Origin of the sequence: Nakamurella flava (genome assembly GCF_005298075.1) — a bacterium.
Taxonomy (GTDB): domain Bacteria; phylum Actinomycetota; class Actinomycetes; order Mycobacteriales; family Nakamurellaceae; genus Nakamurella; species Nakamurella flava.
Genome location: NZ_SZZH01000001.1, coordinates 573,072 through 630,742 on the forward strand (window position 1 = coordinate 573,072; position 57,671 = coordinate 630,742).

General features: G+C 70.8%; 47 protein-coding genes, 1 tRNA gene and 2 pseudogenes (1 of these 50 only partly in view). 36 read left to right on the forward strand and 14 right to left on the reverse strand.

Translation table 11 applies throughout. The features are described 5' to 3' along the window. Nucleotides 1-4 precede the first annotated feature (4 nt). Nucleotides 5-430, forward strand: coding sequence for a VOC family protein (locus FDO65_RS02625; protein WP_137447913.1), 426 nt, complete (start codon nt 5-7; stop codon nt 428-430). A gap of 15 nt (nt 431-445) precedes the next feature. Here the strand turns inward: FDO65_RS02625 and FDO65_RS02630 are convergent. After that, nucleotides 446-519, reverse strand: a tRNA-Leu gene (locus tag FDO65_RS02630). Between the two features lie 197 nt (nt 520-716). Between FDO65_RS02630 and FDO65_RS02635 the strand changes: the two genes are divergently transcribed. From FDO65_RS02635 to FDO65_RS02665, 7 genes are all read left to right on the forward strand, one after another. Further along, nucleotides 717-1,301 (forward strand): ANTAR domain-containing response regulator, encoded by a 585-nt coding sequence (locus FDO65_RS02635; RefSeq protein WP_137447914.1) that lies wholly within the window; start codon nt 717-719, stop codon nt 1,299-1,301. A gap of 545 nt (nt 1,302-1,846) precedes the next feature. Then, nucleotides 1,847-3,109: a branched-chain amino acid ABC transporter substrate-binding protein gene (locus FDO65_RS02640; RefSeq protein ID WP_240757384.1), complete on the forward strand. Its 1,263-nt coding sequence runs from the start codon at nt 1,847-1,849 to the stop codon at nt 3,107-3,109. A 131-nt stretch (nt 3,110-3,240) separates the two neighbouring features. Further along, nucleotides 3,241-4,278, forward strand: coding sequence for a branched-chain amino acid ABC transporter permease (locus tag FDO65_RS02645; protein WP_137447916.1), 1,038 nt, complete (start codon nt 3,241-3,243; stop codon nt 4,276-4,278). Further along, a complete protein-coding gene (locus FDO65_RS02650; protein WP_137447917.1) occupies nt 4,275-5,519 on the forward strand; it encodes a branched-chain amino acid ABC transporter permease in 1,245 nt (414 codons plus the stop codon). Before FDO65_RS02645 ends, FDO65_RS02650 begins: the two co-directional genes overlap by 4 nt. Then, complete coding sequence (locus FDO65_RS02655) at nt 5,516-6,520, forward strand: ABC transporter ATP-binding protein (protein ID WP_137447918.1); 1,005 nt, start codon at nt 5,516-5,518, stop codon at nt 6,518-6,520. Before FDO65_RS02650 ends, FDO65_RS02655 begins: the two co-directional genes overlap by 4 nt. Beyond that, nucleotides 6,507-7,226 carry an ABC transporter ATP-binding protein gene (locus FDO65_RS02660; protein WP_137447919.1) on the forward strand — a complete coding sequence of 240 codons (720 nt, stop codon included), beginning with the start codon at nt 6,507-6,509 and terminating at the stop codon, nt 7,224-7,226. The genes FDO65_RS02655 and FDO65_RS02660 overlap by 14 nt, the downstream gene beginning before the upstream one ends. 141 nt (nt 7,227-7,367) lie before the next feature. Then, a complete protein-coding gene (locus tag FDO65_RS02665; RefSeq protein WP_137447920.1) occupies nt 7,368-8,012 on the forward strand; it encodes a TMEM175 family protein in 645 nt (214 codons plus the stop codon). A 6-nt stretch (nt 8,013-8,018) separates the two neighbouring features. Here FDO65_RS02665 and FDO65_RS02670 read toward each other — a convergent pair whose 3' ends face one another. Further along, nucleotides 8,019-8,519 carry a phosphoribosyltransferase gene (locus tag FDO65_RS02670; protein WP_137447921.1) on the reverse strand — a complete coding sequence of 167 codons (501 nt, stop codon included), beginning with the start codon at nt 8,517-8,519 and terminating at the stop codon, nt 8,019-8,021. Nucleotides 8,520-8,774: 255 nt separating this feature from the next. Here FDO65_RS02670 and uraH point away from each other — a divergent pair, with 255 nt between their 5' ends. From uraH to FDO65_RS02740, 14 genes are all read left to right on the forward strand, one after another. After that, the gene (gene uraH / locus FDO65_RS02675) at nt 8,775-9,146 is read left to right on the forward strand and encodes a hydroxyisourate hydrolase (RefSeq protein WP_137447922.1); all 372 of its coding nucleotides are present in this window, start codon (nt 8,775-8,777) and stop codon (nt 9,144-9,146) included. Between the two features lie 6 nt (nt 9,147-9,152). Then, nucleotides 9,153-10,061, forward strand: a complete 909-nt coding sequence (gene pucL, locus FDO65_RS02680) for a factor-independent urate hydroxylase (RefSeq protein ID WP_137447923.1) — start codon at nt 9,153-9,155, stop codon at nt 10,059-10,061. 5 nt (nt 10,062-10,066) lie between these two features. After that, the gene (locus FDO65_RS02685; protein WP_137447924.1) at nt 10,067-11,500 is read left to right on the forward strand and encodes a nucleobase:cation symporter-2 family protein; all 1,434 of its coding nucleotides are present in this window, start codon (nt 10,067-10,069) and stop codon (nt 11,498-11,500) included. Nucleotides 11,501-11,575: 75 nt separating this feature from the next. Then, nucleotides 11,576-12,973 carry an NAD-dependent malic enzyme gene (locus tag FDO65_RS02690; protein ID WP_137447925.1) on the forward strand — a complete coding sequence of 466 codons (1,398 nt, stop codon included), beginning with the start codon at nt 11,576-11,578 and terminating at the stop codon, nt 12,971-12,973. Between the two features lie 35 nt (nt 12,974-13,008). Then, entirely contained in the window at nt 13,009-14,640 is a 1,632-nt protein-coding gene (gene aceB / locus FDO65_RS02695) for a malate synthase A (protein ID WP_137447926.1), read from the forward strand. A gap of 139 nt (nt 14,641-14,779) precedes the next feature. Then, entirely contained in the window at nt 14,780-16,153 is a 1,374-nt protein-coding gene (locus tag FDO65_RS02700) for a DUF6986 family protein (protein WP_137447927.1), read from the forward strand. Beyond that, the gene (locus FDO65_RS02705; protein ID WP_137447928.1) at nt 16,150-16,968 is read left to right on the forward strand and encodes a hydroxypyruvate isomerase family protein; all 819 of its coding nucleotides are present in this window, start codon (nt 16,150-16,152) and stop codon (nt 16,966-16,968) included. Before FDO65_RS02700 ends, FDO65_RS02705 begins: the two co-directional genes overlap by 4 nt. Further along, nucleotides 16,916-17,908, forward strand: a complete 993-nt coding sequence (locus FDO65_RS02710; protein WP_276606800.1) for a 2-hydroxy-3-oxopropionate reductase — start codon at nt 16,916-16,918, stop codon at nt 17,906-17,908. The genes FDO65_RS02705 and FDO65_RS02710 overlap by 53 nt, the downstream gene beginning before the upstream one ends. Nucleotide 17,909: 1 nt before the next feature. Further along, a complete protein-coding gene (gene gcl / locus FDO65_RS02715) occupies nt 17,910-19,706 on the forward strand; it encodes a glyoxylate carboligase (RefSeq protein ID WP_137447930.1) in 1,797 nt (598 codons plus the stop codon). A gap of 5 nt (nt 19,707-19,711) precedes the next feature. Further along, nucleotides 19,712-20,869, forward strand: a complete 1,158-nt coding sequence (locus FDO65_RS02720; protein ID WP_137447931.1) for a glycerate kinase — start codon at nt 19,712-19,714, stop codon at nt 20,867-20,869. Between the two features lie 26 nt (nt 20,870-20,895). Continuing rightward, nucleotides 20,896-22,314 carry an allantoinase AllB gene (gene allB / locus FDO65_RS02725; protein WP_137447932.1) on the forward strand — a complete coding sequence of 473 codons (1,419 nt, stop codon included), beginning with the start codon at nt 20,896-20,898 and terminating at the stop codon, nt 22,312-22,314. Beyond that, nucleotides 22,311-23,165 (forward strand): sulfite exporter TauE/SafE family protein, encoded by an 855-nt coding sequence (locus tag FDO65_RS02730; protein ID WP_137447933.1) that lies wholly within the window; start codon nt 22,311-22,313, stop codon nt 23,163-23,165. Before allB ends, FDO65_RS02730 begins: the two co-directional genes overlap by 4 nt. Before the next feature lie 104 nt (nt 23,166-23,269). Further along, nucleotides 23,270-24,115 (forward strand): bifunctional allantoicase/(S)-ureidoglycine aminohydrolase, encoded by an 846-nt coding sequence (locus tag FDO65_RS02735; protein ID WP_137447934.1) that lies wholly within the window; start codon nt 23,270-23,272, stop codon nt 24,113-24,115. A 52-nt stretch (nt 24,116-24,167) separates the two neighbouring features. Further along, complete coding sequence (locus FDO65_RS02740) at nt 24,168-24,980, forward strand: IclR family transcriptional regulator (RefSeq protein ID WP_137447935.1); 813 nt, start codon at nt 24,168-24,170, stop codon at nt 24,978-24,980. An 81-nt stretch (nt 24,981-25,061) separates the two neighbouring features. Here the strand turns inward: FDO65_RS02740 and FDO65_RS02745 are convergent, their stop codons facing one another. Next, the gene (locus FDO65_RS02745; protein WP_137447936.1) at nt 25,062-25,457 is read right to left on the reverse strand and encodes a VOC family protein; all 396 of its coding nucleotides are present in this window, start codon (nt 25,455-25,457) and stop codon (nt 25,062-25,064) included. A gap of 66 nt (nt 25,458-25,523) precedes the next feature. Between FDO65_RS02745 and FDO65_RS02750 the strand changes: the two genes are divergently transcribed. After that, nucleotides 25,524-26,237, forward strand: a complete 714-nt coding sequence (locus FDO65_RS02750; protein ID WP_137447937.1) for a TetR/AcrR family transcriptional regulator — start codon at nt 25,524-25,526, stop codon at nt 26,235-26,237. Nucleotides 26,238-26,241: 4 nt separating this feature from the next. Here FDO65_RS02750 and FDO65_RS02755 read toward each other — a convergent pair whose 3' ends face one another. Continuing rightward, the gene (locus FDO65_RS02755) at nt 26,242-27,252 is read right to left on the reverse strand and encodes a LacI family DNA-binding transcriptional regulator (protein ID WP_137447938.1); all 1,011 of its coding nucleotides are present in this window, start codon (nt 27,250-27,252) and stop codon (nt 26,242-26,244) included. A gap of 16 nt (nt 27,253-27,268) precedes the next feature. Further along, nucleotides 27,269-29,296: a PfkB family carbohydrate kinase gene (locus FDO65_RS02760; protein ID WP_166442010.1), complete on the reverse strand. Its 2,028-nt coding sequence runs from the start codon at nt 29,294-29,296 to the stop codon at nt 27,269-27,271. A gap of 175 nt (nt 29,297-29,471) precedes the next feature. Here FDO65_RS02760 and FDO65_RS02765 point away from each other — a divergent pair, with 175 nt between their 5' ends. Both FDO65_RS02765 and FDO65_RS02770 read left to right on the forward strand, forming a co-directional pair. Further along, nucleotides 29,472-30,314 carry a class I fructose-bisphosphate aldolase gene (locus FDO65_RS02765; RefSeq protein WP_137447940.1) on the forward strand — a complete coding sequence of 281 codons (843 nt, stop codon included), beginning with the start codon at nt 29,472-29,474 and terminating at the stop codon, nt 30,312-30,314. Then, nucleotides 30,311-31,486: a Gfo/Idh/MocA family protein gene (locus FDO65_RS02770; protein ID WP_137447941.1), complete on the forward strand. Its 1,176-nt coding sequence runs from the start codon at nt 30,311-30,313 to the stop codon at nt 31,484-31,486. Before FDO65_RS02765 ends, FDO65_RS02770 begins: the two co-directional genes overlap by 4 nt. 99 nt (nt 31,487-31,585) lie before the next feature. Here the strand turns inward: FDO65_RS02770 and FDO65_RS02775 are convergent, their stop codons facing one another. The 3 genes from FDO65_RS02775 to FDO65_RS02785 all read right to left on the reverse strand — a co-directional run bounded on the left by FDO65_RS02775 (nt 31,586) and on the right by FDO65_RS02785 (nt 35,069). Beyond that, nucleotides 31,586-32,506, reverse strand: a complete 921-nt coding sequence (locus FDO65_RS02775; RefSeq protein WP_137447942.1) for a pseudouridine synthase — start codon at nt 32,504-32,506, stop codon at nt 31,586-31,588. Nucleotides 32,507-32,555: 49 nt separating this feature from the next. Continuing rightward, a complete protein-coding gene (locus FDO65_RS02780) occupies nt 32,556-34,388 on the reverse strand; it encodes a hypothetical protein (RefSeq protein WP_137447943.1) in 1,833 nt (610 codons plus the stop codon). 171 nt (nt 34,389-34,559) lie between these two features. Beyond that, nucleotides 34,560-35,069 carry a PaaI family thioesterase gene (locus FDO65_RS02785; protein ID WP_137447944.1) on the reverse strand — a complete coding sequence of 170 codons (510 nt, stop codon included), beginning with the start codon at nt 35,067-35,069 and terminating at the stop codon, nt 34,560-34,562. Between the two features lie 78 nt (nt 35,070-35,147). Between FDO65_RS02785 and polA the strand changes: the two genes are divergently transcribed. The 3 genes from polA to FDO65_RS22000 all read left to right on the forward strand — a co-directional run bounded on the left by polA (nt 35,148) and on the right by FDO65_RS22000 (nt 38,598). Beyond that, the gene (gene polA / locus FDO65_RS02790) at nt 35,148-37,940 is read left to right on the forward strand and encodes a DNA polymerase I (protein ID WP_240757385.1); all 2,793 of its coding nucleotides are present in this window, start codon (nt 35,148-35,150) and stop codon (nt 37,938-37,940) included. Nucleotides 37,941-38,107: 167 nt separating this feature from the next. Then, nucleotides 38,108-38,272 (forward strand): hypothetical protein, encoded by a 165-nt coding sequence (locus FDO65_RS21995; protein ID WP_166441976.1) that lies wholly within the window; start codon nt 38,108-38,110, stop codon nt 38,270-38,272. 2 nt (nt 38,273-38,274) lie between these two features. Further along, on the forward strand, nt 38,275-38,598 hold the full coding sequence (locus FDO65_RS22000; RefSeq protein WP_166441977.1) for a hypothetical protein: 324 nt from the start codon (nt 38,275-38,277) through the stop codon (nt 38,596-38,598). A 19-nt stretch (nt 38,599-38,617) separates the two neighbouring features. Here FDO65_RS22000 and FDO65_RS02795 read toward each other — a convergent pair whose 3' ends face one another. Then, nucleotides 38,618-39,454, reverse strand: coding sequence for a class I SAM-dependent methyltransferase (locus FDO65_RS02795; protein WP_137447945.1), 837 nt, complete (start codon nt 39,452-39,454; stop codon nt 38,618-38,620). Between the two features lie 302 nt (nt 39,455-39,756). Here FDO65_RS02795 and rpsA point away from each other — a divergent pair, with 302 nt between their 5' ends. From rpsA to FDO65_RS02825, 6 genes are all read left to right on the forward strand, one after another. Further along, a complete protein-coding gene (gene rpsA / locus FDO65_RS02800) occupies nt 39,757-41,214 on the forward strand; it encodes a 30S ribosomal protein S1 (RefSeq protein ID WP_137447946.1) in 1,458 nt (485 codons plus the stop codon). A 201-nt stretch (nt 41,215-41,415) separates the two neighbouring features. Then, nucleotides 41,416-42,156 carry a hypothetical protein gene (locus FDO65_RS02805; RefSeq protein WP_137447947.1) on the forward strand — a complete coding sequence of 247 codons (741 nt, stop codon included), beginning with the start codon at nt 41,416-41,418 and terminating at the stop codon, nt 42,154-42,156. Nucleotides 42,157-42,163: 7 nt separating this feature from the next. Next, on the forward strand, nt 42,164-43,099 hold the full coding sequence (gene coaE, locus FDO65_RS02810; RefSeq protein ID WP_137447948.1) for a dephospho-CoA kinase: 936 nt from the start codon (nt 42,164-42,166) through the stop codon (nt 43,097-43,099). A gap of 86 nt (nt 43,100-43,185) precedes the next feature. After that, nucleotides 43,186-45,426: an excinuclease ABC subunit UvrB gene (gene uvrB / locus FDO65_RS02815; RefSeq protein WP_137447949.1), complete on the forward strand. Its 2,241-nt coding sequence runs from the start codon at nt 43,186-43,188 to the stop codon at nt 45,424-45,426. Between the two features lie 45 nt (nt 45,427-45,471). Further along, nucleotides 45,472-45,903: a VOC family protein gene (locus FDO65_RS02820; protein WP_137447950.1), complete on the forward strand. Its 432-nt coding sequence runs from the start codon at nt 45,472-45,474 to the stop codon at nt 45,901-45,903. 140 nt (nt 45,904-46,043) lie between these two features. Further along, on the forward strand, nt 46,044-46,508 hold the full coding sequence (locus FDO65_RS02825; protein WP_137447951.1) for an NUDIX hydrolase: 465 nt from the start codon (nt 46,044-46,046) through the stop codon (nt 46,506-46,508). On the opposite strand, the gene FDO65_RS02830 is transcribed toward FDO65_RS02825, so the two are convergent. The 3 genes and pseudogenes from FDO65_RS02830 to FDO65_RS02840 form a co-directional block, all read right to left on the reverse strand. Next, nucleotides 46,498-47,469 (reverse strand): ABC transporter permease, encoded by a 972-nt coding sequence (locus FDO65_RS02830; protein WP_137447952.1) that lies wholly within the window; start codon nt 47,467-47,469, stop codon nt 46,498-46,500. The two genes, FDO65_RS02825 and FDO65_RS02830, sit on opposite strands and share 11 nt — an antisense overlap. A gap of 404 nt (nt 47,470-47,873) precedes the next feature. Beyond that, nucleotides 47,874-50,741: pseudogene (locus FDO65_RS02835) on the reverse strand (alpha/beta fold hydrolase); the annotation flags it as partial. Between the two features lie 28 nt (nt 50,742-50,769). Then, entirely contained in the window at nt 50,770-52,563 is a 1,794-nt protein-coding gene (locus tag FDO65_RS02840; RefSeq protein WP_137447953.1) for a cation:proton antiporter, read from the reverse strand. Between the two features lie 354 nt (nt 52,564-52,917). Here FDO65_RS02840 and FDO65_RS02845 point away from each other — a divergent pair, with 354 nt between their 5' ends. After that, on the forward strand, nt 52,918-54,495 hold the full coding sequence (locus tag FDO65_RS02845; protein ID WP_205849739.1) for an MFS transporter: 1,578 nt from the start codon (nt 52,918-52,920) through the stop codon (nt 54,493-54,495). Between the two features lie 61 nt (nt 54,496-54,556). On the opposite strand, the gene FDO65_RS02850 is transcribed toward FDO65_RS02845, so the two are convergent. Both FDO65_RS02850 and FDO65_RS02855 read right to left on the reverse strand, forming a co-directional pair. Beyond that, nucleotides 54,557-55,222 (reverse strand): MBL fold metallo-hydrolase, encoded by a 666-nt coding sequence (locus tag FDO65_RS02850; RefSeq protein ID WP_137447954.1) that lies wholly within the window; start codon nt 55,220-55,222, stop codon nt 54,557-54,559. Between the two features lie 85 nt (nt 55,223-55,307). After that, on the reverse strand, nt 55,308-56,042 hold the full coding sequence (locus tag FDO65_RS02855; protein WP_166442011.1) for a maleylpyruvate isomerase N-terminal domain-containing protein: 735 nt from the start codon (nt 56,040-56,042) through the stop codon (nt 55,308-55,310). A 170-nt stretch (nt 56,043-56,212) separates the two neighbouring features. Here FDO65_RS02855 and uvrA point away from each other — a divergent pair. Continuing rightward, nucleotides 56,213-57,671: pseudogene (gene uvrA, locus FDO65_RS02860) on the forward strand (excinuclease ABC subunit UvrA) (its annotated part continues 1,430 nt past the right edge of the window); the annotation flags it as partial.

Consider the following 57,671-nt stretch of genomic DNA (forward strand, 5'->3'; position numbering starts at 1 on the left):
GCCGATGACCGTCAATCTGAACCCGTACCTGAACTTCCGCGGCACGGCCGCCGAAGCGATGACGCACTACCAGTCCGTCTTCGGCGGCACGCTCACCCTCAGCCGATTCGGCGACTTCCCCATGGGGACCGACGCCTCGGAGAACGACCTGATCATGCACAGCCAGCTGGTCGCGCCCGGCGGCCTGGTCCTGATGGGGGCGGACGTGCCGTCCGCGATGGAGTTCAACCCGGCACCCGGCAACGTGTCCTGCTCGGTGAGCGGCGACGACGTGGACCAGCTGCGCGGCTACTGGGAGGGCCTCTCGGCCGGCGGCACCGTCACTGCCCCGTTCGACAAGGCGCCGTGGGGTGACTGGTTCGGCATGTGCGTCGACCGGTTCGGCATCAGCTGGCTGGTCAACGGCGGCGGAACGGCAGACGTCGGCTGAACGTCGATGCCGGTGTGCCCCCGGTGAGACTCGAACTCACACTGTGCGGGTTTTGAATCCGCTTCCTCTGCCAATTGGGATACGGGGGCCAGGCCCAGAGGACTATACCGGCGCGCGATGATCGCTCCGTCGGCCCAGCCTGATGCGGGTTCCCGGCGGGTCACGACGTGTTCGTCACATTCGGGCCCGCCCTTCCGTAGCCTGCAGGTCACAGATAACGATTAGGCTGAGATTTCGATCCGGCGCCGTGGTGGGGCCGGAACCTGTGATCCATGAGGGGGCAGTCATGACCGCGCCGCGACGCGTGCTCATCGCCGAGGACGAGGCGCTGATCAGACTCGACCTGGCCGAGATGTTGACCGAAGAGGGTTTCGAGGTCGTCGGTGAAGCCGGTGACGGCGAGCAGGCGGTGGCGTTGGCCACCGAGCTGCGCCCGGACCTGGTGATCCTCGACGTCAAGATGCCCAAGAAGGACGGCATCGATGCCGCCGCCGAGATCGTCGGCGAACAGATCGCCCCGGTCGTCATCCTCACCGCCTTCTCCCAGCGCGAGCTGATCGAGCGGGCGCGGGACGCCGGTGCGATGGCCTACCTGGTCAAGCCGTTCAGCAAGTCGGATCTGCTGCCGGCCATCGAGCTGGCCGTGGCCCGCTACGCCGAGACGGCCGCTCTGCGTGCCGAGGTCGCCGACGTCACCCAGCGCCTGGAGGCCCGCAAGGTCATCGACCGGGCCAAGGGTCTGCTGATGACGCACCAGAAGATGACCGAGCCGGAGGCCTTCCGGTGGATCCAGCGCACGGCGATGGACCGCCGGACATCGATGGCCGCGGTGGCCGGGGCCGTCCTGGAGGGTCTGGCCGCGAAGAGCTGATCACCTCTCCGTCACGGTGCGTGGTGGAGAACTGCAGGGCCTGGGCGACCCCCGGGCCGTCGGACGACGGCGGCCCGGGGGTCGTCGTCGTTGTGGGCCCGGCCAGGACGCGCCCGGGTGAGCGAAGCCGCCGCGATGGCGTTCGGCGCGAGTTCTTGTCGGCTGAAACGATCCTGGGCGGAAGAAACTCGTCATCGGACGCCCTGCGTCGCAAGTTTCGTCGGATTCACGCCGCCCCTTCCCCCGAAAAGACGGTGAACGCAGGTTAGCGCCGACGAATCGTAGGTCATGGGCAGGTAAAGAGCCCGTCGATCAGGGTATCTGCGCTGGTCAGAGGGCTCGCGGTGGCGTTCGGCGAAGGGTCGGCGGCGGCCGTGTTGTGGGCGCGTCGCATTTTGGTTACGAGAGCCTGTTGAACGCCGAATGAGAGGCGCGTGTGGGATAGCGTCCCCCGCGTGCCGGCGTCGCCGGTACGGCCGTTCGTGTACTGCCGTGCACGGTCGGTGAACGGAATCTCTCGGAGGTGGCACGTGCATCGACGTTCGATGCGAACCGCCGTCGTCGGGCTGGCCGCCGTGGCCGCCCTGACGCTGGCGGCTTGTGGATCCAAGTCCACGGATAGCGGATCGACCACGTCGGCCGGAGGCGGCGGGGCTTCCAACTCGGCCTCCCCGTCGGGCAGCACCGCCGCGGGTTCCGGCGGCGCTCTGGCGATCAATCCCGAGGTGCAGATCGACATCGACGGCAAGGAGGTCCCGGCCGCGACCGGTACCACCGCCGAGTCCTCGGCCAAGCCCGGTGGTGTGACCTGTGCTCCCGGCACCGCGATCGCCATGGCCGGCGCGCTCACGGGCGCGAACGCCGCCCTGGGCCTGAACATCCTCTACGGCGCCAAGGTCGCGCTGGACGAGCACAACAAGGCCAACCCGAACTGCCAGGTCGAGATCAAGCAGTTCGACACCGAGGGTGACCCGCAGAAGGCCACCCAGGTCGCGCCGCAGATCGTCGGCGACTCCAGCGTCATCGGCCTGCTCGGCCCGGCGTTCTCCGGTGAGACCAAGGCGACCGGCCCGATCTTCAACCAGGCCGGCCTGCTGTCGCTGACCGCCTCGGCGACCAACCCGGCGCTGACCACCAACGGCTGGACCAACTTCTTCCGTGGTCTGGCCAACGACGCCGTCCAGGGCCCGGCCGTGGCCAAGTACATGGTCAACACCCTGGGCTACAAGAAGGTCTGCGTCGTCCAGGACAACTCCGACTACGGCGCAGGTCTGGCCGAGGAGATCAAGACCGGCCTGGGCAGCGTCGCCGACACCAGCTGCGCGGCCGAGGTCAAGACCGGTGACAAGGACTTCACCGCCACCGTCCAGCTCGTCAACGGTGCTGCTCCGGACGCCGTCTTCTACGCCGGCTACTACGCCGAGGCGGCGCCCTTCGTGCAGCAGCTGCGCGACGCCGGCGTGACCGCGACCTTCGTCTCGGCCGACGGCACCAACGACCCGCAGTTCGTCAGCCAGGCGGGCGGCGCGGCCAAGGACGCCATCCTGTCCTGCCCGTGCGGACCGGCTCCGGAGGAGTTCGCCAAGACCTACGAGGCCCTCAACGGCCAGGCTCCGGGTGTCTACTCCACCGAGGGCTACGACCTGACGACGATCATGCTCAAGGGCATCGACTCCGGCGTGAAGGACCGCGCCGGGCTGGTCGAGTACGTCAAGGGTTACAGCGGCCAGGGTCTGGCCCGTGAGTACAAGTGGGACGACAAGGGCGAGCTCGCCTCGTCGCTGGTCTGGATCTACAAGGTCGGCTGACCCACTCCCGCCCGCAGTACCGATCGCGGCCGGAGCCTTTCTCCGAAGGGCTCCGGCCGTCGGTCGTTCTCCACCCCATTTGGCATCGCGGGGACGTCGGTCGGCCGGCGTCGTCCTGTTGAAGGAGCACGATGATCGATCTGGTAGCGCAGGGGAACACGTTCCTCGCTGCACCGATCAACTTCAATGTCGATGGCCTGGGCAACCTGTTCTGGCAGCTGACCGTGGACGGGCTCGCGTACGGAGCCATCTACGCCCTGGTCGCCGTCGGGTACACCCTGGTCTACGGCGTCCTGAGGTTGATCAACTTCGCCCACTCCGAGATCTTCATGCTCGGTATGTTCGGCCAGTACGCCGTTCTCATGCTGCTGGGCTTCACGCCGAGCGGCAACGTCTACAGCGAGGGCATGGTCATGACGATCGTGTACCTCGGTATCGCCCTGATCGGCGGCATGGCCGTCGCCGGCGGCGCCGCGGTCGGTCTGGAGCGGCTGGCCTACCGGCCGCTGCGCAAGCGCAACGCGCCCGCCCTGGTCTTCCTCATCACCGCGATCGGTGCCTCATTCGTCCTGCAGGAATTCGTGCACTACGTGCTGCCGAACCTGACCGGGGGCGACCTCGGCGGCGTGAACGCGCAGGTCCCGATCCGGCTGGTGCAGCCCGAGACCCAGTTCACGATCTTCAACGCGAACGTCACCAACATCACCCTGATCATCCTGGTCGCCGCGGTCATCCTGGCCGTCGGCACCGACACGTTCGTGAACCGCACGAAGTTCGGCCGCGGCATCCGCTCCGTCGCCCAGGATCCGACCACCGCGACGCTGATGGGCGTCTCGCGGGAACGGGTCATCATGCTGACCTTCCTCATCGGCGGTGTGCTGGCCGGGGCGGCCGCGCTGCTCTACACGCTGCGGGTCCCCAACGGGGTCATCTACTCCGGCGGCTTCATCCTCGGCATCAAGGCGTTCTGCGCCGCGGTGCTCGGCGGTATCGGCAACCTGCGCGGTGCGCTGCTCGGCGGTCTGATCCTCGGCGTCATGGAGAACTACGGCCAGGTCCTGTTCGGCACCGGCTGGCGCGACGTCGTCGCGTTCGTCCTGCTGATCCTGATCCTGATGTTCCGGCCGACCGGTCTGCTCGGCGAGTCGTTGGGGAGGGCCCGGGTATGAGCACTCCAGTCAACAAGGCCGCCAAGCCCGCCGGCACCGGCAACCCGGGCTTCGACGAGCGGCCCAAGCACGGTGTCGGCGACCGTTTCCGGTCCTGGTGGAACGCCCAGTCGCGGCCCGCGCAGTGGGCCTACGGTCTGCCGTTCATCCTCCTGATCGCCCTGCTGCCGATCCTGAATATCCCGGTCCTGACCACCGAGGGCACCAACTTCGGCGGCGTCATGGCCCAGTTCGGCATGTACGCGCTGATCGCCATCGGGCTGAACGTGGTGGTCGGCCAGGCCGGTCTGCTCGACCTCGGCTACGTCGGTTTCTACGCGGTCGGCGCCTACACGATCGCCCTGCTGACCAGCCCGGACAGCCCGTGGAACCAGACCGGGGAGGGCGGCTGGCTGTCCTCGCAGTGGGCCTGGCTGGCCTGCCTGCCGCTGGCCGTGGCCATCACGGCCATCTCGGGCCTGCTGCTCGGCTCGCCGACCCTGCGACTGCGGGGTGACTACCTGGCCATCGTGACCCTCGGCTTCGGTGAGATCGTCCGGCTGCTGGCCGACAATCTGTCCGACATCACCGGCGGCGGTCGCGGTCTCTCCCAGGTCGCCTACCCCCGGCTGGGCACCAGCGAGACCAATCCGCTCGGCGTCTTCTCCGCCGGTTACAACGACGGCACCCTGAACAGCGGCGTCTACTGGTACTGGGTGTCGGTCGTGCTGATCGTCCTGGTGTTGCTGTTCGTCGGCAATCTCGAACGGTCGCGGGTCGGCCGGGCCTGGGTGGCCATCCGCGAGGACGAGGACGCGGCCGAGATCATGGGCGTGCCCACGTTCAAATTCAAGCTGTGGGCCTTCGTCATCGGCGCCGCCATCGGCGGACTCTCCGGGGCCCTCTACGCCGGTCAGGTGCAGTTCGTCGTGCCGACGAACTTCAACGTCATCAACTCGGTGCTGTTCCTGTGCGCCGTCGTCCTCGGCGGCCAGGGCAACAAGCTGGGCGTCATCCTCGGGGCGTTCATCATCGTGTACCTGCCGAACTTCTTCCTCGGCCGGACCGAGCTGTTCGGCATCCCGATCGACGGCGATTCCATCGCCGAGTACAAGTACCTGTTCTTCGGCATCGCCCTGATGGTGCTGATGATCTTCCGGCCGCAGGGTCTGCTGCCGGTGCGGCAGAAGCTGCTCACCTATGGTCGGGAATTGTTCGTGGCCGCGCGTCGGCGCGAGCAGGCGGAGGGAGGCAGCAAGTGAGTCGCGATTCCGAATCGCAGCACGACCCGGGCGGCATCGAGGCCGGGGCCGAGGTCGGCGAAGCCTTCCGCGCGGTTGAAGGCGCCGATTTCGACGCTCCACTCGAGCCGGAACGGGCCGACGAGGCGGTGGCGGTCGACGTCACCGACGTCGCGCCCGAACTGGCCGATCCGGCAGTCGTGGCCGAGATCGTCGCCCCCACGCGGGAGATCGAGACCCCCGTCGGCGAGCCGCTCGTCGAGTTGGACAAGGTCACCGTCAAGTTCGGCGGTCTGACCGCGCTGGACAATGTCACCTTCACCATCCGGCGGGGCGAGATCCTCGGCCTCATCGGGCCGAACGGGGCCGGCAAGACCACCTGCTTCAACGCGATGACCGGGGTCTACCGGCCGACCTCGGGCACGGTGACGTTCGACAACCAGGTGATGGCCAAGCTCAAGCGCAACCAGATCACCCGGCTCGGCATCGCCCGCACCTTCCAGAACGTGCGGTTGTTCGGCGAGATGACGGCGCTCGAGAACGTCGTCGTCGGCACCGACGCCCGGCACAAGACCTCGGTTCCCGGGGCCACGTTCCGCACCGCGCGGCATCGTCACGAGGAACGCGACGCCATCGACCGGGGCATGGCGCTGCTCGAGTTCGTCGGCATCGGCGCGCGGGCCACCGAGAAGGCCCGCAACCTGCCGTACGGCGATCAGCGGCGCTTGGAGATCGCCCGGGCGCTGGCCACCGAGCCGAAGCTGCTGTGCCTCGACGAGCCGGCGGCCGGGTTCAACCCGGCCGAGAAGGTCGCCCTGATGGACCTGATCCGCAAGATCCGCGCCGATGGGTACACGGTGCTGCTGATCGAGCACGACATGCGCCTGGTCATGGGCGTCACCGACCGGATCGTGGTGCTCGAGTTCGGCAAGAAGATCGCCGACGGCCTGCCGTCGGAGATCCGCGACAACCCGGCCGTCGTCGCGGCCTACCTGGGGGTGCCTGACGATGCCACTGCTTGAGATCAAGGACATGACGGTCGGTTACGGCCGGATCGAGGCGCTGCACGGCATCTCGTTGACCGTCGAGCAGGGCGAACTGGTCACCCTCATCGGGGCCAACGGCGCCGGCAAGACGACGACGATGCGGGCCATCTCCGGGATCCGGCCGTTGAGCCGCGGGTCGATCATCTTCGACGGCCAGGACATCACGAAGATGAAGCCGCACGTCCGCGTCACCGAGGGCATCATCCAGGCCCCCGAGGGGCGCGGCGTGTTCCCGGGGATGACCGTCCAGGAGAACCTGGACATGGGCCACTACGGCCGGAAATTTCCGTCGAAGGCCGAGTACAACCAGACGCTGGAGAAGGTCTACGGCCTGTTCCCGCGGCTGGCCGAACGCCGCACGCAGATGGGCGGCACCATGTCCGGCGGCGAGCAGCAGATGGTCGCCATCGGCCGGGCCCTCATGGCCCGGCCGCGGGTGCTGCTGCTCGACGAGCCGTCCATGGGTCTGGCGCCGATGATCATCCAGCAGATCTTCCGGATCATCTCGGACATCAACGCCGAGGGGACGACCATCCTGCTGGTCGAGCAGAACGCCCAGCAGGCGCTGTCCCGTTCGCACCGGGCCTACATCCTGGAGACCGGTGAGGTCGTCAAGACCGGGCCCGGCAAGGAACTGCTCGCCGACCCGGCCATCAAGGAGGCCTACCTCGGCGTGGCCTGACGCCTCTGCTCAGCGCGCTCGAACGCGGAACCCCGTGCTGGTGGGGGTTCCGCGTTCGGCGTTTCGCGAGCCGGTGGTCCTCGGCGACGGGAATGAGGTGAGATGCACCCGAGCACGTCTCGATCTGCGGAGGGGAACGGTATGAGCCACGAGGCCGCTGAGATGCAGGCGTCGGCCGCCGAACGCCTGACGTTCTTCTCCGATGCGGTGGTCGCCATCGCGATGACCCTGCTGGCCCTGGAGCTGCCGGTTCCCGAGGGGCTGTCCATAGCCGAGTTGTGGCACTCGGTCAGCGACGGATGGTTCGAGTACGCGGCGTTCGTCCTCAGCTTCGTCGTGATCGCCCAGCAGTGGACCGGTCATCACCGCCTGTTCAGGTACGTCTTCGCGACCGACCGCACGCTCGTCACGCTGAACTTCCTGTGGCTTTTCGCGATAGTCGTGACGCCGTTCGCCACCAAGCTGCTCAGCCCCGAGAATGCGGGGGAGGGCGGCGAGAACACTTCGCAGCCGCTGCGTTTCACGTTCTACGCGCTGGTGCAGATCCTGGCCGGGGTCGCGATGCTGCTGATCATGCGGCACCTGCGGGCCGCCCGGTTGGCCCGGACCGACAACGACATGTACGGCCCTGGCTGGTACCTCAACATGCTGTACGTCGTGGCCGCGTTCGTGACCTCGATCCCCGTCGCGTTCCTGACCAATTGGGCGTTTCTGTTGTGGATCGTGGTGCCCCCGGTGGCCGACGCGATCACCCAACGATGGCGGGGCCGGACAGCGGCGCGCTGAGGTCGGTCAGTGGGTCGACGCGCCGGTCACCGGCGGCTCGGCCGACCACGGAAAGACGATCCACTTGTCGGTGTTGCGCCACGTCCAGTCGGGCGCGAACACGGTCTGCGGCTTGGTGTAGAAGCACGCACTCCGCACCTCGGCGCCCATCTTGACCAGGATGTCGACGGCCAACTGCAGGGTCAGGCCCGACTGGGAGACGTCGTCGGCGATGAGCACCTTGGTCCCGGCCAACGACGACCCGTCCAGGTGCGGCGGCAGCAGCAGCGGCTCCGGCAGCGTTTCGTCGACCCCGGTGTACAGCTCGACGTTCAGCGACCCGCAGCTCTTCACGCCGAGCGCGTAGGCCAGGGCCCCGCCGACCAGCAGGCCGCCCCGGGCGATGGCGATGACGACGTCCGGCACGAACCCGTCGTCCGCGATCTGCTGGGCCAGTTCGCGGGTGGCCGTCCCGACCTCACCCCACGGCAGGATCTCGCGGGCGGGGGCGGCGTCGGTCGTCGTCATGGAGATCAGGATAGGTGTCGGGGGTCGGGCCGGACGGCCGTTCGGTCAGCCACGATCCGGGCTGACGACAGGAAGCTGGAGTGACCGCACGCCGGGCGCGTCCATCTGCATCGGTCGGCCGGCCGGACCGGATATATCCGGACAGACCACGCCGAGAACATTGACAGTTTGTTGAAGCGGGCCTAATTTCTGTTCAACAGAAGTTCTCTTCCGCAGTCCGGAAGGAACCCGCCTCCCAACGACTGTGAGGTTCGGATGTCATTGTCGACCCACGTGCTGGATGCCGCCACCGGCCGCCCAGCCAGCGGAGTCGCCCTGCGCCTGTCGCGCCAGGCCCCCTCTCCCGATGATCGTTGGGAGGAGGACGTCGGCGGAGTCACCGACGCCGACGGCCGTCACCGGTTTGCCCGGGCTCGCGGCGACGGCCCGGACGCCAGGACGACCGAGGAATTCCCCGCCGGCGTCTACCGCCTGAGCTTCGCCACCGGCGACTACTTCGCCGCCACCGGCCAGACCGGGTTCTACCCCGAGGTCACGGTCACCTTCCAGGTCACCGACCCGCAGGCCCATCACCACGTCCCGCTGCTGCTGTCGCCCTACGCCTTCTCCACCTACAAAGGGAGCTGATCCATCGTGGCTGTTTCGCTCGGACACAACCAGTACGGCAAGGCCGAGACCCGCGTGGTCCGCGTCTACCGCGACTCCGACCCGCACGAGATCGTCGACTACAACGTCAGTGTCGCGCTGTCCGGCGACTTCGAGGACATCCACCACACCGGCGACAACGCCAACTGCCTGACCACCGACGCCACCAAGAACACGGTGAACGCGTTCGCCAAGGAGCACGGCGAGGCGGCCCGCCAGCCGGAGTCGTTCGGCATCGCCCTCGCCAAGCACTTCGTGGACGACACCGCCCCGGTGAGCCGCGCCCGCATCAAGATCGAGATGTACCCGTGGAACCGTCTGCAGCACGACGGCACCCCGCACCCGCACGCCTTCGCCCGCTCGGGCGAGTTCGTGCGTACCGCCACCGTCACCTACGACGGCGAGAACCTCTACGTCGTGTCCGGGGTCAAGGACTACACCGTCCTGAAGACCACCGACTCGGAGTTCCACGGCTTTCTCACCGACCGGTACACCACCCTGCAGCCCACCACCGACCGCGTGATGGCCACCTCGGTGACCGGCCAGTGGCTGCACACCGACACCGAGCAGGACTGGTCCAAGTCCTTCGACCAGGTCGTCGCGACCATGAGCAGCGTGTTCGCCGGCCACCACAGCCTGGCCCTCCAGCAGACGATGTACGCGATGGGCGAGGCCATCATCACCGAGCAGCCGGAGATCGGCGAGGTCCGCTTCTCCCTGCCCAACAAGCACCACTTCGTCGTCGACCTCTCGCCCTTCGGGCTGGAGAACGACAACGAGGTGTTCTACGCCGCGGACCGCGCCTACGGCCTCATCGAGGGCACCATCCGCAACGACGCCTTCCTCGACCGCGCTCCGGCCGCCGGTGCCGCCTTCGATCCCGGTCAGGGCTGGTAACTCCGATGGCCCTCTCCCGTAAGTCCGGCGCCTCCGGCGCCGGCACCGCGACGGCCGAGCGACATCCGGTCGACGAGGTGCTCAAGCCGGGCCCGATGGTGGTCTACGGCCTGCAGCACGTGATGAGCATGTACGCCGGTGTCGTGGCCGTGCCGCTCATCGTCGGCACCGCCCTCAAGCTCTCCTTCTCCGACCTGTCCTACCTGTTGGCCGCGGCGCTGCTGATCTCCGGTCTGGCCACCCTGCTGCAGACCCTGGGCGTCAAGTGGATCGGCGCGAAACTGCCGATCGTGCAGGGCACCTCGTTCGCCGCGGTCGGATCGATGCTGGCCATCGGCGCCTCGGCGGGCGGCGGGGTCGGCGGCCTGCAGGCCATTTTCGGGGCCATCCTGGTGGCCGGTCTGATCGGCTTCGTGGCCAGTGGGATCTTTAGCCGGCTGCTGAAGTTCTTCCCGCCGGTGGTGACCGGCTCGGTGATCACCGTCATCGGTGTGTCGCTGCTGCCGGTGGCCATGCGCTGGGCCGCCGGGGGAGCGGGCTCCCCGACGTTCGGCGAGATGGGCAACATCGGGTTGGCCGCGGCCACCCTGCTGATCATCCTGCTGATCTACCGCTTCCTCCCCGGGTTCTTCAGCCGGGTCGCCATCCTGATGGGCCTGGTCCTGGGCACCGTGGTCGCCGCGTTGTTCGGCAAGGTGGATTTCAGCCGGGTCGGCGAGGCGCAGTGGTTCGCCGTCTCCACCCCGTTCCACTTCGGCGCGCCCACGTTCTCGGTGGCGGCCATCGTCTCGATGACCATCGTGATGCTGGTGATCATGACCGAGACCACGGCCGACCTGCTGGCCATCGGCGAGGTCGTCGGCCGCCCGGCCGACCAGCGCACCGTGGCCAACGGTCTGCGCGCCGACTGCATCGCCACCGCCGCCTCCGGTGGCCTGCTCAACGGGTTCCCGGTCAGCGCGTTCGCCCAGAACGTCGGCCTGGTCGCCCTCACCGGCATCCGCAGCCGCTTCGTCGTCGCCGTCAGTGGCGTCATCCTGCTGCTGCTCGGCCTGTTCCCGAAGATCGGCGCCATCGTCGCCGCACTGCCGCTGCCCGTCCTGGGCGGCGCCGGCCTGGCCCTGTTCGGCTCGGTCGCGGCCAGTGGCATCCGGAGCCTGTCGGTCATCAAGTACGAGGGCAACCAGAACCTGGTCATCGTCGGGCTCTCGGTCGCCATGGGCCTGGTGCCCATCGCCATCCCGGACTTCTACGAGCACTTCCCGACCTGGTTCCAGACCATCTTCGACTCCGGCATCAGCGCCGCCGCCGTCACCGCGGTGCTGCTGAACATCCTGTTCAACGTGCTCGGCCGCAAGGACGACGTCGCCCCGATCTTCGTCGAGGCCCCGCCGCCCGGGACGGCCCACGCCACCACCGAGATCCGCCACCAGCATTGATTTCTCGTGACCCCGCCGGCGCTTCCGGCGGGGTCACGGTCCTTCCGTCCCACCCATCAGCAAGGAGACGACATCATGGCTGCGACCAGCCCCGGCTACGCGGTGACCGCTCGCGTCGAGTGCCCGGCCAGCGGCGGCGCCACCGCCGAGCTCACCACCGCGGTCAGCGCCGCGGGCGGGTCGCTCACCGCGCTGGACGTCGTCGAGTCGCACCACGACCGGATCGTCGTCGACGTCACCTGCGACGCCACCGATTCCGACCACGCGGCCCGCATCACCCAGGCCCTGGAGAACCTGCCGGGCTTCACGGTCCGCAAGGTCAGCGACCGCACCTTCCTCATCCACCTGGGCGGCAAGATCGAGGTCACCCCGAAGGTCTCGCTGCGCAACCGGGACGACCTGTCCCGGGCCTACACCCCGGGCGTCGCCCGGGTCTGCCTGGCGATCGCCGAGAACCCGGACGACGCCCGGCGTCTGACCATCAAGCGGAACACCGTCGCGGTGGTCACCGACGGGTCGGCGGTGCTCGGGCTGGGCAACATCGGCCCGGCCGCCGCCCTGCCGGTCATGGAGGGCAAAGCCGCGCTGTTCAAGCACTTCGCGGATGTCGACGCCTGGCCGGTCTGCCTCGACACGCAGGACACTGACGAGATCGTCGCGATCGTCAAGGCCTTGGCTCCCGTGTACGGCGGCATCAACCTCGAGGACATCGCCGCCCCGCGGTGCTTCGAGATCGAGAACCGGCTGCGCGAACTGCTGGACATCCCGGTCTTCCACGACGACCAGCACGGCACCGCCATCGTCGTCGCCGCCGCCCTGCGCAACGCGCTGCGGGTGGTCGACAAGAAGCTGTCCGACGTCCGCATCGTCATCTCCGGGGTCGGCGCGGCCGGGACCGCGATCATCACCCTGCTGCTCGCTCAGGGGGCCACGAACATCGTCGGCTGCGACCGCAAGGGCGCCGTGCACCGCGGCCGCGAGCTGACCGACGAGTGGCGCACCTGGGTGGCCGAGAACACCAACCACGACGGCCGCACCGGGTCGCTCACCGAGGTGCTGGCCGGGGCGGACGTCTTCATCGGGGTGTCCGGTCCGAACCTGCTCACCGGCGACGACATCGCCACCATGGCCGACGACGCCATCGTCTTCGCGCTCGCCAACCCCACCCCGGAGGTGGACCCGGTCGCCGCCCGCGAGCACGCGGCTGTCGTCGCCACCGGACGCAGCGACTTCTCCAACCAGATCAACAACGTGCTGGCGTTCCCCGGGTTCTTCCGCGGGATGCTCGACGCCGGCGCCAGCGACATCACGCCCGAGATGCTGGCCGCGGCCGCCGAGGCCATCGCCGACTGCGTGCGGCCGGGTGAGCTCAACCCGTCCTTCATCGTCCCCAGCGTGTTCGACACCAGCGTCGCGCCGGCCGTCGCCGCCGCCATCCGCCGGGTGGCCGCGGGCGAGCCCGCCGACCACTGAACCATTTCCGTTCCGCACCTCAGGAGGCCCACCGCATGACCGCGACCACCGCTCCGACCGGCACCGGCCGCGTGGAGGTCACCGGCCCGCCGGTGCCCCGCGCCCACGAGATCCTCACCCCGGACGCGCTGGCCTTCGTCGGCGCCCTGCACCGTCGGTTCGCCGGCCGGCGGGACGAGCTGCTGGCGGCCCGCCGGACCAGGCGGCAGGCCGCCGCGGCCGCCGGCCGGCTCGACTTCCTGGCCGACACCCGGTCGGTGCGCGAGGCCGACTGGACGGTCGCGCCGGCCCCGGCCGACCTGCGGGACCGGCGGGTGGAGATCACCGGCCCACCAGAGCCGAAGATGGCTGTCAACGCGCTGAACTCGGGCGCCAAGGTGTGGCTGGCCGATCTGGAGGACGCCAACACCCCGCACTGGGCGAACGTGGTCGGCGGCCAGGTGTGCCTCCACGACGCGGTGCGCCGGCAGTTGTCGTTCACCTCCCCGCAGGGCAAGCAGTACCGGTTGCGCGAGGACGGCCCGCTGGCCGTCATCGTCGCCCGTCCCCGCGGCTGGCACTTCGACGAGCAGCACCTGCTGGTCGACGGCGATCCGGCGGTCGGTGCGCTGGTCGACTTCGGTCTCTACTTCCTGCACAACGCGGCCGAACTACTGCGCCGGGGGAGCGGACCCTACTTCTACCTGCCCAAGCTGGAGAGCCACCTCGAGGCACGGCTGTGGGCCGACGTCTTCGCCTTCGCCGAGGAGTGGGTCGGCATCGAGCACGGCACCGTGCGGGCGACGGTGCTCATCGAGACCATCCCGGCCGCGTTCGAGATGGACGAGATCCTGTACGAGCTGCGGGAGTACGCGTCCGGTCTGAACGCCGGACGGTGGGACTACCTGTTCAGCGTCATCAAGTACTTCCGGGACGCGGGCAGCGATTTCGTGCTGCCGGACCGCGGCGCGGTGACCATGACGGCGCCGATGATGCGGGCCTACACCGAACTGCTCGTCGCCACCTGTCACCGCCGCGGCGCCTTCGCCATGGGCGGCATGGCCGCGTTCATCCCCAGCCGACGGGACCCGGAGGTGAACGCCGCCGCCGTGGCCAAGGTGCGGGCGGACAAGGAACGCGAGGCCAGGGACGGGTTCGACGGGTCCTGGGTCGCCCACCCCGACCTGGTGCCGGTCTGCGCCGCGGTGTTCGACCAGGTGCTCGGCGACCGGCCGAACCAGCTCGACCGGCAGCGCCCCGAGGTGCAGGTGACCGCCGACCAGCTGCTGGACGTGGCGACGGTGCCCGGTGCGGTCACCGAGGCGGGTCTGCGGCTCAACGTCGACGTCGCCCTGCGCTACCTGCAGGCCTGGCTCGGCGGCAGCGGTGCCGTCGGCATCCACAACCTCATGGAGGACGCGGCCACCGCCGAGATCTCGCGGTCGCAGGTCTGGCAGTGGGTGCACAACGCGGTGACCCTGGACACCGGGGCCGTCGTGACCGGGGACCTCGTCCGGACCATCGCCGACGAGGTGATCTCCGACATCCGTGACGAGATCGGTGAGGCGACGTTCGCGGTCAGCCGATACCCGCTGGCCCGCAGCGTGTTCGAGGAGTCGGCGTTGGCCGATGACTTCGCCGACTTCCTCACCCTGCCGGCCTACCGGGCCGCCCTGGCCGCGGCCTGAGGCGCCAGGCGATCGGTCGGTCCAGGTCGTTGACCCGGACCGGCCATGGCCGTAGAGTATTCCGTATTACGAGCTAGTCCTTCCGCAAAGCGGAAAAGTAGATATATCCGAGAACAGCTTGACGAACGGAGTACCGACGATGACGACGTCCGGAACGGTCGATCCGAGCCAGAACGGCAGCGGATCCGCCACCGAGCGGTCTGTGCTGTCGGGGGACCTGCTGTCCGAGATCGACGCGTTCCTGGCCCCGTCGGACGCCCGCCGGGCCGCCGCCTACCCCGGTGACTCCGGGACCCGGCAACCGGTGCACACCGTCTACGTCAACGCCGACCGCGCCACCGACGACCTGGTGGCGAGCTGGGGGCGACAGGCCCGGGAGATCCTCGACCTGGTCGCCGCCGACGCGACCGCGGCCGCCCGCACCACCGGGCTGGCCGCGGTCGACGGCACCGTCCTGGACCGGGTGCGGGCCAAGCTGGCCAGCCAGCCCATCGAGGACCTGCGCCTGGACTTCGAGGACGGCTACGGCGCCCGCCCCGACGCCGAGGAGGACGCCGACGCCGACCGCGCCGCCGCCCTGCTCCGCGACATCCTGCGTGGACCGCACGCCCCGCTGACCGCGGGCATCCGGTTCAAGTGCCTGGAGCCCGCACTGCGGCGTCGCGGCCTGCGCACCCTGGACCGCGTGGTCGGCGGCGTCATCCGCTCCGCGCCGAGTGAGAAGGCCGAACTGCCGGCCGGTTTCGTCGTCACGTTGCCGAAGGTGACCGACACCGACCAGGTCCGCGCGATGGTCCGGGTCTGCGCGGCGCTGGAGCACGGGTACGGCTTGGCCGAGGGTGCGCTGCGGTTCGAGATCCAGGTCGAGACCACCCAGGCCATCCTGGCCACCGACGGCACCGCCGCGGTCGCCGAGATGGTGCAGGCGGCCGGTGCCCGGTGCATCGCCCTGGTCTACGGCACGTTCGACTACAGCGCCGCCTGCGGGGTCTCCCCGGCCCAGCAGAGCCTGGCCCACCCGGTGGCCGACCACGCCAAGGCCGTCATGCAGGTCGCCGCGGCCGGCACCGGGGTACGGCTGTCCGACGGTTCGACCAACGTGCTGCCCATCGGCACCCCGGAGGCCGTGGAGGCCGCGGTTCGGTTGCACTCGGGCCTGGTCACCCGGTCCCTGGAGCGGGCCTACTACCAGGGCTGGGACATGCACCCCGGCCACCTGGTCAGCCGGTACCTGGCCACCTTCGCCTTCTTCCGCGCCGGTCGCGCCGCCGCGGCCGACCGCCTGCGGGCCTACCTGGCCAAGCAGGAGGGCGCCGTGATGGACGAGCCGGCCACCGCCCAGGCCCTGGCCGGCCTGCTGCAGCGCGGCGTGCACTGCGGCGCCGTCACCGTCGACGAGATCGTCGCCGCCGGCGTCGATCCCACCCTCCTGGACGCGCTGGCCCGCAAGCTGCCGCTGCCGTCCGCCCCCGCCCACGACCTGATCACCCCGTCGGAAGGTTCCGCCCGATGAGCACCAACCCGCGCTACGCCGCCAACCTGTCCCTGCTGTTCACCGAACTGCCGCTGCTCGAGCGTCCGGCGGCCGCCAAGGCGGCCGGCTTCGACGCCGTCGAGTTCTGGTGGCCGTTCGCCACCGCGGTGCCCGCGCAGTCGGAGATCGACGACTTCGTCGCGGCCATCGAGAACGCCGGCGTGCAGCTGGTCGGCCTCAACTTCTTCGCCGGCGACATGCCTGGCGGCGACCGCGGTCTGGTCTCCTGGCCGGCGCGGTCCGACGAGTTCCGGGCCAACATCGACGTCACCGTCGGGATCGGCGAGCGGCTGGGCTGCAAGGCGTTCAACGCGCTCTACGGCAACCGCATCGACGGCGTGGACCCGGCCGAGCAGGACGACCTGGCCGTGCAGAACCTGGCCGCCGCCGGCCGGGCCGCCGCGCGGATCGGTGGCGTGGTGCTGCTGGAGCCGGTCAGCGGCGCCCCCCGCTACCCGCTGCTCACCGCGGACGACGTCATCGCCGTCATCGACCGGGTACAGGCCGAGACCGGCGTCGACAACGTTCGGTTCCTCTGCGACCTCTACCACCTCGACGTCAACGGCTCTGATGTGGCCAAGGTGATCGCCACGTACGGCGACCGGGTCGGGCACGTGCAGATCGCCGACAGCCCCGGCCGCGGCGAGCCCGGCACCGGGCAGCTCGACATCGCCGGCCATCTCGCCGCTCTGGCCGACCGCGGCTACGACGGCTGGGTCGCCGCCGAGTACAAGCCGACCGGTGACACGGTGGCCGGTCTCGGTTGGCTCCCCGCCGCACAGCCCTCCGCCTGACCCCCCTGACCTCTCAGACTCCAAGGAGACCAGCATGACCACCGTCGCCTTCCTCGGCCTGGGCATCATGGGTGCCCCGATGGCCCGCCACCTCGTCAACGCCGGCTTCGACGTCGCCGGCTACAACCGCACCTTCGCCAAGACCGAAGCCCTCGTGCAGGCCGGCGGCCAGGCCGCGGAGACCGTCGCCGACGCCGTCCGCGACGCCGATGTCGTCGCCGTGATGGTTCCGGACTCGCCGGACGTCCGGCAGGTGTTGGCCGGCGAAAATGGTGTGTTCGAGAACGCCAAGCCGGGCACCCTGATCATCGACTTCTCGTCCATCCGTCCGGATGTCACCCGCGAACTGGCCGACCAGGCCCGCGAACTCGGGCTGCGGCTGCTCGACGCCCCGGTGTCCGGCGGCCAGGCCGGCGCCGAGAACGCCGCGCTGTCCATCATGGTCGGCGGTGACGCCGACGACTTCGCCGCCGCCGCACCGGTGTTCGAGGCGGTCGGCAAGACCATCGTGCACGTCGGCCCGTCCGGCGCCGGTCAGACCGTGAAGGCGGCCAACCAGCTCATCGTGGCCGGCAACATCCAGCTGCTGGCCGAGGCCGTGGCGTTCGTCGAGGCCTACGGCGTCGACACCGAGGCCGCCCTCAAGGTCCTCGGCGGCGGGCTGGCCGGCAGCAAGGTCCTGGAGCAGAAGGGCGCCAACATGCTCGGCCGCTCCTTCACCCCCGGGTTCCGGATCGAGCTGCACCACAAGGATCTCGGCATCGTCACCTCCGCCGCCCGCGAGGCCGGCGTCGTCGTCCCGCTGGGTGCCGTGGTGGCCCAGCTGATGGCTTCCGCGGTCGCCAACGGCGACGGCGGACTGGATCATTCGGCGCTGCTGCGCGGCGTCCTGCGGCTGTCCGGTCGCGACCTGGAAGTTTCTAGTGGAGAAGAGAACTGACATGCCCAAGATGCGTGCCGTCGACGCTGCCGTCGCGATCCTGGAGAAGGAGGGTGTCGACACCCTGTTCGGGCTGCCCGGCGCAGCCATCAACCCGTTCTATTCCGCCGTCCGCCAGCACGGCGGTCTGAAGCACATCCTGGCCCGGCACGTCGAGGGCGCCTCGCACATGGCCGAGGGCTACACGCGGGCCAAGGCCGGCAACATCGGCGTCTGCGTCGGCACCTCCGGCCCCGCCGGCACCGACATGATCACCGGCCTGTACTCGGCGTCGGCGGACTCGATCCCGATCCTGTGCATCACCGGCCAGGCCCCGGTGGCCAAGCTGCACAAGGAGGACTTCCAGGCGATCAACATCTCCGACATCGCCCGGCCCCTGTGCAAGCTCTCGATGACCGTCCTGGAGGCCGCGCAGGTCCCCGGCGCGTTCCAGCAGGCGTTCCACCTGATGCGCTCCGGCCGTCCCGGCCCGGTCCTGCTGGACCTGCCGTTCGACGTCCAGCAGACCGTCATCGACTTCGACCCCGACACTTACGAACCGCTGCCGGTCTACAAGCCGGCCGCCACCCGTGCGCAGGCCGCCAAGGCGCTGGATCTGCTGGCCGCGTCCGAGCGTCCGCTGATCGTCGCCGGTGGCGGCATCATCAACGCCGACGCCTCCGACCTGCTGGTCGAGCTGGCCGAGCTGCTGGACGTGCCGGTCATCCCGACCCTGATGGGCTGGGGCACCATCCCGGACGACCACCGGCTGATGGCCGGGATGGCTGGTCTGCAGACCTCCCACCAGTACGGCAACGCGACCATGCTGGCCTCCGACCACGTCCTGGGGATCGGTAACCGGTGGGCCAACCGGCACACCGGTGGGCTCGACACCTACCGCGCGGGGCGCACTTTCACCCATGTCGACATCGAGCCGACGCAGATCGGCCGGGTCTTCGCCCCCGACTACAGCATCGTCTCCGATGCCGGCCTGGCCCTGGCCCAGCTGGTGGAGGTGGCCCGCGAGCGCAAGGCCGCCGGCGAGCTGGCCGACCGCAGCGCGTGGGTCGCGCAGTGTCAGCAGCGCAAGCGCACGATGCACCGGCGCACCCACTTCGAAGAGACTCCGATCAAGCCGCAGCGGGTCTACGAGGAGATGAACAAGGCGTTCGGTCCGGAGACCCGGTACGTCTCCACCATCGGTCTGTCGCAGATCGCGGCGGCCCAGTTCCTGCACGTCTACAAGCCGCGGCACTGGATCAACGCCGGCCAGGCCGGACCGCTGGGCTGGACCGTCCCGGCCACCCTGGGCGTCTGCGTCGCCGACCCGGAGGCCACCGTCGTCGCCCTGACCGGTGACTACGACTTCCAGTTCATGATGGAGGAGCTGGCCGTCGGGGCGCAGTTCAACCTGCCGTACGTCCACGTCCTGGTGAACAACGCCTACCTGGGCCTGATCCGGCAGTCGCAGCGCGGATTCGACATGGACTACTGCGTCCAGCTGGCGTTCCCGAACGTCAACGCCGAGAGCGCCGACAGCGCGGTCGACATCACCGCCGACTACGGGGTCAACCACGTCAAGCTGGCCGAGGCGCTGGGCTGCAAGGCCATCCGCGTCCAGGACCCGGAGGCGATCCTGCCGGCGCTGGAGGAGGCCAAGAAGCTGATGGCCCAGTACCGGGTGCCGGTCCTGGTCGAGGTCATCCTGGAGCGGGTCACCAACATCTCCATGGGTGTCGAGCTGGACGGGGTCGTCGAGTTCGAGGAGCTGGCCCTGAACGCCGAGCACGCCCCCACCGCGATCGCCCTGCTGGACTGACGGACATGGTCACGGTCCTGCTCGCTCCGGACAAGTTCAAGGGGTCGCTGACCGCCGCCCAGGTGGCGGACGCGGTGGCCGCCGGGCTGCGGGACGTCGACCCCACCGTCACCGTGATCAGCAGCCCGGTCGCCGACGGCGGCGACGGCACCCTCGCCGCCGCCGTCGCCGCCGGGTACCGGCCCGTGCCGGTCACCGTGCCCGGACCGACCGGGGAGCCGGTCGACTCCGGGTACGCGGTTGCCGACAACGGCACCGCGGTGGTCGAGCTGGCCGACGCCTGCGGGCTCGACCGGCTGCCCGGCCGCCGGCTCGACGCGCTCGGTTCCTCGTCGGCCGGGGTGGGTGCGGTCATCCGCGCCGCCCTGGACGCCGGGGTCCGGAACGTCGTGCTCGGGATCGGCGGCAGCGCCTCCACCGACGGCGGCGCCGGCCTGGTCACCGCGCTCGGCGCCCGGCTGCTCGACGCCGACGGCGCCGAGATCCCTAGCGGGGGCGCGGGTCTGGAGCGGCTGGATCGCATCGACCTGTCCGGGCTGCACCCGGCGGTCGCCGACACCGCGTTCGTGGTGGCCTGCGACGTCGACAACCCGTTGCTCGGACCGAACGGGGCGGCCGCCGTCTACGGACCGCAGAAGGGCGCCGGCCCGGACGACGTGGCCCGGCTGGACGCCGCCCTGACCCATTGGTCGGGCGTGCTGTCCGACGCGCAGGGCCACGGGGCGGCCGGGCACCCGGCCGCCGCCACCCCGGGCGCCGGAGCCGCCGGCGGAGTCGGGTTCGCCGCCCTCGCCGTGCTCGGCGCCCACCTGCGGCCCGGCATCGAGCTGGTCCTGGACCTCACCGGTTTCCACGACCGGCTGCCCGGCGCCGACCTCGTCGTCACCGGCGAAGGCGCGCTGGACACCCAGACCCTGTCCGGCAAGGCCCCGGCCGGGGTGGCCGCCGCCGCGGTCGCCGCCGGGGTGCCGGTCGTCGCGGTGGCCGGGGCGAACCTGCTCGACCTCGACACGCTGCGGGAGGCCGGCATCCAGGCCGCCTACACGCTGGTCGAGATCGAACCCGATGTCGCCACCTGCGTCCGCAACGCCGCCCCGCTGCTGCGCCAGGCCGCCCGCCGGCTGGCCGCCGAGCAGCTCACCGCCCCTGCCAGTTCTCCCTGACCCCTTCCAGCCCAGAGGACCAGCCGATGATCACCGCCGATCTCGTGTTCCGCGCCCAGCGCGCCCTTGTCAGCCCCGAGGACTCCGGCCGACCGGTCGAGCGGCCAGCCACCGTCGCCGTGCGCGACGGGGCGGTGGTCGCCATCTTCGACCTCGACGCCCCGGTGACGCTGGCCGCGGGCGGGCGCGAGATCGTGCTGGCCGACGACGAGGTGCTGCTGCCCGGTCTGGTCGACAGCCACGTGCACGTCAACGAGCCCGGCCGCACCGAATGGGAGGGCTTCGCCTCGGCCACCCGCGCGGCCGCGGCCGGCGGCGTGACCACCATCGTCGACATGCCGCTGAACAGCATCCCGCCGACCGTGACCACGCAGGCGTTGGCGATCAAGCAGGCGGTGGCGGCCGAGAAGGCCGTCGTGGACGTCGGTTTCTGGGGCGGCGCCGTCCCCGAGCATCTGGACGACCTGCCCGCGCTGCATGCGGCCGGTGTGTTCGGCTTCAAGTGCTTCCTGCTGCACTCCGGGGTCGACGAGTTCCCGGCGTTGGACCTGGCCGGCCTGGAGAAGGCCATGCGGATCGTCGCCGAGCTCGACGCGCTGCTGATCGTGCACGCCGAGGACGCCGACGTCATCGACCACGCACCGGCCGCCGACGGGCCGACCTACGCCCGGTTCCTGGGCTCGCGACCCAGCGGGGCCGAGAACCTGGCCATCGCGCACGTTCTCGAGCTGGCCCGGCGGACCGGAGCCCGGGTCCACATCCTGCATCTGTCCAGCGCCGACGCCATCCCGATGATCGCCGCGGCCCGCCGGGACGGGGTGCGGGCCACCGTCGAGACCTGCCCGCACTACCTGATCTTCCGGGCGGAGGAGATCGCCGACGGGGCCACCCAGTTCAAGTGCTGCCCGCCCATCCGCGGCACGGACAACCAGGATCTGCTGTGGCAGGCGCTGGCGGACGGCATCATCGACTGCGTGGTGTCCGATCACTCGCCCTGCACGCCCGAACTCAAGCGGTTCGACAGCGGTGACTTCGGCGCGGCCTGGGGCGGGATCGCCTCCCTGCAGCTCGGGCTGCCCGCGGTGTGGACCGCCGCTCGCGACCGCGGGCACGAACTGGCCGAGGTCGTCGAGTGGATGGCCCGGCGCCCCGCCGACCTCGTCGGTCTGCCGACCAAGGGGCGGCTGGCCGTCGGCGCTGCCGGTGATCTCGCCGTGTTCGCGCCGGACGAGACCTTCGTCGTCGACCCGGGGCGGCTCAACCACCGCAACCCGGTCACCCCGTACGCCGGCCGCACGTTGTCCGGCGTGGTCCGCAGCACCTGGCTGGCCGGTCGACGGGTCGATACGGCCGCCGACGCACCCGCCGGTGGGTCCCTGTTGCGGCGCAGCGGTTCCGAGGCCACCGCCGCCGGGGCCGATCTCGTGGGAGCCGGCCGGCCATGAGCGTTCTCGAGATGGTGCTGATCGTGCTGGCCGGCATCGCCGCCGGCACGATCAACACCGTCGTCGGGTCAGGGACCCTGGTCACCTTCCCGACCCTGGTCGCGTTCGGGTTCCCCCCGGTGACCGCGACCATGTCCAACGCGGTCGGCCTGGTCCCGGGCAGCCTGTCCGGCACCTGGGGGTACCGGCGGGAACTGCAGGGCCAGTGGCAGCGGCTGCGCTGGCAATTGCCCGGCTCGCTCATCGGCTCGATCACCGGTGCCTGGCTGCTGCTGCACCTGCCGGAACAGACGTTCAAACGGGTGGTGCCGGTCCTGCTGGTCCTCGCCCTGATCCTGGTGGTGGCGCAGCCCCGGATCCAGGCGTGGGCCCGGCGCCGGGCCGAGCGCCACGCCCCGGCGGCCGTCTCCAGTGCTGGTGGGGCGAGCGGACCCGACGTGGCCGGCGGCGGAGTGGTCACCGAGACCACCCCGGCCCGGACGGGTATCGGTCCCGTCCGGATGACGGCGCTGGTGCTGGCCACCTACGCGGCCGGCGTCTACGGCGGCTACTTCGCCGCGGCTCAGGGGATCATCCTCATCGGGATCATGGGCGTGCTGCTCACCAACTCGCTGCAGGAGATCAACGCGGCGAAGAACCTGCTGAGTCTGGTCGTCAACGTGGTGTCGGCGAGCTTCTACACGATCTTCGCCTTCGACCGGATCGACTGGGCCGCCGCCGGTCTCATCGCGGTCGGCACGCTCATCGGTGGGTTCGTCGGGGCCCACGTCGGCCGTCGGCTGTCACCGCGCTGGCTGCGGGGCATCATCGTCGTGCTCGGCCTGACCGCGTTGTGGTTCTTGATCAAATAGTGGCAACCGCGTCCCGCGAGGGACGCTGCAGACTTCCGGGCGCCGACACGGCGCACGGTTCGCGAAGACGCGGGTCATCGAGGACCCGCCAGGAGAGGACGGACATGGCCGAGCAGGCGAAACGGGCGAGCTACTACTCGGCGATGGGTGGCCTGCCGGGCCAGACGGAGCTGACGACCAACCGCGCCGTCTTCACCGAGGCCTACGCGGTGCTGCCGCGCGGCACCATGCGCGACATCGTCACCAGCCTGCTGCCGTTCTGGGAGCAGACCCGGCTGTGGGTGATCGCCCGGCCGCTGTCCGGCTTCGCCGAGACGTTCTCGCAGTACATCGTCGAGGTGCAGCCCGGTGGCGGCAGCGACCGCCCGGACACCGATCCGGCGGCCGAGTCGGTGCTGTTCGTGGTGGACGGCTCGATCACGGTGACCCTGGACGGGCAGGTGCACGAGCTGCCGACCGGTGGGTACGCGTTCCTGCCGCCGGGGGCGAACTGGCAGCTGCGGGCCACCGGGGACACCGCGGCCAAGTTCCACTGGATCCGCAAGGCCTACCAGCGGGTCGAGGGTCTGGACGTGCCCGAGGCGTTCTTCACCTCGGACGAGCAGGTGCCGGCCATCGAGATGCCCGACACCGACGGGGTCTGGCGCACCCAGCGGTTCGCCGACCCGACCGACGTGCGGCACGACATGCACGTCAACATCGTGACGTTCCAGCCGGGCGGAGCGATCACCTTCCCCGAGACCCACGTCATGGAGCACGGTCTGTATGTCCTGGAGGGCAAGGCCGTCTACCTGCTCAACCAGGACTGGGTCGAGGTGCAGGAGGGCGACTTCATGTGGCTGCGCGCGTTCTGCCCGCAGGCCTGCTACGCCGGCGGTCCCGGACCGTTCCGCTACCTGCTCTACAAGGACGTCAACCGGCACGCGGCGCTGAGCCGGCAGTTCGTCTGACGCCGGTCGGTATGCTTCCGCTATACGGAAGTCGGATTCCTCAGGAGACGTCATGGCGCAGCCCGACAGTGTGGTCGATCTGGGTGAGGTGACGGCTGCGCCGGCCGCCGCAAAGGCCCGCTCGGGCGGCGTCCAGTCCATCGAGCGGGCCTTCGCCATCCTCGAGATCCTGGTCGCCAACGGCGGTTCCATGGGCCTGTCGGCGCTGGCCGCGGCGGCCGACCTGCCGTTGCCGACCATCCACCGGCTGGCCCGCACCCTGGTCGACCTGGGCTACCTGCGGCAGGAGCCGTCCCGCCAGTACACCCTCGGCCCGCGGGTGCTGCTGCTGGCCGAGAGTTCCTCGACCATGCTGAACTCGCTCGCCCAGCCGCACCTGCTGCGGCTGGTCGACGAGATCGGAGAGACGGCCAACCTGGCGTCGCTGGACGGCGACCAGATCGTCTACATCGCCCAGGTGCCGTCCCGGCATTCGATGCGGATGTTCACCGAGGTGGGCCGGCGGGTGCTGCCGCACTGCACCGCGGTCGGCAAGGCCATCATGGCCCACCTGCCGCCCGACGAGGTGCGAGACATCCTGCGGCGCACTGGGATGCCCGAGCACACCGAGCACACCATCACCGACCCGGCCACCTTCCTCGAACAGCTCGACTGGGCCGCCGAGCACGGGTACGCCAACGACGACGGCGAGCAGGAACTCGGGGTCCGCTGCGTCGCCGTCGCCGTGCCCGACGTCAAGGCCCGCCTGGCGCTGTCGATCTCGGGGCCGGCCGGTCGGATGACCCCGGAGACGATCGACCGGGCGGTGCCGCTGCTCACCGCGGCCGGGCAGGCGCTGGCCGCGGAGCTCAACCGCTCGTCCTGACGCACCCGCCATTCGTGACTTGGTAAAGACCGTCGAAAAACCATCGGCGAGACGGCATGTTCCGCCCAGTCGCGCGCGACCTCAGGACTGCGGCGGCGTCTGGACCCACTCCACCAGCTGCCAGACCAGACCGTTCGGGTCCTCGAACTGGCAGTAGCGCTCACCCCACGGTTCGGTCTCCGGTTCGGTGACGACCCGCGCGCCGGCCGCCCGGATCCGCTCGAACTCGGCGTCCAGACCCTCGACGACGAAGGCCAGCAGCAGGCCCTGCCCGGCGGAACCGGCAATCTCGACCGGCCGGAACGACGGCAGTCCCGTCCGCAGGAACGTCACGTTGACCCCGGCGGTGGGGTGACCGAGGGAGACGAAACCGTCGGCGGCCATCTGCTCGACGAAACCGAAGTGTCGACAAGCGAACTCGGCGGAGGCGGTCACGTCCGGGACGTTGAGGGACACGGCGGTCTGACTGATGTGCACGGGCTGCTCCTTGGCTAGAACTACGTACAACGTACAGAGTAAAGACCGATGCGCAAGGATGGGACGATGCCGCAGCCCCTGGTCGACCTGCTCTGGTCCGGGCATCCGGACGCGCCGGCCGGCGCGCGCCGGGGGCCCAAGTCCCGTCGATCGACCGCCGACGTGGTCGCCCGCGCAGTGAGCCTGGCCGACGCTGACGGACTGGATGCCGTCACCGTCCGCGCGCTGGCCGGCGACCTGGGCATCTCGACGATGTCGGTCTACACGTACGTCAACAGCCGCGACGACCTGCTGGTGCTGATGGCCGACGCCGCCCACGGCGCCATGGCCCTCCCGGCCTTCGGCCGGGCCGACTGGCGGACCCGGGTCCGACGGGTCGCCGACGCCAACCTCGTCCTGTTGCTGGCCCACCCCTGGCTGCTGCGGATCCACGACGACCGGACGGCGCTCGGTCCCGGGACCATCGCCAAGTACGACCACGAACTGCAGGCGTTCGGCGGCACCGGACTGGACGACCTCGACCGCGACGCGGCGCTGACGCTGGTGCTGGACTTCGTCGGTGCGGCCGCCGCCCGGCGGACGGCACCGCCGGTCGACTTCGGGCCGCTGTGGGCCGAGTCGGCGGGCCGGCTCGCCCACTATCTCGGTGACGATCATCCGCTGGCCCAACGGGTCGGTCGGGCGGCGGGCGAGAGCATGGGCGCGCCCTACGGGGCCGACCGGGCCTGGGCGTTCGGGCTCGACCGGCTGCTGGCCGGGTTGGCCGATCTCGTCGACTGAGCGGTCAGGGCCGCTCGGACCCGCGCAACTGCAGGGTCGTGGGCAGTACCTGCACCCGGGCCGGGCCGTCGTCCCCCTGCAGGCGGTCGAGGCCGGCCCTGACCGCGGCCCGGCCCATCGCCTCCACGTCCTGGGCGACCACCGACAGCGGGGGATCGAAGAGTGGAGCCGCCTCGAAGTCGTCGAAACCGATGATGGGTAGCCGGGTTCCGACGGTCCGGAAGGCCAGGAGGGCTCCGACGGCGGCCCGGTTGTTGGCGGCGAACAGTGCATCCGCCCGCCCCTCCCGCAACAGCCGGGCGACCAGGTCGACGGCCTGCCCGCTGGAGTGACTCGTCTCGAAAACCAGAGTCGGGTCGACCACGACACCGTGCTGCGCGTGGGCGAGCAGGTAGCCCTCGTACCGTTCGTCCATGGTGTGAAGGGCGCGGTCGTCCCCGACGAAGGCGATCCGACGCGCGCCACCGGCCAGCAGGGCGGCGACGGCATCGCGTGTGCCACCACGGTTGTCGGCCAGGACGGTGTCCGCCCCGGCCAGATCGCCGGGCCGGTCCACGAACACCACCGGCGGCAGCGGCGGTGACCAGTGCGACCACGAGCGGCCGACGGTCCGCGGGGCCACGTCGATGATCATGTCCACCTGTTGCTGCAGCAGCCGCTCGACGACCCAGTCGTGCCGGGCGCCGTCCTCCTCTGAACTGGCGATGGTCAACAGCAGCCCCGTCTCGGCGGCGACCGACTCCACCGACCGGGCCAGCGCCGCCCAGTACGGGTTGGCCAGGTCGCCGATGACCAGTCCGATGACCCCGCTGGTCTGCCCGGGTCGGATGCTGGCCGCCGCCAGGTTGCGGCGGTAGCCGAGTTCCTCGATCGCCGAACGGATGCGCTCGGCCATCTCCGGGTTGATGTTGGTCATCCCGTTGACGTACCGCGACACCGTCCGCAGCCCGACCTGGGCGCGCGCGGCCACGTCGTTCATCGTGGGACGGCGGTCCTGCCGCGGGCCGATCACCATGGCGTCCTCCTGACGGTCACGCGGCCGGGGGGCGGACGAGCAGGGCGGTGCCGGCGCCCGTCAGCCGCCGGGAGCGGCAGCAGGCCGGGAGCAGCACCGTCGAGCCCGGAGCGAGCGGGGCCGGCGCACCTCCCGCCGCGAGGCTCAGATCACCGTCGACCCCGATGAGGATGCCGAATCCGGCCGGGATCTCGCTCGCACCGGTGACGGTGAGTCGCTCCAGGCGGAAGTACTCGTCGGCCGGCGTCGGCAGACCGTCGCCGGGGCTGCCGGCCCGGACCACCAGCCCGTCGATGTCCGCGGCCGAGCGGGCCCGGCGCTCCACCGCCTGCAGCGCGAGCGGGAACCCCAGACCGAGGTGACCGTGGGCCGCGCCGTCGATGTCGAAGCCCCGCCACTCCAACAGGATCGACAGGTCCTCCGGCTCCTGCACCTCGGTCAGCAGGACCCCCTGGCCGATCGCGTGCAGCACGCCGGGCGGCACGTACACCCGGTCGCCCGGCTCGACGGTGATCCGGTGCATGTCGACGAGCAGTTCGTCGACCCGCTGCTCGTCGACCAGCGCCAGCAGTTCGGCGGGCTCGACATCGCGGGTCAGGCCGAGCCAGACCTCGCCGGGGCTGAGGATGTACCAGGCTTCGGCCTTGCCGTGCGCCGAACCCAGATGGCGGGCGGCGAAGTCGCGGTGCGGGTGGGCGTGCACCGGCAGTCGTTGCCCGGCGTCCAGTAGCTTGACCAGGATCTTCGGATCCACTCCGAACCGTTCGAGATGCTCACGCCCCAACCAGGTCTGCGCGTCAGCCGCGATGGTGTCGGCCAGTAGGGCCCCGCCGGGCAGGCGGGTCTGGCCGGTCGGTGCGGTGCCCCGGACATCGACGGTCGAAGCCACCCAGTCCTCGGGGGTGTTCGGTTCCGCCGACGGCAGGCCACGGAAACCGGAGATCCGGTCACCGCCGGCGTAGAAGCGGGCCGCGGGCTGGTTGGCCGGTACCAGCACCGCGTCCACGGGGCCGGCCGGGCGCAGCAGGTCGGCCAGACCCGGGGCCAGGGCGGCCACCGCTTCCCGTGTGGGAGCCGTGCCGGACAACGTGCAGGCCGCCGTCGCCGTGGCGAGATCGGCGGCCGCCTGGGGCCCGAAACCCGCGGCCACCGCGTACAGCAGGCCGGCCGACGACGCGTCGCCGGCGCCGTTGGTGGTGGTGATGGCCACCGGCAGCGGCGGTCGGCCGAGGTCGGCGCCGGCCCAGCGCAGCGCACTGTCGGCGAAGGCGGGCCCGGCGGCCCGCAGCCGTCGTTCGTCGGCGGCCAGCAGCCGAACCCCCCGGTCGCCGTCGGAGACCGCGGCCACGGCGGCCCCCGCGTCCAGCAGCCAGCGGGCCAGAGCCCCCGCGCGGTCGTCGCCGTCGCCGGCGATGGCCTCGCCGAGCGCGGATTGCAGGTCGTCGACGCTGGGGCTGACGACGTCGACCAGTGGCAGCACCCGGCGCAGGATCCGGTCCCAGTCCAGTCGCCCCATCGGTCCGGTGCCGTCGACCACGGCCAGGTCGAGGGAGGTGGTGGCCCCGGCGGCGCGGGCCCGCTGCAGGAGCGTGACCAGCGGCGCGGCGTCGTCGGCCAGCAGGGCGGGCAGCAGCGACGGGTAGCCCACGTGCAGCAGGCCGGCGCCGACCGGGACGGTGATGCCGTCGAAGCGGGCGTTGGCCCCGACGTGATGCCAGAACGTCCGGTCGAGCCCGGGTGGCTCCAGAACCAGGCTGTACGAGGTGGTCTCGCCGGGCAGCACCTGCGGGCGACCGGCCAGACCGGCGGTCGCGTCGATCGCTCGCCCGATCACCTCGCCGAGCTCGTCGTCCCCGACGGCGGCATGGATGGCGACCGGGGCGCCGAGGCCGGCCAGTGCGCGGGCCGTGTTCGCCACGCACCCGCCCAGACCGAAGTGCAGCGGGCCGACCTCGAACAACCGTCCCGGTTCCAGACGGGCCGATGTCGTGAGGGCCGGGGTGACGTCCGCGCACAAGTGACCGGCGACGGTGATGGGTAGCACGCGGGGTCCTCCTCGACCTGTTCGCCGTGCGATCCGGACGGCCCCCGGCACGGCCTGGACAACGTTATCCCGACGTGTTTACAGTGGCAACGTCCGGCCGCGGAATTCCCCTCCTGCCTCCGCCCGGACGTCATCCGCACCGAGTTGTCCACCCGAGCCCCCGAGGTAGCCAGCGATGTCGCTGTTCCGACTCCGACGCCTGTTCAATCCGCGTTCCGGCCGCGCTCTCGATGTCGCGGTCGACCACGGATTCTTCGGCGAGCCGTCCTTCCTGACGGGCATCGAGGACATGCCCGCCGTGGTGCGCACGCTGGTCCAGGCCAACCCGGACGCCGTGCAGCTGACCATGGGGCAGGCCCACCACCTGCAGTCGGTCCCCGGCAAGGACAAGCCCGCCCTGGTGATGCGCACCGACGTGGCCAATGTCTACGGCAACCCGCTCGACGAGCACCTGTTCAGTCACCACGTGCCGACGGCGATCGAGAACGCCGTCCGCCTCGATGCGGTCGCGGTGTGCGCCAACCTGATGCAACTGCCGGGACGCCCGGACATCCGGGAGGCGAACATCCGCTCGCTGATGGCCCTGCGCGAGCAGGCCACCCGCTACGGCATGCCGCTGATGATCGAACCGCTGGTCATGCAGGACAACGCGAAGGCCGGCGGCTACATGGTCGACGGCGACACCGCCAGGATCACCACCCTGGTGCGCCAGGCGGTCGAGCTGGGCGCGGACCTCATCAAGGCCGATCCGACCGACGACATCACCGACTACCCCAAGGTCATCCGCGTCGCCGGGGGAGTGCCGGTGCTGGTCCGCGGCGGCGGACGCGTCGACGACGAGACCCTGCTGACCCGCACCGTGGCCGTGCTCGACGCCGGGGCGAGCGGAATCGTCTACGGCCGCAACATCATCCAGCACGACGACCCGGCCGGCATCACCGCCGCGCTGATGGCCGTCCTGCACGACGGGGTCGGCGTCCAGGACGCGCTGACCCGGCTGCGGGAGCGGACCGTATGAGCCCCGCCCCCGCTGTGCCGACGGTCAACGTCGCCATCATCGGTGGCGGTCTGATGGGCCGGGAGATCGCCGCGGCCATCCAGCGGTGGCCCGCCCTCATCGACCATCCCGTCCGGCCGCGGCTGACCGCGGTGTGCGACATCAATCCGGCCGCGCTCGACTGGTTCGACCAGATCGACACCGTCACCACGAAGGTCACCGACCACCGCGACCTGCTCGACGACGACTCCATCGACGTGGTCTACGTCGCCGTCCGGCACGATCTGCACGAGCGGATCTACACCGACGTCATCGCCGCCGGCAAGAGTCTGCTGGCCGAGAAGCCCTTCGGCATCGACGGTTCCGCCGCACGATCGATCATGGCGGCCATCGCGGCCCACCCCGAGAGCTTCGTCCGGGTGTCCAGCGAGATGCCGTTCTTCCCCGGTGCCCAGTGGGCGATCGACTACGTGCGGTCGGGCGCGCTCGGCCGGATCGTCCAGGCCCGCAACGCCTTCCTGCACTCCAGCGACACCGACGTCACCAAGCCGGTGAACTGGAAACGGCAGAACCGGTTCTGCGGGGAGGCCGGCGTGATGAACGACCTCGGTCTGCACGCCTGGCACGTCCCGCTGCGCCTGGGCTGGGCGCCGGAGACGGTCTACGCACAACTGCAGAACATCGTCACCGAGCGTCCGGGGCCGGACGGGACGAACGTGCCGTGCGACACCTGGGACAACGCCACCCTGCACTGCTGGAGCCGGCACGAGGGCGAGCGGTTCCCGCTCACCACGGCGATGAAGCGCATCGACCCCGGCCAGAAGAACACCTGGGAGTTCGAGGCCATCGGCCTGGACGGCGGGGTGCGGTTCTCGACCAGCAACCCCAAGCGGGTGGAGGTCTTCGCGAAGGTCGACGTCCCCGGCGTGGGCCGCGAACAGGCCTGGCAGCAGCTGGATGTCGGCAGCCAGTCGGTGTGGCCGACGGTCACCGGCGGCATCTTCGAGTCCGGGTTCTCCGACTCGATCCTGCAGATGTGGGCGGCCTACCTGGCCGAGCGGCACGGGGCCCTCGGCGATCGCTTCGGCACCGTGCGGCCGGAGGAGGCCGCGCACACCCACGCCGTCTTCGCCGCCGCCAGCGCCTCGGCCGCCGATGGTCGGGCGCACGACGTCGCGCCCCTGACCCGGTAGGACCGGACCCGGGCCGAGCCAGGTCCCCCTCAGCCGACGGGGCCGCGATTGCTGTCGGGGGTCGCGGCCCCGTCCTCCACCCTGCCGTCGTCCCGGCGATCAGGTTCCGGTGTCGCCGGCGAGCATCCATGCGCTCAGGGTGCGCCGACTCGAGAACTCCCGGGGCCGCCCGGTGAGCGGGTCGGTGAACGAGATCGACCGGGCCAGCAGCTGGAGCGGGTCCGAGAAATCGAGGCGGTCCGTGTCGCGCAGCTCGGGCCAGAAGTTGTCGCCGACGATCGGGATGCCCAGCGCGTTGAGATGCACCCGGAGCTGATGCGTGCGGCCGGTGCGGGGGTGCAGCCCGTAGCGGGCGAGATCGCCCCTGCGGTCGAGTATCTCGACGGTCGTCTCGGCGTTCGGCTCGCCCGGGACCTCCTCGGCGCGTGGCGTGCCCCGGTGCTTGACGATCCGGCTACGGACCGTCGTCGGCAGCGGCAGCTCCGCCCGGTACGGGGCGACGGCCTCGTAGAACTTGGTGACCTGACGATGGGCGAACAGTTGCTGGTAGGCGCCCCGTTCCGACGGTCGCAACGAGAACACCAGCACCCCGGCGGTCAACCGGTCCAAGCGGTGAATCGGCGACAGGTCCGGCAGGTCGAGGTCGCGGCGCAGCCTCACCAGCGCCGACTCGGTGACGTGCATCCCGCGCGGCATGGTGGACAGAAAATGCGGTTTGTCGACGACCAGCAGACTCTCGTCGCGGTGCAGGATGTCGATCTCGAACGGCACCCGCACCTCCGGGGCCGGGTCGCGGTACAGGAAGACGAAGGCGTCGGCCAGATACGGCGTCCGTTCGGTGATCACGGTGCCATCGCCCGCGAGAACCTCTCCGCCGGCGAGTTTCTCGCCCAGCCGCCGGTGATCGTCGGGGAAGCGGTCGCGCAGGTACTCGGCCGTGGTGGCCCAGCTCCCGTCGATCGGCAGCCGGATCCGGCTCGGGTTCAGACCGTCACGGACCGGCAGGGGAGAACGGGGCACCCGGCGACCCTACGGCTCGGTCAGGGGGCCCATGGTCAGGCGCCGGTGCTCAGAACCACAGCCCGCGGGGGTCCTCGCCCGCCTGGGCGAGCAGGAACCATGCGGTCGCGGCGACGGACGCCTGGGTCGTCAGTTCCCGCGCCGGGTCGGCCGTGGTGGCGACCGGGAACGATCCGTCGGCCCGCTGCCCGGCGGCCAGCGCAGCCAGGGTGGCCTGCTGACCGGCGGTGTCGCCCACGCGGACCTGGGCCATGGCATACCCGAAGGTCCCCTCGAACCAGACGGTCGACGCGGGAGTCGGGATGGCCGGTTGCGGCTTGAACGCGAGCAGTCCGGCGATCTCCTGATCGGTCACCCGGTAGGCCGGTACGTCGGCCAGCGCCACGGCGGCCAGATCGCCGCGGCCGATCCGGGTGAGCCAGATGGCGCCCCAGGTCTGGACGTCGAGCGGCCGGACGGTGTCCAGGCCGTCCGGGCCGGCGCCCTGCACGAAGCCGCCGGCCGGCTGCCACAACCGCTGCAGGATGGTCGCCTGCAGGGCGTCGGCCGCGCCGCGGCAGGACGCGCAGGACAGCACCGACGACGCGAGGTCCAGGGCCTGCCAGGTGTCCAGGTTGTGCTCGGTCGACACCCAGGCGATGCGGGCCGCCGGGGCTGCGTCGGTGCCCCACCCGCCGGTGAACAGGCCGGCGTTCGGGCCCTGGGCCAGTCGCTGGGCCATCAGCCAGTCGATCGCCGCCGCGGCCGCGGACCGCCACGGACCCTGTCGCGGATCCGTGGCCGGCAGCGACCGGATGGCCGACAGCAGGGCGTAGGTCGCGACGGCGTGCCCTCCGGTGCGGTAGATCGGCGCCGCCGCCTCCGGGGTGGCCTGGGGGGCCGTCGCGACGAAACCGCCGCGCTGGGCGCCGCTCCCGGTCTGCATTCGGAGGAGCCCGCCGGTGAGCAGGTCGGTCGCCGCGCCGTCGCCCATCACCAGCGCCGTCTGCACGGCCAACGCCTGGTCGTACGCGTGGGCGGTCGCCTGCTCCGGATGGCCGTCCGGTGTGCGGATCAGACCGGTGCTGGGCCGGTACTCGGCCAGCACCGATTCCCGGCCGTCACCCACGGCGACGAGCTGGAACATCTTGCGGCCTGGGGCCGAGGCGGCGAACTCGAAGGTCCCGTCAGCGCGGGCCGGGGCCGCACCGAGCAGGTAGGGCCGGTCGGTGACCGCGAAACTGCGGACCTCCCAACCGGTGTACGCAGCCGCGGCCGGCCAGCGCTGACCGGTCGGGGCGTAGGCGGCGGTGGCGTCCAGCACGCCGATCTCCCAGCGACCGGAACCCGGATCACCGCCACCGGACAGGTCGAGGCGGAAGGTGCCGTCAGCGGCGGCAAGAGCCTGGGCCGGGTACTGCCGCGCCTCCCCGTTCGTCACCCGGTAGGCCTGCAGGATCCACCGGTTCGCCGACGGCGTCAGCGTCACCCGGCCGGTGACGGCACCGCGGAAGGAGTCGGTCCGGGCGGCGGAGGTCGACGCGGCGTCCAGCTCGACGGCGGCCGACGAGGTGGCCGGGGGAGTGACGCCGGTGAGCGTGAAGGATCCGGCGACCGGGCCGGTCCAGTCGACCGGGTAGTCCCGCGCGGGCGTGATCGTCGAAGGGGTGGTGACCGCGCTCGGGGCATGGGTCAGGGACTGCAGCCAGGTCCAGGCCCGGCCGCTCGCCGTCCCCGACGCGGCTTCCGCGACCGCACCGGCGGGCCGGACGGGGGCATCGCCGGAGGGGGACGCGGGCGCCGTCGAGGCACCCTGCAGCAGCGCGATGCCACCGAGCAGGCAGACGGTGCCCAGGCCGAGGACGACGGAGAGTCGTCCGGCCCACCGGAAACCGGTGCCCATCCTGCCTCCCCGGGTGTCGTCGACACCGGTCCATGAATGCCGGCGTGCTACCGGACAGACACTATGCGTGACCCCGCGGGGATGGTCAGGACCTGGTTCATCATTTCTCGTAGTGCGTGCGGGCGGCGGCGTGATGCATTTGCCCCACGCTGCGTACCGATATGTCGCTGGTCAGCGGTACAGGCAGGTGAGTCGGGCCACGCAGGTGTCCCGCCCGCGGTCGTCGGTGATGGCGATGGTGAAGGTCGCCAGCGTGCGGCCGACGGAGATGGGCGTCGACGTGGCGGTGACCAGGCCGCTGGTCGCGGGGCGCAGGTGGCTGCAGCTGAGCTCGATGCCCACTCCGCTGCGACCCCGACCGAGCAGGGCGGCGTGCATCGAGCCGACGCTCTCGGCCAGGACCCCGTTCGCGCCGCCGTGCAACAGTCCGAAGGGTTGCCGGTTGCCGTCCACCGGCATCGTGGCCACGACCGCGTCCGGGGCGTACCGGGTGATGACCAGACCCATCCGCTCGGCCAGCTCGCCGTGCAGGGGGTTGATCTCGGCCAGGATCGTCTCCTGGTCCGACCAGTCGTCGCGGGCGATGAGGCGTGCGAAGGCCGCCGAGCGCTCCTTCGCGAGCCGGGTGACGGCCCCGTCCGGTTCGGGACCGGACACTTCTCGGTCGGACGGCTGGTTCATCGCAACGACTCCTTCACAGCGGCCCCGGACTCCTCCACGGCAGAACCGGTTGTCGGACGTGAACCCTAGACTCGGCGCGTGACCGCACTGACCGCCAGCAAGGGCACCCGCCGCACTCCGGCGAAGGGCCGCAGTACCGCGAAGACCGCCACGACGCCTTCGGCCGCCACTCCCGAACGGCCGACCCTGCTGCTGGTGGACGGCCACTCGGTGGCCTATCGGGCCTTCTTCGCCCTGCCGGTCGAGAACTTCGCGACCAAGACCGGCCAGTCGACGAACGCCGTCTACGGCTTCACCTCCATGCTCATCAACCTGCTCCGCGACGAACGGCCCACCCACGTCGCCGTCGCCTTCGACCTGTCCCGGCAGACCTGGCGGCGGGAGGAGTACGTCGAGTACAAGGCCAACCGGACGGCGTCGCCGGAAGGGTTCCGCGGGCAGATCGAGCTGATCAAGGAAGTGCTCGCCGCGCTGCGGATCCCGCAGCTGACCGCCGAGAACTACGAGGCCGACGACGTCATCGCCACCCTGACCACCCGGGCCGTCGCCCAGGACCTGCGGGTGCTGATCTGCACCGGTGACCGGGACGCGCTGCAGCTCGTCACCGACGACGTCACCGTGCTGTACCCGCGCCGCGGGGTGTCCGACCTCACCCGGTTCACCCCGGAGGAGGTCGACGCCAAGTACGGGCTGACCCCGCTGCAGTACCCCGACTACGCCGCCCTCCGCGGCGACCCGTCCGACAACCTGCCCGGCATCCCCGGGGTCGGCGAGAAGACGGCGGCCAAGTGGATCCGCGAATTCGGCAGCCTGACCGCCCTGGTCGACCGGGTGGAGGAGGTCCGGGGCAAGGTGGGCGACGCCCTGCGCGAAGCGCTGCCGCACGTGCTGACCAACCGGCGGCTGACCGAGCTGGTCCGCGAGGTGCCGGTGGACGCCGACCCCGCCACCGATTTCCAGGCCCTGCCGTACGACCGGGAGGCCGTCCACCGCATCTTCGACGACCTCGAGTTCCGGGTCCTGCGCGAGCGCCTGCTGGAGACCTTCGTGCAGGCCGACGAGACCAGCACCGAGGGCTTCGAGGTCGACGGCGCCCGGCTGGCCCCGGGCACCGTGCGGGCCTGGTTGCAGGCCCACGCGACCGGCCGGGTCGGCCTGGTCGTCCGCGGCACCTGGGCGCCGGGGGGCGGCGACGTGCACAGCCTCGCGCTGGCCGCGGCCGACGGGACGGCGGCGGTCGTCGACGTGGTGGCCGCCAGCGAGGACGACGACGCCGCGATCGCCGCCTGGCTGGCCGACCCGACCCCGACCAAGGTCGGCCACGACCTCAAGCAGTCGGTCAACGCCCTCACCGCGCGGGGCTGGCCGGTCGACGGCATCGCCAGTGACACCGCCCTGGCCGCGTATCTCGCCCTGCCCGGGCAGCGGACCTTCGACCTGGGCGATCTGGTGCAGCGCTACCTGCACCGCACGTTGGATCCGGAGCAGTCCACTCCGGACGGGCAGCTCAGCCTGCTCGGCGAGCTGGAGGCCGAGGGCGGCGAGCAGTCCGAGCACGCGGCGACGGACGCCCGCGACATGATCAAGGCGCGCGCCGTCATCGACCTCGGCGAGGCCCTCGAGCAGCACCTGGAATCCCTCGGCCAGAAGGCGCTGCTGGCCGACATGGAACTGCCGGTGATGACGGTGCTCGGCCGGATGGAGCGCGACGGCGTGGCCGTCGACATCGACTACCTGGAGGGCCTCCAGTCGACGTTCGCCGGGGAGGCCGCGGCCGCGGCCAAGGCCGCCTACGCCGAGATCGGCAAAGAGGTCAACCTCGGGTCGCCCAAGCAGCTGCAGGTGGTGCTGTTCGACGAGCTGGGCATGCCCAAGACCAAGCGCACAAAGACCGGTTACACCACCGATGCCGACGCGCTGACCAGCCTGCACGAGCAGACCGGGCACCCGTTCCTGACGCACCTGCTCCGACACCGCGACGTGACCCGCCTCAAGACCACGGTCGAGGGGCTGCTCAAGTCCGCCGGCGACGACGGCCGCATCCACACCACCTACCAGCAGACCGTCGCGGCCACCGGACGGCTGTCCAGCACCGAACCGAACCTGCAGAACATCCCCATCCGGACGGACGAGGGCCGCCTCATCCGGCGCGCGTTCGTGCCCGGGCCGCAGGCCGCCCAGCTGATGACGGCCGACTACTCGCAGATCGAGATGCGGATCATGGCCACCCTCTCCGAGGACGAGGGGCTCATCGAGGCCTTCCGTTCCGGGGAGGACCTGCACACCTTCGTCGCCGCCCGGGCCTTCGGAATCGGCACCGACGAGGTGCACCCCGAGATGCGACGCCGCATCAAGGCCATGTCCTACGGACTGGCGTACGGGCTGTCGGCGTTCGGGCTGTCCGGTCAGTTGAAGATCTCGGTCGACGAGGCCAAGGACCAGATGGAGCAGTACTTCTCGCGGTTCGGGGGCGTCCGCGACTACCTGCGCCATGTCGTCGACCGGGCTCGGATGGACGGCTACACCGAGACGGTCTTCGGTCGGCGGCGATACGTCCCCGACCTGACCAGCGACAACCGACAGAAGCGGGAGATGGCCGAGCGGATCGCCCTCAACGCCCCGATCCAGGGCAGCGCCGCCGACATCATCAAGGTGGCCATGCTCCGGGTGCAGGCGCGCCTGGAGGCCGAGGGACTGCGCTCGAAGATGCTGCTGCAGGTGCACGACGAGCTCGTCTGCGAGGTCGTCGACGGCGAACAGGACACCATCCGGCGGGTGCTGGAGGAGGAGATGTCCGCGGCGTACCCGCTGGCGGTGCCGCTGGAGGTCTCCGTCGGGGCCGGTCCGAACTGGGACGCCGCCGCGCACTGACGGTCACCGCCCGCAGCCACGGCAGGAGATCGTCCGATCTGTCACCGATGTCCCTTCGCGCAGGATCGGACGATCCCTGTCCGATATCGCGCCGTCGGCCGCTACGCTCCGCGTATGCACGGCATCCGCCGCGCGCGTCGCATCGTGCCGTCCCGAGGCGGGTCACCATGAATCTCGCAGCTCCGAGCACCGACGTCTCGTACTACACCGATCAGCTGGGCACCGGCGCACTGGTCGCCATCATCGTGCTGTCGGTGGCGGTCTGGGTCGTCTTCCTGGTCGCCTACGTCCAGATCATCCGCAAGGCCAGCTATTGGGCTGGTGGATCCTGATCATGCTCGTGCCGCTGGTCAACGTGATCATGCTGCTGGTGTTCGCCTTCAAGGAATGGCCGATCCAGCAGGAGATCCGTGAACTGCGCGCGTGGGCCGGTCAGGTGCAGCGGGGCGGCCAACCGGCCGCCGGCTACGGCGCCTCCTCCGCCGGTCGAGCCGGCTACGGCCCGAGCGGATTCGGCCCCACGGGGCAAGGTTCGTCCGGCTACGGTCAGTCCGGATACGGGTCGGGGTCGGCGTACCCGGGGCCGGCTTCCGGGGCGCCCGACGGCGGCCCCTCGCAGGGCGGGACGTGGGGGACCGGTCCCGGCGAGAAGCGCTGAGTCCGCTGGGGTCGACGGACTAGTCGACGGGCTTCTCGGTGACGTAGATGGCCGTCCCCGGGAAGATCTCCCCCCGCAGGCGCGACCACTGCCCCCAGACGCCGTCGAAGTCGTCCGGCCATTCCGGTTCCACCACGTCGACCACGCGCAGCCCAGCGGCCACGATCTCCCGGATCCGGTCGCCCATGGTCCGGTGGTGCTCGACGTAGGCGGGAACGCCCTGCTCGTCCACCTCGACGTAGGGCGAGCGGTCGAAGTACGACTGGATGGCGGTCAGGCCGGCCGGCCCCGGATCGTCCGGGAACGCCCAGCGCATCGGGTGGTTGGCAGAGAACACCCAGCGGCCGCCGGGGCGCAGGACCCGGGCCACCTCCCGCATCGCGCCGGCCGAGTCCGCAACGAAGGGGATCGCCCCGAAAGCGCTGAACACCAGGTCGAAGCATTCGTCGGCGAACGGCAGCTCGCAGGCGTCGGCCTGGACGAGCGGCACGTCGATCCCCGTCCGTCGGGCGGCCGCCCGGGCGTGCCCCAGCATGCCGGCCGAGAGGTCCAGGGCGATCGGATGGGCGCCCTGGGTGACGAGCCACCGCGAGCACGGTGCCGACCCGCACCCGATCTCCAGGATGGTCCGGCCGCGCAGGCTGTCGACCGGTCCCAGCAGCTGGGCCTCGGATTCACGGAGGTTCTCCGGGCACCACACCAGGTCGACCTCGCCGAGGAACGAGCCGTGTTCGGCGTGGTAGTCGTCGGCGTCGGCGTCCCACCAGCGGCGATTGGCCAACCGGGAGGTGGTCTGGTCGGCCGGTCGGATCCGGGGGCGGGTCGGTCCGAGGGGCGGGAAGGGCGAGCTGCTCACCCGCGCATCGTCCCAGCCCGGACGGACGGGGGTGTATTCGGAACGACCGGTCAGGGCGTAAGATATTGGATGCGCTGTGGGTCTGTGCTGTCTCGGTATGGAGCAGATCGCACTCGTCGGCCGTGGCCTCTCGTGACCGCTGTGATCCTCCACAACGTTCGCCTGCCTGCTGGGCGCCCTTCGGGCGCATCGCCACGTCCTGACGAAACCGGTCCGCGGCGCACCGGCCTGAACGGGCCTCCGTCCGGGAACAACCCCGGTCGACCGTTCCGACACATCCAACGTCCGGAGTACTCCACCACATGTCAACCCCCACCGTCACCGCCCCGCAGGTCGCCATCAACGACATCGGGTCGGCTGAGGACTTCCTCGCGGCCATCGATCAGACGATCAAGTACTTCAATGATGGCGACATCGTCGAGGGCACCATCGTCAAGGTCGACCGCGATGAGGTGCTGCTGGACATCGGCTACAAGACCGAGGGCGTCATCCCCTCGCGTGAGCTGTCCATCAAGCACGATGTCGACCCCAGCGAGGTCGTCGAGCTCGGCGAGCACGTCGAGGCCCTGGTTCTCCAGAAGGAGGACAAGGAAGGCCGTCTCATCCTGTCCAAGAAGCGGGCGCAGTACGAGCGCGCGTGGGGCACGATCGAGAAGATCAAGGAAGAGGACGGCGTCGTCTCCGGCACCGTCATCGAGGTCGTCAAGGGCGGCCTGATCCTCGACATCGGTCTGCGTGGCTTCCTGCCCGCGTCCCTGGTCGAGATGCGTCGTGTCCGCGACCTGCAGCCGTACGTCGGCCGCCAGCTGGACGCCAAGATCATCGAGCTGGACAAGAACCGCAACAACGTGGTCCTGTCCCGTCGCCAGTGGCTGGAGCAGACCCAGTCCGAGGTTCGCAGCGAGTTCCTCAACCAGCTCGGCAAGGGCCAGGTCCGCAAGGGCGTCGTGTCCTCCATCGTCAACTTCGGTGCCTTCGTGGACCTGGGTGGCGTCGACGGTCTGGTGCACGTCTCCGAGCTGTCCTGGAAGCACATCGACCACCCGAGCGAGGTCGTCGAGGTCGGCCAGGAGGTCACCGTCGAGGTCCTCGACGTCGACATGGACCGCGAGCGCGTCTCCCTGTCGCTCAAGGCGACCCAGGAAGACCCGTGGCGTCACTTCGCCCGGACCCACGCCATCGGCCAGGTCGTGCCCGGCAAGGTCACCAAGCTGGTTCCGTTCGGTGCGTTCGTCCGCGTGTACGACGGCATCGAGGGTCTGGTCCACATCTCCGAGCTGGCCGGTCGCCACGTGGAGATCCCGGAGCAGGTCGTGTCGGTCGACGACGAGATCTTCGTCCGCGTCATCGACATCGATCTCGAGCGCCGCCGGATCTCGCTGTCGCTGAAGCAGGCGAACGAGGGCATCACGACCGAGACCGAGTTCGACGAGGTCCGCGCCCAGTACGGCGTGGTGGACCACTACGACGACGCCGGCAACTTCGTGCCGCCGGAGGGCTTCGACGTCGAGAGCGGCGAGTGGCTCGAGGGCTTCGACACCCAGCGTGAGGCGTGGGAGAAGCAGTACTCCGACGCGCACGCCGTGTACGAGCGTCACCTCAAGCAGATCGCGGCGGCCGCGGTGGCCGACGCGGAGGCCGCGGAGCCGTCGAACTACTCGTCCGGCAGCGCCAGCACCGAGGGCCAGGAGTCGGCCGGCGGTTCGCTGGTCAACGACGAGCAGCTCGCCGCGCTGCGCGAGCGCCTCGCGGGCAACTGACCGAACAGGTCGACGCGGCCTGACCGTCGCGTTCCGTGTCACAAGTGGAGGGCCGTCCCGGGATTCCCGGGGCGGCCCTTCGCCGTTCCTGCCCACCGTCGCCAGCCGGTATCCGGACCGTTACCTGATCGTTCGACAACACTGGTCCCGCCGCGCGTTTCGCCCACCCGTCCGGGTGGGGCCGCCGGTTACCGTGGTCGCATGCGTCGTTCTGTTGCGGTGATGACGTCGGCGGTCACCGCCGGCCTGCTGGTGTTGTCCGCGTGCTCATCGGGTTCCGGGGCACGCAACACGGTGACTGCGGTGGTCACCGTCTCCAGCGGGGCGGAGGCGCCCGGCAGTGGCGACGCCGGGTTGGGTTCGGCGGCTCCCGGCAGTGAAACGGCGGGCTCCGGCTCGGCCGCGCCCGGCAGCGAGACCGCCGCCTCCGGTTCCTCCGCCGCGGCCAGCAGCGCCGCGCCCACCGGGCCCGTCGTGACGGTCGACCCGCTCAAGGCCGACTGTGGTTCGCTGCTGAACGCGGCCGACGTCAAGCGCATCCTCGGGGCGGACATCCCCAACGACCGGCTGAAGGTCAACGTGGCCGAGGTCAACGCCGAGATCGGTCAGGTCGGGCGCGTCCGTTGCCTGTACGGCCTGGCCGAGGACAAGAAGTCCGGACAGGTCACCCTGGCGCTGACCACCTACAAGGACGCCGCCGCCGCCCAGCAGCAGGTGAAGGTGACCGTCGAGAACGAGTCCAACCAGGGCGGCACCGTCACCCCGGTCACCGTCGGCGGCTACCCGGCCTCCGTGGCCGTCCGCGACGGCGGCCTGCTCGTCATGGCCTACGACACCTGGACGTTGGCCGTCGCGGTCCCGGCCAGTGTCGATCAGGCGACGTTGACCAGCACCCTGCCGCAGCTCGGTGACGCCGTGCTGGCCCGCCTGCTCAAGAGCTGACCTCCCCGTGATCACCGTTGCCGTCACCGGCGGCATCGGGGCCGGCAAGTCCACGGTGTCCCGGCGACTGGCGGAACTGGGCGCCGTCGTCATCGATTCGGACCGGCTGGCCCGGGAGGTCGTGGCCCCCGGATCGGCCGGTCTGGCCGAGATCGCCGCGGAGTTCGGTACGGACGTCATCGCTGCGGACGGCTCCTTGCTCCGTCCCGCCCTGGCCGCGATCGTCTTCGGGGACCCGGCGGCCCGGACGCGGCTGGAGAGCATCACCCACCCCCGGGTCCGCGCCCTGTTCGAGGAGCAGCGGGCGGCGGCCCCGGCAAACGCCGTCGTCGTCAACGACATCCCGTTGCTGGTCGACCTGCGGGTCGCCGCCGGGTTCCACCTGGTCCTGACGGTCCGGGCCGATCCGGAGGTGCGGGTCGCCCGGCTGATCGACCGCGGACTGGCCGAGGCCGACGCCCGGGCGCGGATCGCCGCGCAGATCACCGATGCCGACCGGGACCCCCTCACCGACAAGTGGCTCGACAACGACGGTGCGCCGGAGGCTCTGGAGTCCACCATCGACTCGCTCTGGCGGGATCGGCTGCTGCCCTTCGAACGCAACGTCCGCGAGGGCCGGGTGGCGGATCCGTCGGGGGGTGCTGGGACTGCCGTCGCCGACCCGGCCACGGCGCGGCGGTTGGCGGCCCGCATCGGCGCCGCGGTCCCGGGATCCGCCGTCACGGTCCTGGCGCCGACCGGACCCGCACCCGGTTCGGTGCACCTGCGCGCCGCGACCGTCGACCCCCGGTTGCTCCCGGAGCTGACGGCGGCCGGCTTCCCACCGCTGGCGCGTCCCAGCGGTGTCGCCGTCGTCGGGGATGCCGATGCGGCTGTCCACCGACACGGCGCGGCCGACCCGGGACAGCCCGCCGACGTCGACGTGCTCCTCGGTCTCCGCTGAGCCGCCCCCGGGCCGCACCGGTGCTCTGACCTGGGCCGATGTCTGCCGACAACCCGCTGTCGGTGGGCCCGCGTAACCTCTGATACGTGGCATTCCCCGCCGAACACCCCGTTCTCGCCGTCTCCGAGCACCGCCCGGTCGGCGACATCCCGCGTACCGCCGGCCGCTTCGAGGTCGTCTCGGAGTACCAACCCTCCGGTGACCAGCCGCAGGCCATCAAGGAGCTCGAGAAGCGCCTCAACGACGGCGAGAAGGACGTGGTGCTGCTCGGTGCCACCGGCACGGGTAAGTCCGCGACCACCGCCTGGCTGGTGGAGAAGATGCAGCGCCCGACACTGGTCATGGCGCCGAACAAGACGTTGGCCGCGCAGCTGGCCAACGAACTGCGAGAGCTGTTCCCGCACAACGCGGTCGAGTACTTCGTCTCCTACTACGACTACTACCAGCCCGAGGCCTACGTCCCGCAGACGGACACCTACATCGAGAAGGATTCGTCGATCAACTCGGACGTCGAGCGGCTCCGGCACTCGGCGACCATGTCGCTGCTCTCCCGGCGCGACGTCATCGTGGTCGCGTCGGTGTCCTGCATCTATGGTCTGGGCACCCCGCAGTCCTATCTCGACCGGTCCATCCCGCTGGCGGTGGGGGACAACGTCGACCGGGACACCCTGCTGCGGGCGCTGGTCGACGTGCAGTACTCCCGCAACGACGTCTCCTTCACCCGTGGGTCGTTCCGGGTGCGGGGCGACACCGTCGAGGTCATCCCGGCTTACGAGGAACTGGCCATCCGCATCGAGTTCTTCGGCGACGAGATCGAGCAGCTCTACTATCTGCACCCGCTGACCGGCGACGTCGTCCGTGAGGTCCAGGAGCTGCGCATCTTCCCGGCCACCCACTACGTCGCCGGACCGGACCGGATGGCCACGGCCATCGCCGGCATCGAACGGGAGCTGGCCGAGCGACTGGAGGAGCTGGACCGCCAGGGCAAGCTGCTGGAGGCCCAACGGCTGCGGATGCGCACCACGTACGACGTCGAGATGATGCGCCAGGTCGGATTCAGCAACGGCATCGAGAACTACTCGCGGCACATCGACGGCCGGGCTCCCGGCAGTGCGCCCGCCACGCTGATCGACTACTTCCCCGAGGATTTCCTGCTCGTCATCGACGAGTCGCACGTCACCGTGCCGCAGATCGGCGCGATGTACGAGGGTGACGCCTCTCGAAAGCGCGTGCTCGTCGACCACGGTTTCCGGCTGCCCTCCGCGCTGGACAATCGTCCGCTGACCTGGGAGGAGTTCGCCGACCGGATCGGGCAGACGGTCTACCTGTCGGCCACCCCGGGCAATTACGAGATGGGCCGCGCCCAGGGCGAGTTCGTGGAGCAGGTCATCCGCCCGACCGGTCTGGTCGACCCGGAAGTGGTCATCAAACCGACCAAGGGCCAGATCGACGACCTGGTCGGCGAGATCCGCGCCCGCACCGAACGCGACGAGCGGGTGCTGGTCACCACGCTGACCAAGAAGATGTCGGAGGACCTCACCGACTACCTGCTCGAGCTGGGCATCCGGGTGCGGTACCTGCACTCCGAGGTGGACACCCTGCGCCGGGTCGAGCTGCTGCGTGAGCTGCGGATGGGCGAGTACGACGTCCTGGTCGGCATCAACCTGCTGCGCGAGGGTCTCGACCTGCCCGAGGTGTCGCTGGTGTCGATCCTGGACGCCGACAAGGAGGGCTTCCTGCGCTCCGAGACGTCGCTGATCCAGACCATCGGCCGGGCCGCCCGGAACGTCAACGGCCAGGTCCACATGTACGCCGACAAGATCACGCCCTCCATGGAACGGGCGATCGACGAGACGAACCGGCGCCGGGAGAAGCAGCGGGCCTACAACGAGGCACACGGCATCGACCCCCAGCCGCTGCGGAAGAAGATCAACGACATCCTGGAGCGGGTGTACGCCGAGGCGGAGGACAGTGCCCTGGGTGACAGCCCGGTGCCCATCGGCGGGTCGGGTCGTAACGCCTCCCGGGGTCGTCGGGCCCAGGGCGAGAAGGGCGGTCGCGGGGCCGGCAAGGGCACCGCGGTGGCCCCGCCGGGACCGGTCAACACCGCCGGGATGGCCCGCAGTGAACTGGCCGACCTCGTCCAGCAGCTCACCGACCAGATGATGTCGGCCGCCCGCGAGCTGCAGTTCGAGCTGGCCGGTCGCCTGCGGGACGAGATCCACGAGATCAAGCGGGAGATCCGGGACATGGATGCCGCCGGTGTCGCTGACGCCGATGCGGCCCCGGCCGAGGGGAAGAGCCGCCGCCAGAAGGTCGCGAGGTAGTCGGCGGTCCCTGGCCGGATCCCGCCCAGATCAAGGAGGACGCAGATGGCCGTCGCCGTGCAGATCGTGCTCGATTGTGCCCACCCGAGTGCGCAGGCCGCCTTCTGGCAGATCGCCTTGGACTACCGACTCGACCCGCCGCCACCGGGATTCACCTCGTGGGACGACGCGAAGAAGGCGTGGGGTCTGCCGGAGGACTGGGACCAGGTCAGCGCCATCAGCGACCCGGACGGGGTGGGGCCGCGGCTGTTCTTCCAGCAGGTTCCCGAGGGCAAGACGGTGAAGAACCGGCTGCACCTCGACGTCTCGGTCGGGCGCGGGATCCAGGACCCGGAAGAACGCTGGGCCACGGTCGTCGCCCGTGTCGAACGGCTCACCGCGGCCGGCGCGGCCGTCGTCGAGGAACGCCGTCACGAGCACGGCGATCACTGGATGGTCATGACCGACCCGGAGGGCAACGAGTTCTGTGTGCAATGACGCCGCCGCGTCGCCGGCAGGGCGATCCGCGCACGACCCGTCGACCAGCGGAGCCGGATGGCGAACTGGTCGGCAACTGCATCGGCGCTCTCCCGCGCGTCTGAACCGGGCACAGCTGCGCGGATGATGAGGATGGCCGGGTGGACTACACCGACTACGACACCCGGTTCGCCGCGTACACGGTGATCGCCCGGGCCGGTGACGACGGCCCCGAGTTGCTGCTCGCCCTGTGGAACGAGGGCGTTCCCGCGCAATGGACCCTGCCCGGCGGCGGGGTCGACTTCGACGAGTCCGCCGAGCAGGGGGCCGTCCGGGAGGCCCGCGAGGAGACCGGTTTCGACGTCGAACTCGGCGCACTGCTCGGCGTCGACTCGTTCGTACTGCCGGCCGCCCGCCGCCACCGGACGACCGACCGGTCGCTCAAAGCGGTCCGGGTCGTCTACACCGCCCGGATCACCGGGGGAGTGCTGACCCGGGAGCTCGACGGCACCACCGACGAGGCTCGCTGGTGGCCGCTGTCCACGGTCCAGGACCTGCCCCGGGTCGGCCTCGTCGACACCGCGCTGGCCTGGTGGCGGCGGGCTGGGGCGCCGGTCAGCTCGTGACGTCCTTCCGGCGGAACCGCACCACCGCCAGGGCTACGAAGATCGCGCAGTAGACCAGGCTGAGGAACCCGCCGCGGATCATGTCGTCCCACCGGATCGGGTCGACCAGCGCCCCGGTCCACGCGAAGGAGTAGCGGGTCGGCAACCAGTTCCGCAGATCGGCCAGAGCGTCGATCTGGTTGAGGATCTGCGACAGGATCGAGATCAGCACGGCCCCGCCGACCGCCCCGAGCGGGGCGTCCGTCGACACCGACAGCAGCAGGGCCAGGCCGGCCACCCAGGACAGCTGCACCGCCACGTAGGCGACGATCAACCCGATCCGCACGAGACCCTCGCCGGCGGTGAAGGACACCCCGACCGGCGTCTCCACCGGGTTCCAGCCGTAGACGATCGCCCCGATCAGCAATCCGGTGACCGGCAGGAGTACCAGCGAGACGATCGACAGCAGGCCGGCCACGATGACCTTCTGGCGGAGCAGCCGGACGCGGGGCACCGGCATGGCCAGCAGGTACCGCAGCGACGACCACGACGCCTCGCTGGCGATGGTGTCACCGAAGAACAGCGAGATCACCACGATCAACAGGAAGCTGGCCGAGAAGAACAGGCACACCATGGCGAAGTTGATGGCGCCCGAGGTGGCCAGGTCGACCAGGTTGACCGCGCCGCGACTCGGCCCGTCGTCGCCGACGGCGAACGCCACCACCAGGATGAACGGCAGTAGCACCATGAACCCGAGGCAGATCTGGGTCCGCCGCCGCCGCAGCTGCCGGGCCAGTTCGACGCGGATCGGCAGCGTCCGGTCGACTCGGAAACCCGCCGGGGTGCCGTCGTCGTCGACCGGCACCGAGCCGGTCATCGTGCTCATCGCGGCCACCGCCGCATCCGCCGAATGATCGCGGCGGTGCGTGGCCCCGGAGCCACCGGCCGGCGGCGCGGAACGGTCATCGGAAGTGGGGCTCATCGCCGGTCTCCGTCCTGGGGGCCGCCGGCCACCGGTCGTCCATCAGAAGCCGAACCGTCCGGGTTCGGCCGTCCCCGGCCGAACCGGCGCCGGTTCCCGCCCTGCGTGCCGGTTCCGCCGGCCGGATGGTCGGACGAGCTGCCCGCGGCCGCCGCTCCCCGTCCCGTCCCGCCGGGATCGCCCGAGGCGCCCACCAACGACAGGAAGACGTCCTCCAGGCGGTTGCGGGGCGCCGCGCCCTGGACGGGCACGCCCGCCTGCACCAGCGCGGTCACCGCGAGGGCCGGGTCCCGGGTACCCAGGTCGGCGGCGACACCGGTCTCGGTGATCTCCACGTCGTCGGCCAGCGGCGCCAGTACCTCCGCGGCCCGTTCGCGGGGATCACCCGAACCGGTCGCCGGACCGACGGTGAACAGCATCTCGCCGGACGAGGCGACCAGGTCGCCGACCGTGCCGGCGGCGATGGTCCGACCCAGGTGGACGACCACCACGTGCGTGCAGGTCTGCTCCACCTCCGACAGCAGATGACTGGACACCAGCACGGTGCGGCCGGTGGCCGCGTACCGGCGCAGCACCTCGCGCATGGCGTGGATCTGTGGCGGGTCGAGACCGTTCGTCGGTTCGTCCAGCAACAACAGTTCCGGCAGGCCCAGCATCGCCTGGGCGATGGCCAGGCGCTGGCGCATACCCTGCGAGTAGGTACGCACCCGCCGGTCCACCGCCTTGCCGAGCCCCGCGATGGCCAGTGCCGCGTCCAGATGCGCATCCTCGGCGGGCCGGCCGGTGGCCTTCCAATACAGCTCCAGGTTGGCCCGGCCGGACAGGTGCGGCAGGAACCCGGACCCCTCCACGAACGACCCGATGCGGGACAGGATGGGTGCGCCCGGGGTGACCCGGTGACCGAACACCCGGATCTCGCCGGCGGTGGGGGTGATGAGCCCCATCACCATGCGCAACGTCGTCGTCTTCCCGGCCCCGTTCGGGCCGAGCAGACCCAGCACCTGCCCCTTCTCCACCCGGAAGCCGACGTCCTGGACGGCCGCCACACCCCCGGGGTAGGCCTTGCCCAGCCCGGTGATCGACAGCGGGACGTCGGCCAGCGCCGGGTCGACGTCCTTGGGGCGGCGGCGTACCCGGCCGCCGAACAGCAGGGCCAGCGCGAGCAGCGCCGCCACCACGATCAACCCGACGAGTTGGCCGACGGGGATCTCGGACGCCGACACCCGGTCGCCGGGCACTTCCGGAGCGGAGATCCCGGCGCCCGACACCCCGGTGGCCGGGTCGGCCAGGGCGATGCGGTACGCGGCCGGCCGGGTCGGGCCGGCGAACGACTGGTCCGTGGTCGACAGACTCACCTCGATGGTCGAACCCGGTTCCACCTGCAGGGCCGCGGCCGGCAGGCTCACGGTGACCGTGACCGGTGAACCGTCGGCCGGTAGGTCGGTGAGCCGGATGGGGGAGACCGCCCCGCCGGCCAGGCTCCGGGTGCCGCCCTCCGACACCTTCGCGAGCGACGCGAACAACACGGCACCGTCGTCGGCGGCCCCCGTGGAGGCTGCGTCCGTCGTCGCGGTGGGCAGGGGCAGGCGGGAGACCGTGACCGTGACCCGCGGGGTGCCGGTGATGAGCGTCAGATCGCTGAACGGGGCCGAGCGGAACCGGGCCGTCTGACCCGGTAGCCCGCCCAGGAATGTCGACAGGGCCGTCGAGGCGATCCCCGACAACCCCGGAAGGGTCGAGATCGACGCGGGTGAGGCCCCCGGGGGGTTGACGGCGAACTGCGGATCGCCGGTCAGCGCGATCGACGGCCGGTCGGTGCTGGTCCCCGCGGTGAGACCGGGGTAGGAGGACGCCTGGAGGGTGCGACTCCGTGCGGCCCCGCTATCGCTCAGCGGACCGTCCACGGTGTAGGTGAAGGCCCCGGACGGCTGGGCGGGGGCCGACGATCCGGCGGGCAGCGGCGGCTGCAGGTAGTAGCGCAGCCAGTCGGTGATCTGTGTCTCCGTCGCCGCGTCCGGGCTACCGCCGTCGTGGCCGCCGTTGTACCAGGTCACCGCGACCGGGGTGCCGTTCGCGGCGATGGCCCGGGCGTTCGCGTCGGCCTGGTCGAGCCCGAAGAGCGTGTCCCGCTCACCCTGGACCAGCAGGGTCGGTGCGGTGATGTCGCCGACCACCTGCGAGGGGCTGGAGCGCTGCAGTAGCGCGGCGAGGTCGTCATTGATCCGGCCGGTCTGCGCCGCCTCGGCATAGGCCACGCAGAGCTGCAGCATCATCCTTCCGCAACCGACCTGGGCGGCGAGGGAGCCGATGTCGGTCGACCCGCCGCCGTTGGTGCCGGTGCCGTTCCCGTCGGAGGAGGAGGAGGAGGGGGAGGAGGTGGCGGCCGAGGACGGCTCGGACGACTCGGTGACCGCGCCGGCCGGGTCGGAACCGCTGTCGGCCCCGGCGGTCGGGACCGCGGTCTGCGCGGGCGTCGCCGCGGTCGACGAACCACCGCCCCGCCGGACGAACCCGCTGTCACCGCTGTCACCGGTCGCGATGCCGGTCGGCGATGCGGCCAGGGCCGCACCGGTCGTCACCGACGCCATCAGCGTCGAGGCCCACAGCTTCTTGAACACCCCGTCATCGACCCCGGCCGCGGCCGCCGGCGTCCCGGCCGCCAGATCGGCCTCGGTGGTCTGCATGTTGGGGAAGAGGGCCTGCTCGAGGTTGTTCCAGGTGATCAACGGCACCGCCGCGTCCACCCGCGGATCGGTGCCGGCCAGCATCAGCGACAGCGCTCCGCCGTAGGACCCGCCCGTCACACCCACCCGGGGATCGTTCGGTCCGTCCTGCTGCACCTCGGGCTGCTGGGCCAGCCAGTCGACGACGGCCCGGCCGTCCGGGATCTCGTAATCGAGCGAGTCCAGTCCGATCTGGCCGGTCGAGCGCCCGAACCCCCGGGCCGAATACGCCAGGACGACGAACCCCGCCCGGGCCAGATCCTCGGCGTCGCCGGCCACCGACTGCTTGGACCCGCCGAAACCGTGGGCGACGATGACGGCCGGGGCGGGGGTGGTCGCCGGGAGGTACACGGTGGCGTCCAGCTGCACGGGTTCGGCCACCCCGGGTCCGCCCGCTGCGGTGATGGTCACGTCGCGGGTCGGTATCGGAGCGGCCTGAGCGGTCGGTACGGCGATCCACACGACACCGGCGACCAGCGCCAGGACGACGATTGCGGCGGTGATGCGCTTGCCCCGGGTGTCGAGCAGGCGACGCAGGCGGCCGCTCAACCGGGGACTCGGACAGACGACGCGATCATCACTCCACAGTGCCAGATGGGCGACGGCGGTCGGCGTCGTCCGACGGCTGTCCGCCGCCCACCGTCCGCGGTCCGTCGCCGGGGCGTCCGGTGAACCCGGCCAGCCAGCCGCCGGTCTCCTCCGCGGTCGGGCCGGGTTGGTCCCGCTCGGCCCGTAGCTGGTCGAGATGACCGGTGGCGTCGTCGATCCGGCGCTCCAGCAGCGCTTCTTCGAGGTCGAGGCCGTACTCCACGTCGCGCATAACCTCCTCCGAGATCCGTCCGGAGTTGCGGAGTGAGACGAACACGTCCCGTTCGATCGACATGAGGGTGCGCCGCCAGTGGGCGACGGAGTCCAACGTCACGGTGTTCAGGCTGGGGCGGTCCCGGTCCTTTCCCCGGGCCCGGTGCTGCTCGTCGCCCAGGTGCTGCCAACTGCGGAACGAGATCCATGAGCGGAGCCGCTCGGCTTCCTTCGGCGGAACGCCGTGCTGGGCGATCTCCTCCTCGACCCGGCGGCGGATCTCCCGGCCGGCCAGCTGCCGGGCCTGCAGTCGTTCGGTGAGCAGGTCCGGTCCGGCGGGCAGACGCAGGGCCCGGATGACGGCCGGCAGCGTCACCCCCTGCACTCCGAGGGTGCCGATGATGACGACCAGCGTGCACAGGATCAGCAGGTTCCGGAACGGGGTGTCCAGGGGCAGGCCGAGCGCGGCGGCCAGCGAGACGACTCCGCGCATCCCCGCCCAGGACACCGCGGCCAGTGGTCGCCAACCGGTCGGGGCCGGTTCGACCGGGTCCGCCGGATCAGTGATCGACGGTCGGCGGCGCGGCCGCGGCAACAAGTAGGAGCTGACGAAGATCCACAGGGGTCGGATCAGCATCACGGTCGCCAGCACGGCGCCGGCGATGCCCACGACCGACCATCCGCCGACCTCCTCGGGGGCGGTCAGGATGGTCCACAGTTCCAGGCCGATGAGCGCGAACACCGCGCCTTCCAGGACGTAGCGGATGGTGCCCCAGGTCGCGCCGAGGGTCAGGCGCACCTCGGGTTGCAGGTCGAACGGCTGCCGGAAACCGAGCACCAGGCCGGCCACCACGACGGCCAGCACCCCGGAGGCGCCGACCCGGTCGCCGAGATCGTGGGCGACGAATGGCACGACCAGCGAGATCGCGGTCACCGGCAGCGATGCCGAGGTCGATCGGCGCAACCACGACACGGCCACGCCGCAGAGCAGCCCGACCAGGATGCCGCCGGCGGTCGCCCACACCAGCTCGACCGACGCCCGGCCCCAGGCCATCGAGCCGGCGGCGATGCCGCCGATGGCGACTTTCAGCAGCACCAGCGACGTCGCGTCGTTGAACAGCGACTCACCTTCCAGCACCGTGGTGACGGACTGCGGCAGGCCGGCCCGGCGGGCCACGGCGACGGCAGCCACCGCGTCGGGCGGGGCGACGATCGCCCCCAGCGCGAGCGCGGCCGCGAACGGCAGGTCCGGGATCAGCCAGGCCGTGACCAGAGCCACGACGAAGGCGGTGACCAGCACCATGCCCACGGCCAGCTGGACGATCGGGCGGAGCAGCGCGCGGTAGGCGATGACCGAACCCTCCACGGCGGCGGCGTAGAGCAGCGGCGGGAGCAGCACGTTCAGCACCAGGTCGGGATCCAGGTTGCCGTGCGGCACCCCGGGAATGAACGAGGCCCCCACACCGGCGACCACCAGCAGGATCGGGGCGGGGACGCCGAGGCGCCCGGCCATCCCGTTGATCAGCACCACGCCCAGGACGAGGAAGATGGTCGGCGTCAATCCGCTCATCGCAGACCTCCGTTCTGCCGGTCTGCCGCACGGCGCTCCGGTCCGGGCCGATCGTTGCAGGTCGCGACGACGGTGCGGGGTGGTCGGCGCGCCGATCCAGGCGGGAATGCGGCGTCGACCGGGCGCCTGCGGGGTCAGCACGGATCGGACATTCCTGCTGAGAGCGGAAACGCATCGCTGACTGTCGGTGCGGTTGGGCATACTCCCCTCGGCGCGCGGTTCCCGATCGGAACCGGTCGGCGTCCGTCCGTCCGGTTTGCCATCGTCGCCACCCGGATCCCGCCGGTCGCCCGGCGGTGCAGTGCCGCCGAACCTGATCCGGGCTCGGTGCGGTCCCGACCAGATGGAGACCCCGTGCGACATTTCCGTTCCGACGACGACCTGGTGGTCGGTGGCGCCCCCGTCGCCGACGACCCGCCCCCCGCGCCCGGCCCCGTCCCGAAGGCACAAGAGGTCACCGACGCCGCACCGGCCGACGGTCGCCGCTGGGTCGCGCTGGCCGTCATCGGCCTGGCCCAGCTGATGGTGGTCCTCGACGCGACCATCGTGAACATCGCCCTGCCGGAGGCGCAGGTGGCGCTGGGCATTTCGGACGCCGACCGGCAGTGGATGGTGACCGCCTACGCGCTGCCCTTCGGTGCGCTGCTGCTGCTCGGCGGCCGCGTCGCCGACTTCCTCGGCCGCAAGCGGATCCTGTTGATCGCCCTGACCGGCTTCGCCCTGGCCTCGGCGCTGGCTGGCTTCGCCCACACCGGCTTGCTGCTGTTCACCGGTCGGGCGCTGCAGGGCGTCTTCGCCGCCATGCTCGCCCCGGCCGCCCTGTCGCTGATCACCGTGACCTTCACCGAGGAGCGGGAGCGGGCCAAGGCCTTCGCCGTGTTCGGCGCCATCGCCGGCGGTGGTGCGGCTGTCGGTCTGCTGCTCGGCGGGTTGCTGACCGAGTGGTTCTCGTGGCGCTGGTGCCTGTTCGTCAACATCCCGATCGCCGCCATCGCCCTGTTCTTCGGCTGGCGGGTGCTCAAGGAATCCCGCATCCACGGTGGCACCCACTACGACCTGCCGGGCGCGCTGCTCGCCACCGGTGGTCTCGGTGCGCTGGTCTGGGCGTGCACCCAGCCGGCCGAGCACGGCTGGGGTTCGGTCAACACCCTCGGCTGGATGGCGGCGGCGGTTCTGTTGCTGGTGGCCTTCGTGGTGGTCGAACTGAAGTCCAGCAGCCCGCTGCTGCCGATGCGGATCCTGGCCAACCGGAACCGGGCCGGCGCCTACCTGGTCGGCCTGCTCGTCGGGGCCGGCCTGTTCGCCGTCTTCCTGTTCCTGACGTACTACCTGCAGGGGATCCTGCAGTACACGCCGATCCAGGCCGGGTTCGCCTTCCTGCCGTTCAGTGCCGGCGTCATCGTGGGCGCGGGGGTCGGATCCCAGCTGACCATCCGCATCGGCCCGCGCATCGTGGTACCCGCCGGCACTGTGCTGGGCCTCATCGGCCTGGCCTGGCTGTCGCAGATCACCCCGGAGACGACGTACTTCGGGACCATCCTGCCGGCGCAGTTGCTTATCTCGGTCGGCATGGGCTTCATCTTCATGTCCACCACCAACCTGGCCCTGGTGGGTGTGTCCAACGACGACGCCGGGGTGGCCAGTGCCGTCGTCAACACGGTGCAGCAGGTCGGGGGTTCGGTCGGTACGGCCCTGCTGAACACCATCGCCGCCACCGCCACGGCCACCTATCTGGCCGCCAACCCGCCGACCGAGCAGACCCCCGAGGCGATCGGCCGGCTGCAGGCCGCGGCCGCGGTCGACGGGTTCGGCAGCGCCTTCGTCTGGGCCGCGGTGATCTTCGGCCTGGCGACCGTGGCGGCTCTGGTGCTGATCAATGCCGGTAAGCACCAGGTCGCCGAGGTGTCGGCGCCGGCCGGCCACGCACTCTGAGCGTGACCGACGGGCCGGGGTCGGCCGCTCTCGGAGAGCGGCCGACCCCGGTCGGGTCGGTTCACCAGCCGCGGGCGCGCCACTCGGGCAGTCGGGGTCGCTCCGTGCCCAGGGTGGTGTCGTCCCCGTGTCCGGGATAGACGACCGTCTCGTCGGGCAGCGTGCCGAACACCCGGTTCTCCAGGTCGCTGACCAGCGACTGGAAATCCGGCGCCGACCACGTCTTGCCCGGTCCGCCCGGGAACAGCGAGTCGCCGGTGAACAGGTGCGGTCCGCCTGCGGGATCGCGGTAGACCAGGGCCACCGAGCCGGGGGTGTGCCCCCGCAGGGCGATCACCTCCAGCGTTCCGTCGCCGAACGGGACGGTGTCACCGTGGTCGAGAGCGACGGTCGTCGCGACGGGAATCGCCTCGGCGTCGGCGGCGCCGGCATACGTGTCGGCGCCCGTCTTCCCGGCGACCGCGGCCAGCGCCTGCCAGTGGTCGTCGTGGCGATGCGTGGTGACGATGGCCCGGACGTTCACCGCGGAGCCGGCCCCGGTGATGAGGTCGAGGATGCGGTCGGCGTCATTGGCCGCGTCGATCAGCACCGCGTCGCCGGTCGCCTTCTCGACGAGGAGATAGGCGTTGTTGTCCATCGGTCCGACGGACAACTTGGTGATCGAGATCTGCGGCAGTTCGCGCGTCGCCGGTGCGCCCTGCGGGTCCACGTGGCCGGTGTAGGTCATGCCGGCCACCGTAACCAGGCCGCCCTGTCGGGGCCGGACGGGGACCGCTCGCTTCTCACCGGGTGAGGACACCTCGGAGCCGCGTTCACCAGGCCGGCAGCTCCGGCAGGTCGCCGTCGGACTGCAGGTCCGACCCGTCACTGCGCCCGCCCAGCCACAGGGCGACCGCTGCCGGGGCACCGGAGATCGTGGGGCCGCCCCCGCCCACGGTGATCGGGGGCATGTCGTCCGGGGCCAGTACGAAGCCGGGCCCGGAGCCGTCGGACCAGCGGGTCCGCAGGTAGGTGCGTTGCAGGGCGGCGAACAGCAGGGCGAGCTGACGCTGGTCGAGCCGGGCGAGACCGTCGTCAACGCCCAGGTCGTGATGGTGGAACTCGAGCTCGGCCAGCCGGGCCCACAGCAACGTGTCGGCGGTGGTCGGGCCGCGCAGGTCGATGGGAGCCGCCCAGACGTCGTCGGGCACGGCCAGGATCTTCTCGGTGAAGAACCGGGTGGTCTGCTCGAAGTCCCGGGCGATCGACTCGGTGTCCAGCCGGGCGCCGGCCTCGATCTCGGCGTCCCGCTCCTCCCGCGAGGTGTACAGCGGCCGCTGCTCGCCGTGCTCGGCGCCGTCCAGCACGTTCCGCAGGGCATCGGCGTTGCGGGACAGGTGGGACACGACGTGCCCGAGGGTCCAACCGTCGATGAGGGAGGGCGCCGCGAAGACGGTCACTCCGCCGGTGTCGATGGTGTCCTCGACCGCGGTCACCAGACGGGTGCTCGCGTCGTCGACCGCGTCGATGAGGGTGGGGATGTCGGGGGTCACCGCATTCGAGGCCATGGGCCCATCCTGCTCCACCGCCGTGCCGGCGGCCCGCTCGGGCCGGGGCCGTCCCACCGATGGGAGCGACCGCGCGGGCCAGTACCCCATTCCGCTCGGTTCCATGCTGTGACCAGCGCCAACGTGGCGACGAAACCCGTTGTCGGACCCCGCGCCTACCATGGCTTTCCGTGACGAACCACCTCCTCGTGCGCGGCGCCCGCGAACACAATCTGCGGAACGTCGACCTCGCCATTCCGCGCGACGCCCTGGTGGTGTTCACCGGTCTGTCCGGATCCGGGAAGTCCTCGCTGGCCTTCGACACGATCTTCGCCGAGGGGCAGCGCCGGTACGTCGAATCGTTGTCGTCGTACGCGCGTCAGTTCCTGGGCCAGATGGACAAGCCGGACGTCGACTTCATCGAGGGCCTGTCCCCGGCGGTGTCGATCGACCAGAAATCCACCTCGCGGAACCCGCGCTCCACGGTCGGCACCATCACCGAGGTCTACGACTACCTCCGCCTGCTCTTCGCCCGCATCGGCCACCCGCACTGCCCGGTCTGCGGTGAGCCGATCGCCAAGCAGACCCCGCAGCAGATCGTCGACCGCGTGCTGGAGATGCCGGAGGGCACCCGCTTCCAGGTGCTCGCCCCGGTCGTCCGGGAGCGCAAGGGCGAGTACGTCGACCTGTTCGAGGAGCTGCAGGGCAAAGGCTTCGCCCGGGCCCGCATCGACGGTGTGGTCCACCAGCTGACGGCGCCGCCGACCCTGAAGAAGCAGGAGAAGCACTCCATCGAGGTGGTCGTCGACCGGCTGGTCTCCCGGCCGTCGGCCAAGCAGCGCATTACCGACTCGGTGGAGACGGCGCTGGGGTTGGCCGAAGGGGTGCTGATCCTCGATTTCGTCGACCTGGAAGAGGACGACCCGGCCCGCGAGCGTCGCTACTCGGAGCGGCTCGCCTGCCCCAACGACCACCCGTTGGCCCTGGACGAACTCGAGCCCCGGTCGTTCTCGTTCAACTCCCCGTTCGGGGCCTGCCCGGAGTGCACCGGTCTGGGCATCCGCAAGGAGGTCGACCCGGAACTCATCGTCCCCGACGGTTCCGCGACCCTGGCGGACGGCGCCATCCAGCCCTGGTCGACGGGGACGACCGCCGAGTACTTCCAGCGGCTCCTCGGCGGGCTGGCCAACGGTCTGGGCTTCTCGCTCGACACCCCCTGGGACAAGCTGCCGGCGGCCGTCCGCAAGGCCGTGCTGCACGGCAGCGACACCCAGGTGCACGTCAGCTACCGCAACCGGTACGGGCGCCAGCGTTCCTACTACGCCGATTTCGAGGGCGTCATCCCGTTCCTTGAGCGTCGCGCCGCGCAGACCGACTCCGAATGGGCCCGCGAGAAGTACGAGGGCTACATGCGGGAGGTGCCCTGCCCGGTGTGCCGGGGGACGCGACTCAAGCCCGAGATCCTGGCCGTCACCCTCGAGCACCCGGACCACCCGGCCCCCGGCGTGAGCATCGCCGACCTGGCCGGGATGTCCATCAAGGACGCCGCGGCCTTCTTCCCCGGTCTGCAGCTGTCCGAGCGCGACCGGATGATCGCCGAACGCGTGCTCAAGGAGGTCGACGCGCGACTGGGTTTCCTGCTCGACGTCG

What these genes read in the sequence shown, in the direction of transcription:
- FDO65_RS02785 (WP_137447944.1), bottom strand. Translation starts at nt 35,069, where the DNA reads ATGAACCAGCCGTCCGACCGAGAAGTGTCCGGTCCCGAACCGGACGGG.
- gcl (WP_137447930.1), top strand. Translation starts at nt 17,910, where the DNA reads ATGCCCAAGATGCGTGCCGTCGACGCTGCCGTCGCGATCCTGGAGAAG.
- FDO65_RS02685 (WP_137447924.1), top strand. Translation starts at nt 10,067, where the DNA reads ATGGCCCTCTCCCGTAAGTCCGGCGCCTCCGGCGCCGGCACCGCGACG.
- FDO65_RS02765 (WP_137447940.1), top strand. Translation starts at nt 29,472, where the DNA reads ATGTCGCTGTTCCGACTCCGACGCCTGTTCAATCCGCGTTCCGGCCGC.
- FDO65_RS21995 (WP_166441976.1), top strand. Translation starts at nt 38,108, where the DNA reads ATGAATCTCGCAGCTCCGAGCACCGACGTCTCGTACTACACCGATCAG.
- FDO65_RS02690 (WP_137447925.1), top strand. Translation starts at nt 11,576, where the DNA reads ATGGCTGCGACCAGCCCCGGCTACGCGGTGACCGCTCGCGTCGAGTGC.
- FDO65_RS02770 (WP_137447941.1), top strand. Translation starts at nt 30,311, where the DNA reads ATGAGCCCCGCCCCCGCTGTGCCGACGGTCAACGTCGCCATCATCGGT.
- FDO65_RS02755 (WP_137447938.1), bottom strand. Translation starts at nt 27,252, where the DNA reads ATGGTGATCGGCCCGCGGCAGGACCGCCGTCCCACGATGAACGACGTG.
- FDO65_RS22000 (WP_166441977.1), top strand. Translation starts at nt 38,275, where the DNA reads ATGCTCGTGCCGCTGGTCAACGTGATCATGCTGCTGGTGTTCGCCTTC.
- FDO65_RS02750 (WP_137447937.1), top strand. Translation starts at nt 25,524, where the DNA reads ATGCCGCAGCCCCTGGTCGACCTGCTCTGGTCCGGGCATCCGGACGCG.
- FDO65_RS02720 (WP_137447931.1), top strand. Translation starts at nt 19,712, where the DNA reads ATGGTCACGGTCCTGCTCGCTCCGGACAAGTTCAAGGGGTCGCTGACC.
- FDO65_RS02855 (WP_166442011.1), bottom strand. Translation starts at nt 56,042, where the DNA reads ATGGCCTCGAATGCGGTGACCCCCGACATCCCCACCCTCATCGACGCG.
- FDO65_RS02705 (WP_137447928.1), top strand. Translation starts at nt 16,150, where the DNA reads ATGAGCACCAACCCGCGCTACGCCGCCAACCTGTCCCTGCTGTTCACC.
- FDO65_RS02735 (WP_137447934.1), top strand. Translation starts at nt 23,270, where the DNA reads ATGGCCGAGCAGGCGAAACGGGCGAGCTACTACTCGGCGATGGGTGGC.
- FDO65_RS02850 (WP_137447954.1), bottom strand. Translation starts at nt 55,222, where the DNA reads ATGACCTACACCGGCCACGTGGACCCGCAGGGCGCACCGGCGACGCGC.
- FDO65_RS02665 (WP_137447920.1), top strand. Translation starts at nt 7,368, where the DNA reads ATGAGCCACGAGGCCGCTGAGATGCAGGCGTCGGCCGCCGAACGCCTG.
- rpsA (WP_137447946.1), top strand. Translation starts at nt 39,757, where the DNA reads ATGTCAACCCCCACCGTCACCGCCCCGCAGGTCGCCATCAACGACATC.
- FDO65_RS02805 (WP_137447947.1), top strand. Translation starts at nt 41,416, where the DNA reads ATGCGTCGTTCTGTTGCGGTGATGACGTCGGCGGTCACCGCCGGCCTG.
- FDO65_RS02840 (WP_137447953.1), bottom strand. Translation starts at nt 52,563, where the DNA reads ATGAGCGGATTGACGCCGACCATCTTCCTCGTCCTGGGCGTGGTGCTG.
- FDO65_RS02830 (WP_137447952.1), bottom strand. Translation starts at nt 47,469, where the DNA reads ATGAGCCCCACTTCCGATGACCGTTCCGCGCCGCCGGCCGGTGGCTCC.
- FDO65_RS02640 (WP_240757384.1), top strand. Translation starts at nt 1,847, where the DNA reads ATGCGAACCGCCGTCGTCGGGCTGGCCGCCGTGGCCGCCCTGACGCTG.
- FDO65_RS02730 (WP_137447933.1), top strand. Translation starts at nt 22,311, where the DNA reads ATGAGCGTTCTCGAGATGGTGCTGATCGTGCTGGCCGGCATCGCCGCC.
- FDO65_RS02660 (WP_137447919.1), top strand. Translation starts at nt 6,507, where the DNA reads ATGCCACTGCTTGAGATCAAGGACATGACGGTCGGTTACGGCCGGATC.
- FDO65_RS02650 (WP_137447917.1), top strand. Translation starts at nt 4,275, where the DNA reads ATGAGCACTCCAGTCAACAAGGCCGCCAAGCCCGCCGGCACCGGCAAC.
- aceB (WP_137447926.1), top strand. Translation starts at nt 13,009, where the DNA reads ATGACCGCGACCACCGCTCCGACCGGCACCGGCCGCGTGGAGGTCACC.
- FDO65_RS02740 (WP_137447935.1), top strand. Translation starts at nt 24,168, where the DNA reads ATGGCGCAGCCCGACAGTGTGGTCGATCTGGGTGAGGTGACGGCTGCG.
- FDO65_RS02645 (WP_137447916.1), top strand. Translation starts at nt 3,241, where the DNA reads ATGATCGATCTGGTAGCGCAGGGGAACACGTTCCTCGCTGCACCGATC.
- FDO65_RS02670 (WP_137447921.1), bottom strand. Translation starts at nt 8,519, where the DNA reads ATGACGACGACCGACGCCGCCCCCGCCCGCGAGATCCTGCCGTGGGGT.
- FDO65_RS02625 (WP_137447913.1), top strand. Translation starts at nt 5, where the DNA reads ATGACCGTCAATCTGAACCCGTACCTGAACTTCCGCGGCACGGCCGCC.
- FDO65_RS02700 (WP_137447927.1), top strand. Translation starts at nt 14,780, where the DNA reads ATGACGACGTCCGGAACGGTCGATCCGAGCCAGAACGGCAGCGGATCC.
- FDO65_RS02780 (WP_137447943.1), bottom strand. Translation starts at nt 34,388, where the DNA reads ATGGGCACCGGTTTCCGGTGGGCCGGACGACTCTCCGTCGTCCTCGGC.
- uraH (WP_137447922.1), top strand. Translation starts at nt 8,775, where the DNA reads ATGTCATTGTCGACCCACGTGCTGGATGCCGCCACCGGCCGCCCAGCC.
- allB (WP_137447932.1), top strand. Translation starts at nt 20,896, where the DNA reads ATGATCACCGCCGATCTCGTGTTCCGCGCCCAGCGCGCCCTTGTCAGC.
- FDO65_RS02820 (WP_137447950.1), top strand. Translation starts at nt 45,472, where the DNA reads ATGGCCGTCGCCGTGCAGATCGTGCTCGATTGTGCCCACCCGAGTGCG.
- FDO65_RS02635 (WP_137447914.1), top strand. Translation starts at nt 717, where the DNA reads ATGACCGCGCCGCGACGCGTGCTCATCGCCGAGGACGAGGCGCTGATC.